The 57,671-nt window shown below is 39.1% G+C and carries 51 protein-coding genes; 33 read left to right on the top strand and 18 right to left on the bottom strand.

All coding sequences use genetic code 11. The features are described from left to right. Window positions 1-100: 100 nt before the first annotated feature. From J8L98_RS17930 to J8L98_RS17920, 3 genes are read left to right on the top strand one after another with little or no spacing between them, the layout of a single operon-like run. The gene (locus J8L98_RS17930; RefSeq protein WP_210997558.1) at window positions 101-904 is read left to right on the top strand and encodes a DUF3025 domain-containing protein; all 804 of its coding nucleotides are present in this window, start codon (window positions 101-103) and stop codon (window positions 902-904) included. Between the two features lie 14 nt (window positions 905-918). Next, window positions 919-1,704, top strand: a complete 786-nt coding sequence (locus J8L98_RS17925) for an ATP-binding cassette domain-containing protein (RefSeq protein WP_210997557.1) — start codon at window positions 919-921, stop codon at window positions 1,702-1,704. Then, a complete protein-coding gene (locus J8L98_RS17920; protein WP_210997556.1) occupies window positions 1,697-2,905 on the top strand; it encodes an ABC transporter permease in 1,209 nt (402 codons plus the stop codon). Before J8L98_RS17925 ends, J8L98_RS17920 begins: the two co-directional genes overlap by 8 nt. 63 nt (window positions 2,906-2,968) lie before the next feature. Here J8L98_RS17920 and J8L98_RS17915 read toward each other — a convergent pair whose 3' ends face one another. From J8L98_RS17915 to tsaA, 3 genes are all read right to left on the bottom strand, one after another. Beyond that, window positions 2,969-3,787 carry a UDP-2,3-diacylglucosamine diphosphatase gene (locus J8L98_RS17915; RefSeq protein WP_210997555.1) on the bottom strand — a complete coding sequence of 273 codons (819 nt, stop codon included), beginning with the start codon at window positions 3,785-3,787 and terminating at the stop codon, window positions 2,969-2,971. Between the two features lie 183 nt (window positions 3,788-3,970). Then, entirely contained in the window at window positions 3,971-5,698 is a 1,728-nt protein-coding gene (locus J8L98_RS17910) for a proline--tRNA ligase (protein WP_210997554.1), read from the bottom strand. Window positions 5,699-5,789: 91 nt separating this feature from the next. Next, entirely contained in the window at window positions 5,790-6,494 is a 705-nt protein-coding gene (tsaA, locus tag J8L98_RS17905) for a tRNA (N6-threonylcarbamoyladenosine(37)-N6)-methyltransferase TrmO (RefSeq protein ID WP_210997553.1), read from the bottom strand. 170 nt (window positions 6,495-6,664) lie between these two features. On the opposite strand from tsaA, the gene J8L98_RS17900 reads away from it, so the two are divergent. Together J8L98_RS17900 and J8L98_RS17895 are read left to right on the top strand one after the other, a co-directional pair. Continuing rightward, window positions 6,665-6,838 (top strand): hypothetical protein, encoded by a 174-nt coding sequence (locus tag J8L98_RS17900; protein WP_192507518.1) that lies wholly within the window; start codon window positions 6,665-6,667, stop codon window positions 6,836-6,838. Continuing rightward, the gene (locus J8L98_RS17895) at window positions 6,816-7,145 is read left to right on the top strand and encodes a hypothetical protein (protein ID WP_210997552.1); all 330 of its coding nucleotides are present in this window, start codon (window positions 6,816-6,818) and stop codon (window positions 7,143-7,145) included. The genes J8L98_RS17900 and J8L98_RS17895 overlap by 23 nt, the downstream gene beginning before the upstream one ends. A gap of 40 nt (window positions 7,146-7,185) precedes the next feature. Here the strand turns inward: J8L98_RS17895 and J8L98_RS17890 are convergent, their stop codons facing one another. Further along, a complete protein-coding gene (locus tag J8L98_RS17890; protein WP_210997551.1) occupies window positions 7,186-11,193 on the bottom strand; it encodes a hybrid sensor histidine kinase/response regulator in 4,008 nt (1,335 codons plus the stop codon). Between the two features lie 90 nt (window positions 11,194-11,283). Here J8L98_RS17890 and J8L98_RS17885 point away from each other — a divergent pair, with 90 nt between their 5' ends. Further along, window positions 11,284-12,366 (top strand): two-component system response regulator, encoded by a 1,083-nt coding sequence (locus tag J8L98_RS17885; protein ID WP_210997550.1) that lies wholly within the window; start codon window positions 11,284-11,286, stop codon window positions 12,364-12,366. Window positions 12,367-12,651: 285 nt separating this feature from the next. On the opposite strand, the gene J8L98_RS17880 is transcribed toward J8L98_RS17885, so the two are convergent. Both J8L98_RS17880 and J8L98_RS17875 read right to left on the bottom strand, forming a co-directional pair. Continuing rightward, entirely contained in the window at window positions 12,652-13,131 is a 480-nt protein-coding gene (locus J8L98_RS17880; protein ID WP_192507522.1) for an acyl-CoA thioesterase, read from the bottom strand. A 121-nt stretch (window positions 13,132-13,252) separates the two neighbouring features. Then, window positions 13,253-14,902 carry an electron transfer flavoprotein-ubiquinone oxidoreductase gene (locus J8L98_RS17875; RefSeq protein WP_210997549.1) on the bottom strand — a complete coding sequence of 550 codons (1,650 nt, stop codon included), beginning with the start codon at window positions 14,900-14,902 and terminating at the stop codon, window positions 13,253-13,255. Between the two features lie 175 nt (window positions 14,903-15,077). Between J8L98_RS17875 and J8L98_RS17870 the strand changes: the two genes are divergently transcribed. The 3 genes from J8L98_RS17870 (at window position 15,078) to rmf (ending at window position 18,524) form a co-directional block, all read left to right on the top strand. Continuing rightward, on the top strand, window positions 15,078-15,830 hold the full coding sequence (locus tag J8L98_RS17870) for an electron transfer flavoprotein subunit beta/FixA family protein (RefSeq protein ID WP_210997548.1): 753 nt from the start codon (window positions 15,078-15,080) through the stop codon (window positions 15,828-15,830). Further along, complete coding sequence (locus tag J8L98_RS17865) at window positions 15,827-16,753, top strand: FAD-binding protein (RefSeq protein ID WP_210997547.1); 927 nt, start codon at window positions 15,827-15,829, stop codon at window positions 16,751-16,753. The genes J8L98_RS17870 and J8L98_RS17865 overlap by 4 nt, the downstream gene beginning before the upstream one ends. 1,600 nt (window positions 16,754-18,353) lie before the next feature. Then, on the top strand, window positions 18,354-18,524 hold the full coding sequence (rmf, locus tag J8L98_RS17860) for a ribosome modulation factor (RefSeq protein ID WP_192507526.1): 171 nt from the start codon (window positions 18,354-18,356) through the stop codon (window positions 18,522-18,524). Between the two features lie 63 nt (window positions 18,525-18,587). Here rmf and fabA read toward each other — a convergent pair whose 3' ends face one another. Continuing rightward, window positions 18,588-19,103, bottom strand: a complete 516-nt coding sequence (gene fabA, locus J8L98_RS17855; protein ID WP_192507527.1) for a 3-hydroxyacyl-[acyl-carrier-protein] dehydratase FabA — start codon at window positions 19,101-19,103, stop codon at window positions 18,588-18,590. Window positions 19,104-19,297: 194 nt separating this feature from the next. Here fabA and J8L98_RS17850 point away from each other — a divergent pair, with 194 nt between their 5' ends. The 4 genes from J8L98_RS17850 to J8L98_RS17835 all read left to right on the top strand — a co-directional run bounded on the left by J8L98_RS17850 (window position 19,298) and on the right by J8L98_RS17835 (window position 22,462). After that, window positions 19,298-20,158, top strand: a complete 861-nt coding sequence (locus J8L98_RS17850; protein ID WP_210997546.1) for a 6-carboxytetrahydropterin synthase — start codon at window positions 19,298-19,300, stop codon at window positions 20,156-20,158. Then, a complete protein-coding gene (locus J8L98_RS17845) occupies window positions 20,151-20,978 on the top strand; it encodes a M23 family metallopeptidase (protein ID WP_210997545.1) in 828 nt (275 codons plus the stop codon). Before J8L98_RS17850 ends, J8L98_RS17845 begins: the two co-directional genes overlap by 8 nt. Then, window positions 20,975-21,406: an acyl-CoA thioesterase gene (locus J8L98_RS17840; protein WP_210997544.1), complete on the top strand. Its 432-nt coding sequence runs from the start codon at window positions 20,975-20,977 to the stop codon at window positions 21,404-21,406. Before J8L98_RS17845 ends, J8L98_RS17840 begins: the two co-directional genes overlap by 4 nt. Before the next feature lie 147 nt (window positions 21,407-21,553). Then, a complete protein-coding gene (locus J8L98_RS17835) occupies window positions 21,554-22,462 on the top strand; it encodes an endonuclease/exonuclease/phosphatase family protein (RefSeq protein ID WP_210997543.1) in 909 nt (302 codons plus the stop codon). Here the strand turns inward: J8L98_RS17835 and J8L98_RS17830 are convergent. Together J8L98_RS17830 and J8L98_RS17825 are read right to left on the bottom strand one after the other, a co-directional pair. Further along, a complete protein-coding gene (locus J8L98_RS17830) occupies window positions 22,451-22,858 on the bottom strand; it encodes a response regulator (RefSeq protein ID WP_210997542.1) in 408 nt (135 codons plus the stop codon). The genes J8L98_RS17835 and J8L98_RS17830 overlap by 12 nt on opposite strands. Window positions 22,859-22,871: 13 nt before the next feature. Continuing rightward, window positions 22,872-23,792 carry a glycosyltransferase family 2 protein gene (locus J8L98_RS17825; RefSeq protein WP_210997541.1) on the bottom strand — a complete coding sequence of 307 codons (921 nt, stop codon included), beginning with the start codon at window positions 23,790-23,792 and terminating at the stop codon, window positions 22,872-22,874. Window positions 23,793-24,006: 214 nt separating this feature from the next. Here J8L98_RS17825 and J8L98_RS17820 point away from each other — a divergent pair, with 214 nt between their 5' ends. From J8L98_RS17820 to J8L98_RS17755, 14 genes are all read left to right on the top strand, one after another. Next, on the top strand, window positions 24,007-25,158 hold the full coding sequence (locus J8L98_RS17820) for a glycosyltransferase (RefSeq protein WP_210997540.1): 1,152 nt from the start codon (window positions 24,007-24,009) through the stop codon (window positions 25,156-25,158). Window positions 25,159-25,191: 33 nt separating this feature from the next. Beyond that, window positions 25,192-26,604, top strand: a complete 1,413-nt coding sequence (locus J8L98_RS17815) for an oligosaccharide flippase family protein (RefSeq protein WP_210997539.1) — start codon at window positions 25,192-25,194, stop codon at window positions 26,602-26,604. Beyond that, on the top strand, window positions 26,597-27,982 hold the full coding sequence (locus J8L98_RS17810) for an O-antigen ligase family protein (RefSeq protein WP_210997538.1): 1,386 nt from the start codon (window positions 26,597-26,599) through the stop codon (window positions 27,980-27,982). The genes J8L98_RS17815 and J8L98_RS17810 overlap by 8 nt, the downstream gene beginning before the upstream one ends. Beyond that, window positions 27,954-28,670: an acyltransferase gene (locus tag J8L98_RS17805; protein WP_210997537.1), complete on the top strand. Its 717-nt coding sequence runs from the start codon at window positions 27,954-27,956 to the stop codon at window positions 28,668-28,670. Before J8L98_RS17810 ends, J8L98_RS17805 begins: the two co-directional genes overlap by 29 nt. Further along, window positions 28,667-29,812 (top strand): glycosyltransferase, encoded by a 1,146-nt coding sequence (locus J8L98_RS17800; protein ID WP_210997536.1) that lies wholly within the window; start codon window positions 28,667-28,669, stop codon window positions 29,810-29,812. Before J8L98_RS17805 ends, J8L98_RS17800 begins: the two co-directional genes overlap by 4 nt. Before the next feature lie 119 nt (window positions 29,813-29,931). Next, on the top strand, window positions 29,932-31,431 hold the full coding sequence (locus tag J8L98_RS17795) for a sugar transporter (RefSeq protein ID WP_210997535.1): 1,500 nt from the start codon (window positions 29,932-29,934) through the stop codon (window positions 31,429-31,431). Next, window positions 31,428-32,504 carry a glycosyltransferase gene (locus J8L98_RS17790; RefSeq protein ID WP_210997534.1) on the top strand — a complete coding sequence of 359 codons (1,077 nt, stop codon included), beginning with the start codon at window positions 31,428-31,430 and terminating at the stop codon, window positions 32,502-32,504. The genes J8L98_RS17795 and J8L98_RS17790 overlap by 4 nt, the downstream gene beginning before the upstream one ends. A gap of 12 nt (window positions 32,505-32,516) precedes the next feature. Then, window positions 32,517-34,328: a sugar transferase gene (locus J8L98_RS17785; protein WP_210997533.1), complete on the top strand. Its 1,812-nt coding sequence runs from the start codon at window positions 32,517-32,519 to the stop codon at window positions 34,326-34,328. 162 nt (window positions 34,329-34,490) lie between these two features. Further along, window positions 34,491-34,805 carry an STAS domain-containing protein gene (locus J8L98_RS17780; RefSeq protein WP_010363390.1) on the top strand — a complete coding sequence of 105 codons (315 nt, stop codon included), beginning with the start codon at window positions 34,491-34,493 and terminating at the stop codon, window positions 34,803-34,805. A 13-nt stretch (window positions 34,806-34,818) separates the two neighbouring features. Beyond that, window positions 34,819-35,703, top strand: a complete 885-nt coding sequence (locus J8L98_RS17775; protein WP_210997532.1) for an OmpA family protein — start codon at window positions 34,819-34,821, stop codon at window positions 35,701-35,703. A 4-nt stretch (window positions 35,704-35,707) separates the two neighbouring features. Continuing rightward, the gene (locus J8L98_RS17770) at window positions 35,708-37,789 is read left to right on the top strand and encodes an SLBB domain-containing protein (RefSeq protein WP_210997531.1); all 2,082 of its coding nucleotides are present in this window, start codon (window positions 35,708-35,710) and stop codon (window positions 37,787-37,789) included. Further along, window positions 37,786-38,490, top strand: coding sequence for an AAA family ATPase (locus J8L98_RS17765; protein ID WP_210997530.1), 705 nt, complete (start codon window positions 37,786-37,788; stop codon window positions 38,488-38,490). Before J8L98_RS17770 ends, J8L98_RS17765 begins: the two co-directional genes overlap by 4 nt. A 13-nt stretch (window positions 38,491-38,503) precedes the next feature. Further along, window positions 38,504-39,967 (top strand): SpoIIE family protein phosphatase, encoded by a 1,464-nt coding sequence (locus J8L98_RS17760; protein ID WP_210997529.1) that lies wholly within the window; start codon window positions 38,504-38,506, stop codon window positions 39,965-39,967. A 40-nt stretch (window positions 39,968-40,007) separates the two neighbouring features. Continuing rightward, window positions 40,008-41,444 (top strand): sigma-54 dependent transcriptional regulator, encoded by a 1,437-nt coding sequence (locus J8L98_RS17755; protein WP_210997528.1) that lies wholly within the window; start codon window positions 40,008-40,010, stop codon window positions 41,442-41,444. Window positions 41,445-41,447: 3 nt separating this feature from the next. Here J8L98_RS17755 and J8L98_RS17750 read toward each other — a convergent pair whose 3' ends face one another. After that, a complete protein-coding gene (locus J8L98_RS17750) occupies window positions 41,448-42,482 on the bottom strand; it encodes a glycosyltransferase family 4 protein (protein ID WP_210997527.1) in 1,035 nt (344 codons plus the stop codon). Window positions 42,483-42,502: 20 nt separating this feature from the next. Here J8L98_RS17750 and J8L98_RS17745 point away from each other — a divergent pair, with 20 nt between their 5' ends. Next, on the top strand, window positions 42,503-42,838 hold the full coding sequence (locus J8L98_RS17745; RefSeq protein ID WP_192507548.1) for an Hpt domain-containing protein: 336 nt from the start codon (window positions 42,503-42,505) through the stop codon (window positions 42,836-42,838). On the opposite strand, the gene yvcK is transcribed toward J8L98_RS17745, so the two are convergent. After that, the gene (gene yvcK / locus J8L98_RS17740; protein WP_210997526.1) at window positions 42,818-43,708 is read right to left on the bottom strand and encodes a uridine diphosphate-N-acetylglucosamine-binding protein YvcK; all 891 of its coding nucleotides are present in this window, start codon (window positions 43,706-43,708) and stop codon (window positions 42,818-42,820) included. The two genes, J8L98_RS17745 and yvcK, sit on opposite strands and share 21 nt — an antisense overlap. A gap of 178 nt (window positions 43,709-43,886) precedes the next feature. On the opposite strand from yvcK, the gene J8L98_RS17735 reads away from it, so the two are divergent. After that, a complete protein-coding gene (locus tag J8L98_RS17735) occupies window positions 43,887-45,911 on the top strand; it encodes an ATP-binding protein (RefSeq protein ID WP_210997525.1) in 2,025 nt (674 codons plus the stop codon). 567 nt (window positions 45,912-46,478) lie between these two features. After that, a complete protein-coding gene (locus tag J8L98_RS17730) occupies window positions 46,479-46,667 on the top strand; it encodes a hypothetical protein (protein WP_210997524.1) in 189 nt (62 codons plus the stop codon). A gap of 183 nt (window positions 46,668-46,850) precedes the next feature. Here J8L98_RS17730 and J8L98_RS17725 read toward each other — a convergent pair whose 3' ends face one another. The 7 genes from J8L98_RS17725 to J8L98_RS17695 form a co-directional block, all read right to left on the bottom strand. Continuing rightward, window positions 46,851-48,023: a nucleotide sugar dehydrogenase gene (locus J8L98_RS17725; protein WP_210997523.1), complete on the bottom strand. Its 1,173-nt coding sequence runs from the start codon at window positions 48,021-48,023 to the stop codon at window positions 46,851-46,853. Between the two features lie 182 nt (window positions 48,024-48,205). Next, window positions 48,206-49,528, bottom strand: a complete 1,323-nt coding sequence (locus tag J8L98_RS17720; protein WP_210997522.1) for a Na+/H+ antiporter NhaC family protein — start codon at window positions 49,526-49,528, stop codon at window positions 48,206-48,208. Further along, complete coding sequence (locus J8L98_RS17715) at window positions 49,525-51,459, bottom strand: DUF3488 and transglutaminase-like domain-containing protein (protein ID WP_210997521.1); 1,935 nt, start codon at window positions 51,457-51,459, stop codon at window positions 49,525-49,527. Before J8L98_RS17715 ends, J8L98_RS17720 begins: the two co-directional genes overlap by 4 nt. Continuing rightward, entirely contained in the window at window positions 51,449-52,381 is a 933-nt protein-coding gene (locus tag J8L98_RS17710; protein ID WP_210997520.1) for a DUF58 domain-containing protein, read from the bottom strand. The genes J8L98_RS17715 and J8L98_RS17710 overlap by 11 nt, the downstream gene beginning before the upstream one ends. Next, window positions 52,381-53,286: an AAA family ATPase gene (locus J8L98_RS17705; protein WP_210997519.1), complete on the bottom strand. Its 906-nt coding sequence runs from the start codon at window positions 53,284-53,286 to the stop codon at window positions 52,381-52,383. Before J8L98_RS17705 ends, J8L98_RS17710 begins: the two co-directional genes overlap by 1 nt. Further along, entirely contained in the window at window positions 53,283-53,666 is a 384-nt protein-coding gene (locus J8L98_RS17700) for a response regulator (RefSeq protein WP_192508548.1), read from the bottom strand. The genes J8L98_RS17705 and J8L98_RS17700 overlap by 4 nt, the downstream gene beginning before the upstream one ends. A gap of 184 nt (window positions 53,667-53,850) precedes the next feature. Continuing rightward, window positions 53,851-54,744 (bottom strand): LysR family transcriptional regulator, encoded by an 894-nt coding sequence (locus J8L98_RS17695; protein ID WP_210997518.1) that lies wholly within the window; start codon window positions 54,742-54,744, stop codon window positions 53,851-53,853. Window positions 54,745-54,839: 95 nt separating this feature from the next. On the opposite strand from J8L98_RS17695, the gene J8L98_RS17690 reads away from it, so the two are divergent. The 3 genes from J8L98_RS17690 (at window position 54,840) to J8L98_RS17680 (ending at window position 57,426) form a co-directional block, all read left to right on the top strand. Continuing rightward, window positions 54,840-55,439: a short chain dehydrogenase gene (locus J8L98_RS17690; protein WP_210997517.1), complete on the top strand. Its 600-nt coding sequence runs from the start codon at window positions 54,840-54,842 to the stop codon at window positions 55,437-55,439. Window positions 55,440-55,465: 26 nt separating this feature from the next. After that, a complete protein-coding gene (locus J8L98_RS17685) occupies window positions 55,466-56,041 on the top strand; it encodes a hypothetical protein (RefSeq protein WP_210997516.1) in 576 nt (191 codons plus the stop codon). A gap of 233 nt (window positions 56,042-56,274) precedes the next feature. Then, window positions 56,275-57,426 carry an alpha/beta hydrolase-fold protein gene (locus J8L98_RS17680; protein WP_210997515.1) on the top strand — a complete coding sequence of 384 codons (1,152 nt, stop codon included), beginning with the start codon at window positions 56,275-56,277 and terminating at the stop codon, window positions 57,424-57,426. Window positions 57,427-57,671: the final 245 nt, after the last annotated feature.

Below are 57,671 nucleotides of genomic sequence, written 5' to 3'. Positions count from 1 at the left end.
TGGTTTTTTTTCGAGTAACTGCGACAGTTGGGGCTGCTTTAATTGGACGCCAACAGGACTTAAGGTAAACTAATGAAAATATATTGAACTTGTTCTATTTATGAAGAAATTTACTCCCTCTGAGCATTATGAGCCACAGTTATTGAGAGGCGGTGCATTTGCCCACCTTAATACATTATTTGGTCTAGGCAACCAGTCTGGCTGGCCTGATTTTCCATGGCTAAATGGACTCGCATATCTTAAAAATAGCAATGGACAACAAGTTAGTTTTGTACCTGATTCACAGTTTCAAGAAGAAACGCGTTACTACGAGCAGATCATTTACGAAACAGGTCATATTCCAACTCGAGAGCAGAATTGGCACGACTTGTTTGGTGCATTAATTTGGTGTTTATTCCCAAAGACTAAATCATTGTTAAATAAAAGTCATATTGATGATATTGACCAGTATGGTTTAAAACAACGTAGCAAACATCGTAATGCCTTAACCTTGTTTGATGAGTGTGGTGTAGTGATGGCCATCACCGACGAACAGATAAAAACTGATTTACGAGCCCACAACTGGCATAGCGTATTTGTATCAAAACGCACACAGTGGGGCAAAGCTATACAGCCATTCATATTTGGACACGCAAATTATGAGATGCTCACTCAACCTTTTATCGGACTTACCGGAAAAGTACTGTGTATTGTAGTGGAAACAAGTTTTAGTACATTAACCTTACAACAACAGTACGCCTACTTAGATGACATACTTTATACGCGAATTGCATATGAAGGGATTTTAAAAGACAACAGCCAAATGTCACCATTGCCGTTATTGGGTATACCCGGGTGGTGTGAGGAAAATGAAGATGCAAAGTTTTATGATAATACGGATTATTTCAGAGCAAAAAGGCGTTAAGAAAAGGATCAATCATGATTGCAGTTGATAAGTTAGCGAAGCGCTTCAAGCTAACCAAAGAGCATAAGAAAAACAAGGAATGTCATGACAGTAGAGAATATGATGGGTATTTTCACTCGGTAAAAAATGTCAGTTTTACATGTGATCATGGTGAAGTATTGGGGCTTTTAGGTCCAAACGGCGCGGGAAAAACAACGACATTACGTATGTTATCTACCGCTTTGAAACCGGATCACGGGTCAATACTAATTGAAGACGATAATATTGTTAAACAGCCATTAATTGGACGCAAAGCAATTGGCTTTTTATCTGGCTCGACTGGATTATATGGTCGCTTGACGGCACGAGAAAATGTTGAGTATTTTGGCAAGCTGCATGGCCTTAAAGGACATGCGCTGAAAGCAAAGTGTGATGAGTTGTTTAGCATGCTAGACATGACCACATTCTTGGACAAACGGGCAGAGCATTTATCGACAGGAATGAAACAAAAAACAAATATTGCCAGGGCTGTCGTACATAACCCCAAAGTGGTCATTTTAGATGAGCCAACAACAGGGCTTGATATTATGACGACTCAGACGGTTATTTCGTTCATTCGTTCTTTAAAAGCACAAGGGATACCGGTGATTTTTTCAACACACCACCTCGATGAAGTTGCCTTGTTGTGTGACAAAATAGCGGTGATAGACCAAGGGGTAAGTTGCTTTGATGGTACTGTAACCGAATTTATGAAACAGGGCGGCAGTACTGAGTTGAATCAGGCCTTTCTAAATCTATTGAGTGGGAATAAGCATGTTTGAAGTTTTTAAAAAGGAAATTATAGAATTACTGAGGGATAGGAAAACGCTTTTTTTTATCATTGCATTACCAATGCTTATTTTCCCGATTATTTTAGGCTTTGTGGCATTTTTAACGTCTCAAGCAAGTTTAAAAGCCGAGCAACAGGTTCACACATATTATATTGTTAACACGCAATTTTCGACGGCTTTTTCAGAGGAAATATTCTACCACAAGAGCTTTAAAAAATATGCAGGACAAAAGCAGTTTGACTCAGTAGAGCAGCTTTCTGAGGCGGTTAAAGAGGGGGTCATTGATGTTGGTATATTTATTCCGAATGACCCAGAACTTGCAATGCAAGCAGGAAAGCAGAGCCAGTGGCAAATTGTATTTAACGATGCAAAAGCGATTAATTTCATTTTTAATCGTGTGCGTTCCGTCGCTAGTAAATTATCGAATGAGTTAAGAACCCGAGCTTTAAACGATTTAGGTGTTGATATTAGGCATCAACCCGCGTTACTTACTCCCATTACGATCAGCAAAGTCGATACGGCCGATAAGCGGGAAAACTACGGTGAAAAGTTGGGCGCATTGATCCCTTATTTGTTGTTACCTTTGGTATTAATGGGAGCCAGTTATCCGGCAATCGATTTGGGGGCTGGAGAAAAAGAACGAGGGACTTTAGAAACATTGTTATTAACTCCCGTGACGCGCTCAGAGTTAGTCCTAGGAAAGTTTTTTACTGTATTGGCAAGTTCAATCGCATGTACATTGATTACAGTTGTGAGTTTGGCTATTTGGGTGAGCGTAGCGTCAAGTTTTGTGAGTTTAGAAGCGGTCAAAACCGCATTTAATAGCGTGACTGCTTGGGACTTTATACTTATATTTTCGTTGTTGTTGCCAGTAGCTGCGATGTTATCTTCATTGGTTCTGGCGATATCAATATATGCACGGACATTTAAAGAGGCGCAAAACTATATGGGTCCATTGAGTATGGCTGTGTTTGTGCCTATTGTTGTTTCATTATTGCCAAACATGGAACTTGATAACGTTACCGCGCTTATTCCAATAACCAATGTTGCATTGGCTATCAAAGAGGTTGTAAAAGGCACAGTTGATCAGGGTGCTATTGCACTTATCTTTATTGCATCAGCTGCATTGGCAAGTTTACTTTTACTGAGCTGTGTAAGGTGGTTTAACAAGGAATCCGTTCTATTTAGGTAATAGCGGCTTACATCGATATTTTATGAGCGCGCTCACGTTAATTTAACGAGCGCGCTCACTTTACTATGCCGCTTCATCAGAAGCATTTTGGGATGGTATACCTTGTAGACCTTCATCTAATGCAACGACATTAAGAACATGTTGAATATCTGACCAATGTAATAGTTCAATTTTACCCTCTTTATTTTCAACTAACGCGGTGCAATTTTCTATCCAGTCACCGTCATTACAATAAATGATTCCATCGCATACTTTTAAGGCGGGTTGGTGAATATGTCCGCATATAATACCATCCACGCCTTGTCTTTTTGCTTCGTGAATAGCTGCCGCTTCAAATGCCGCAATTGCTTCTCTCGCTTTATGAACACGATTTTTAAGCCAAGAGGCGAGTGACCAATAATGGCCTCCATATAAACGCCTTACACGATTACTCCAACGGTTCAAAAAGAGCAAAAAATCGTAGGCAGCATCTCCGGCAATACTGATTAATTTGTTGTATCGAGTTGCAGAATCAAAGTCATCACCATGTAGCAGTAAGAATTTTTTCCCTGCTGAGGTGGTATGGATAAATGATTTGTGGACTTCTACATTGAACAGGGTGTGACCGGCATACTGCCTGAACGTTTCATCATGATTCCCTGGAATATAAATTACTTTTGTGCCAGCCTCCGCTTTTTCTTGAATGCACTCTAATACCTTGTAATGGCTTGTATCCCAATAGAATTGCCGCTTCATTGACCATAGGTCGACGATATCACCGACGAGATAAAGTACACCGCATTCTGTTCGGTTTAAGAAATCAAGTAGGTAGCTAGCTTTACAGTCTTTGTAGCCAAGGTGGGTATCTGAAATCCAAATACTTGGATAGTACGTTGCTTTCATTCGCTCTTATCTCTAGCGTAATAAAATCAAGCATAGTGTTAGAAAGTGACAATTCGACGACGAGATAAAGAAGAGAATATGACAGTCATTGAGGCATATACTTTTTGGAATACTTATTATAAAAAAGCGAGTGACTAATAAGCCACTCGCGACAAATAATTTACTGCGATAATTTAAAGTAGCTTACTGTGAGTTAATCAACGCACAAATTTCGGTAACAGCATCGTCAATACTTAACATCCGTTTTTCACCCGTACGTCGGTTTTTAAGCTCAACTTGATTATTATCAAGGTTACGTTCACCAATGACGAGTGTATATGGTACGCCAAGTAACTCCATGTCATTAAACATAACACCAGGTCGTTCTTTTCGGTCATCAAAGAGTATGTCGACCCCTGCTTTTTTAAATTCTGAATATAAATTATTAGCAATTTCAGGGATACGATGAGATTTATGCATATTCATAGGCACAATCGCAAGCGAAAATGGCGCCAATGCCAATGGCCATTTAATACCATAGTCATCGTTATTTTGTTCAATTGCTGCGGCGACAATACGTGACACACCGATACCGTAGCAACCCATGCTCATCATTTGGTTTTTACCACTTTCACCAAGCACACCAGCATTCATTGATTCTGAATATTTAGTGCCGAGCTGAAAAATGTGACCGACTTCAACACCGCGTTTGATATGTAATGACCCATTACCGCAAGGACTTGGATCGCCTTCAACAACGTTACGAATATCAGCAACTACATAGTCTGTTACATCACGACCCCAGTTTATGCCACTGTAGTGTTCACCATCTTTATTGGCTCCAGCCACAAAGTCAGCCATGACAGCAGCACTATGGTCAACGATAACAGGCATATTTAAACCGACAGGTCCCAAAGAACCAGGCCGGGCACCAATAGCGGAAATAATATCTTGTTCTTTTGCCATTTCAAGAGGTGAATGGACTAGGTCGTGAGACTGTGCCTTTAATTCATTCAAATCATGATCACCGCGAACAATTAACGCAACCAATCCACGTCGCTCGTTTTCATCTGCTGCACCATAAACTATTAACGTTTTAACGCCACGGTGTGGTTTTACACCGTGGTTGGCTTTTAATTCAGCGATCGTTTTGGCTTCTGGCGTAGCAAATGAGTTTAGCTCTTTGGATGGGGCCGCTCTTTCTGTTTTTGGTGCTAATGCTTCTGCCTTTTCAATGTTAGCTGCGTAATCACTTGCATCACTAAATGCGATAGCATCCTCACCCGATTCAGCCAAAACATGAAATTCATGTGATAGGCTTCCACCGATTGAGCCTGTATCTGCGAGTACTGGACGATAATTGAGTCCCAAGCGTTCAAAAATATTACAATAGGCCTGATGCATTCGCTGATAGGTTTGTGTTAAACACTCTTCGCTTAAATGGAAAGAGTAAGCATCCTTCATGGTGAATTCGCGTGCGCGCATTACGCCAAAGCGAGGGCGGACTTCATCACGTACCTTGGTCTGTACTTGATACAACGTGATCGGAAGTTGTTTGTAACTATTGATCTCTTTTCTAACGAAATCTGTAATAACTTCTTCGTGTGTTGGGCCTAGTGCGAAAGGGCGATTATTTCGATCTGTGATACGCAGAAGTTCTGGACCAAACTGTTCCCAACGCCCAGATTCCTGCCAAAGATCGGCTGGTTGGATCACTGGCATCAGCATCTCAATCGCGCCCGCATTATCCATTTCTTCTCGCACAATCTTTTCTACGTTGCGTAAAACTTTCAAGCCAGAAGGAAGCCAAGTATAGAGGCCTGAAGCCAATTTGCGGATCATACCCGCTCGAAGCATAAGCTGATGACTGATAATTTCAGCATCCGAAGGCGTCTCTTTTAGAGTCGCTAAAATATATTGACTAGTACGCATGGTTGTTCCGTTCGTAATGTATTTATTTTTCGTGTTAATTCCGCGTAGTTTAACAGCGCTGACGGCGCAGACAAGTAATTATTCTATGTCGCTATTGTTTGGAAATCTCAATGACCTGGTTGTGGTTTTCATCAACCTGCCAGCGGATGTTAAAATCGTATAGAGTCATACCATAAAACTGGGTCTGTTGCTTTTGTTTTTTGTAAGCTGGGCGTGGGTCTTGCTTTAACACATTCGTTATAAAAGCACGTAATTCAGGGTATTGCTGTTGCTGAGAAATGTACGAGTCAGCTTGTTCACTGAATGCTACTGTCATTTGGGTTTCAGGGCGAGTATCAGCAAAACCAGCACTTGCGTCAGTCATTGCATCGGAATACGGCAAATAGGGTTTTATATCAATAATGGGGGTGCCATCAAGTAAATCTATACCAGAGAGCCGCAAAGCAAGTTGGCCATTTTTATATTCAATACTTTCTAATTTTACCGCGCTCATACCTATACCATTAGGTCGAAATGTTGCGCGGGTAGCAAAGACGCCTTTTTTTTCATTTCCGCCTAAGCGAGGAGGACGTACTAAAGCGGAGTAACCTTTGTCAGCGGTTTCGTGAAACCGAAACAACAGCCATAAATGGCTAAATTCATCAATGCCCCTAACAAACTCTTCTCGGTTAAAGTCTTTGGTGAAGATGAGTCTTGCTTTTGCCTGTGGCACTAACCTAGGTTGGCGGGGAATGGCAAATTTTTGTTTGTAAGGTGATTCTATATGGCCAATAGGCACGATTTGATAATTGTCCACAAGTTCTCGGTTCGTTTTATCTAAGTCATAGTTCTGTCACTATTGTACTTGGGAATAAAAAATTAACCAATGTGAAATAGGGCGTAATGCCATGTAATATCATTATTCTTTATATACGGATAATCTTATAACCAATGCAGACAAGTAGATTTAAAGCTGATAATTAGATTATGACAGAGAACAAAAAACCGACGTTAAAGTTTCCTAGCCATGTCGAGACTGAACAAGATAGTTACATCGAGTTGTTAGGAGGAAGAGCAAATGAGCTACGTAATTTACTTTCCCAAAGTAAGAGTTTAACTGAAGCGTTGAAAAGTCAAAATGATAAGAACGAGCCAAAATAAGGTCGATTGTTTCGAAAAGCTACTATTTAGTTGTTGTGAATCAAGCTTACAGCAATACTCTGTGCAAGCTAGATATGAATTTTACCTAAGTTTATTAGAATACAAGAATGAGTTGTTAGAGCTATATACCGTATTTGTAAGTACAGATACATCTGCTGAAAGTTATGAAGAAATTCTCGAATTAACCAAAAACAAACTGCAGTGTAATATGGAAGGTGCGCACAAAGCGCCTAGCGATATTGCGCCAATGCTTAATCATACAGTTTACGGGTTAGCACGCAATGCGTTACAGTGCGCATATTCCTAAATTAATAAACACTGACGGTAAAAAATTTGAAATTAACTTATTAATTTGCGTTGAACCTATCTGTTATCTTCATAACTAACGCTTTAGCTTGGACAAATTCAAAGTCGTTAATTAGCTCTTCTAGCTCACAAGAGTCATCGCTAGACATAAACTGAAGGCCGTTTAGTTCATTAACGGTCTCAATTGCTTCGACATCGTTAGAATCTATCAAGTCAGTAAGCAACTTTAATCGTTGGATTATTAGGGGTTTATTAAGTTTATCGGTTGGTTCATGCTCTTGTTTTTTTGCCTCATAATTAGGGCGTTTAGTTAAGCGTATAGATATTTCTTTTAAATAGGCAATAATGTCGTGAATATCATTCATATTTACGCTACCACCACTGTCGATTGTTGATTCAAATAGCCCTCCAATATCAGCGAGTCGAGTCGCACATAAATTGGCTGCAGATCCTTTTAACGAATGTGCAATCCGAGATGCGTGCTCTGTATCACCAATTATGAGTGCTTGCTCTAAATTAATCATTTCTTCTATTTGGTTTTTAATAAATTTAGTTAAAATTGACCAATAGGCTTTTTCGTTTCCACCAATACGTTTAATACCTTCCGCATAGGCAATCCCATCCAATGTAAACGATTCTACTTCTATCTTTTGTGTATCTATTTCAACGTTATCAATAGTACCAGTTGGGGCTATATTTTGTGGTGTTTGTATGGGTTCTAGACAAGCGTGGATAGTTGCTAACATCGCATCAAAGTTTATCGGCTTTGCAATATGAGCATTCATACCTGCTTGGGTACATTTATGTATGTCTTCTTGCATTGCATTTGCTGTCATTGCGATTATGGGCAATGTATCAAGTGACTTGGTTTTACGAATTTCTTGCGTTGCAGTGAGCCCATCCATAACTGGCATTTGCATATCCATTAACACCAAATTGAACGGTTGCTCTTGTACCATATTCAGGGCTTCGAGGCCATTATTTGCAATCGTTATATGTAAATTGACGGATTGCAGCATTTCGTATGCAACTTCTTGATTTGTGATGTTATCTTCAACTAATAAAATACGTTGACCTGAAAAACCGACATTTTCTATTTCAGATACTGGGCTAACATGATGCTCTGATGGTCGCTGTAAGCCGTAACATTCCATTATTGTGTCTAGTAGTATGGAAGCGTTAACAGGTTTAATAATCAACCCATCCAGCAGGGTGGATACTTCTTTATTCATGCCCACTTCTTTTCCATAGGCGGTCACTAGAATGATCACTGGCTGCTCTGCAATCGCCATATTACGTATATGTTTTATGGTATCTATTCCGTTCATGCCGGGCATATTCCAATCCATAAAGACTAAGTCATACTTAGCGACTTCTAACTCACTCACCGCTTCTCTTCCACTGCTTACGCTATTGACCGTCAGACCCATAGCTTTTAACAGGTTGTATAATATAGCCCGCGCGCTGTCATTATCATCTACTACCAAAGCTTTTTTATCTTTGAGATTAGCTTCAGGACAAACAAAATTTCTGACTTTCGCTTCTTGGAGGCCGCATTGCACAGTAAAGAAAAACTCCGAGCCTTTGTCGACTTCACTGATTACCCCAATTTCCCCGCCCATAAGCTCAACGAGATTTTTAGAAATACTTAAACCGAGACCAGTACCGCCATACTTACGGGTAATTGAACCATCTGCTTGAGAGAACGCACTGAATAGCTTTTCTTGTTGTGCTTGGGATAAACCTATGCCGCTGTCTTTAACGCTAAACCTCAGTACAACATTATCGTTGCTCTGTTTCGCAACTGTAATTGCGATAACGATTTCGCCTGAATCAGTAAATTTAATCGCGTTACCACACAAATTTATTAAAACTTGCCCTAATCGCAAGGGGTCTCCTATTAAGCTTATTGGTATATCAGGGGCGACATCAAGTAATAGCTCTAGGTTTTTATCTTGTGCTTTGACAGCATTAACTGTCACTACGTTGTCTGTTACTTCATCAAGCAGAAAGCTAACCGACTCAACGGTCATTTTACCCGACTCTATTTTAGAAAAATCGAGAATATCGTTAATGATCCCTAACAGGTTTTTCGCGGCTTGATCTATTTTTGTGACATATCCGAGTTGTTGCGTATTAAGGTCGGTTTTAAGTGCCAAATGGCTCATTCCAATAATTGCATTCATTGGAGTTCGAATTTCATGGCTCATATTGGCAAGAAACTCGCCTTTCGCTGTACTCATTTGGTCAGCTTGTTCTTTTGCAACAATTAATTGTTGTTCCATTTCTTTACGTTCGGTCACATCTAAGATTAAGCCGACAATGCCCGCTACTTCACCATCAGCATTACAAAAGGTAGCCTCGTAAATCACCACATCTCTAGGTTGCCCTTCGATATTAATTAAAGTTAACTCATAGTTATGGCTGCCAGGTTCATTTAAAAGAGCTTGCTCAGATTCGACAAACTGTTGTGCAATATTTTTGCTAAAAATCTCACTGGGAACGGCACCAATGACATCAGCGTCAAATGTGCCTATGAATTCATGAAAAATTGAATTTACACCCAAATACTCGCCATCACGATTGCGATAATACATGGGGTTTGGAATTGCATCGATGATCTGCCGATTAAGTTCAAGTTGTTCTAGCACTTTTTTCTCTGTACTGCGTTGTAATTCTATATTCTGAGTAAGTTGCAAACTAATGGCCAAATCTTGAATAACGGATTCGACCCATTCAAAATCTTTTGCTGAAACGGGTTTTAGACTGCCTAATTCAAGTAGCCCTACGCATTCGTTGCTGACCATCAGAGGGAAGTAATAGAGTTCAGATAGGTATAAGCTCTCTCCATTGAGCTCGATAGCATATTGAGACTCTTGCAACGACATAGAATAAGTTTGTTTGCTACTGAGTACATGAAAATGAATTGAATCATAGTTATCATAATAAGTAGGGGATTTTTTACAGTAGCCAGTACCTGCGACGCGAAATAGCTTGGCATCGTTGAAGACATAAAGTCCAAGCAGAGGAACGGATAGCCTACGGCCAAGAAACTGCATAAGCTCTTCCCCTAACTCTTTGGCGGAGTTTTTTCCTCTTAGCGCAAGTCCGAAGTCTTTCATTATGGTATTAAATTGCAGTTGTTTAGAAATGTTGTGAAGTAACGTGTTCATTGCGCGTGAAAAGTTTGCGAGTTCCCCCTGTGTTTGAGTATCAAGCCTAAAATCATAGTCGTCTTCTTCAACATGAGAGACGACCTTCTTTTGCATCTTAGAAACAGGGTTGATATACATTTTCCAAAGTAAATAGAACGATAATGCAATACTGACTATTAAAATTATACTCATTATCTTTTGTAGTTTATGCGCCCATATTAAATCATTCGCGTTATTGATAATTCGGGTTTCTAGTTTGCTTGCCATATGCCAATGAGCATCGTCTATGGCAGCCATAATTTTAGCTTTTTCGATAAAATACTCATCACTAAAAAGTAGACGTTGTGCCGCTGGCAAGTTGGGCTCACCTTGAACGGTCCAATTTCCGAATATGTCTTGTTGCATCCCTGCAACTAAATAAAATGCGTGACGCTCCATACTGACAAGCGCATCAGATGTCGCTAAGGCTAATTTCATTTGGCTGAGTTCATAATCATCAATTCCAACTATCTCAAAACGTTCTATAATTGATGGGCCATTGAAGTTACTTGAGATATCCGGAGGGGAGGCATAAGGGGATGCCAAAGCATCCCAATAACTAAAGCTTAATTCATTTGGTGGAGGCGCTTTACCATCTCGAACATTGAGGACATACTGGAATAGCTCATACCAACGGGTGTTTCCTGTTAAAGCGTAAGTTCGGGCGAAGTTAGTTAGCTGATCAGAGCTTTGTTTTAGTTCTTGTGTGAGCTCACTTAGCTCCAACAGTTGTTTGCTATCATGTTGCTCTAATGTTTCCTTTTCCTGCATGTAATATGCAATATATTGAATTGCGACACTGATACTAAACATCACTGAAAATATAGATATAAATAAAGTACGTACACTGATCATAGAAAATAACCTAACTTTTTGGCACGATCACAAGAATAGACCTAATATGATGATATTGGCTAATAATATGTAAACAAAGCAGGCTCAGTAATGTCAGATAAGTACACTGTACTGGTTGTGGATGACGCGAAGGAAAATTTAGCAGTAATGTCGCAACTTCTGAAGGAAGACTACCGGGTTGTAGTTGCTAAAAGTGGAGAGCAAGCGTTACAGCTACTTACTTCACAAAAAATAGATATTGTTTTATTAGATGTTGTTATGCCAAATATGGATGGCTATCAAGTAATTACACATATAAAGTCTCAAGATGCTTTACAAGATTTGCCGGTTATATTTTTAACGGGCAAAGACAGTGTTGAAGATGAGGAAAAAGGGTTTGAATTAGGCGCGTGTGATTATATCAACAAGCCAATCAGTCCACCCATTGTAAAAGCACGGGTTCGAACGCACATACAAAATAAGCGGACTCGAGATTTTTTGAAAGATCAAAACACCTTTTTAGAAAAAGAGATAATAAAAAGAACAGAAGAAATGTCTAAGCTTCAAGATGCGACTATCACTGCGATGGCGAGTTTGGCAGAGACCCGAGACCAAGAAACTGGTAATCATATTCGTCGTACGCAGTTATACGTAAAGTTACTTGCTGATAAACTGCATAAAAAGGATAAGTATAAAGACCAGTTAACCGTTAAGCTCATCAATATTTTCTATAAATCTGCGCCGCTACATGACATTGGTAAAGTTGGGATCCCTGACAATATATTATTAAAACCCGGAAAATTAGATTTTGATGAATTTGAGGTGATGAAACAACACACCGACTTTGGGTTTAAGGCCATCGAAAATGCTGAGTCGGAAATGGGGGCAGACGATACGTTTTTGAAAGTAGCGAAAGAGATTGCGCATTATCATCATGAAAAGTGGGATGGAAGCGGTTACCCTGATGGATTAAAGGGGGAAGCAATCCCTTTGAGCGCGAGGTTAATGGCCATTGCTGACGTTTACGACGCACTGATTAGTAAACGGGTGTATAAAGATGCGATGACCCATGAACAAGCAATGAAGATAATTGCAGAGGGTCGAGGGTCTCATTTTGATCCTGACATGATTGACGCCTTCTTTGAAATAGAAACCGAATTTTACGAAATTTCGCAGAAGTATACCGATGGTTAACCCAATAAGAGTTGCTAGTAACTAACCTCAGCTCTGGATAAGCGAATTTGCCCAATAAAGCTTATTGCCCAATAAAGCTTATTTTTCTGACTCTCGGCGTTGCTTTCACTTGTAATAGGCAGCTATTACTGCATAAAAGCGCCTTGATATTGAACAAAATATCATCATTAGATTGTACGTAAGTTTGTTTACAAAACATTGTCTATTCCAAAACCCTTACCCAAACCTGAGGTCAACTAAATAACCGCACAAGATTGGCACGGTTATAAGGTATAGATAAGAAAGTTACTCGTCTTCTATCGTGCGATGTAGCAAAGACTCTGTTTCGATCGCGATTTCTTTCATTTTTATCGCATAAAGCTCTAGCTTTTTTTCGTCTTCTGTGGAGGGTTCAAACAGAGGGACGGGAATAGGGTAGCCAGCTTGATCCATTGCAATGAAACTAATAATACAGTGGTTACTTTCGGTTAATACTTGCTTCTGGGGGTCACCACACCTTACTCGTACAAATATTTGCATACTCGTTTTGCCTGTATGGGCAATTTTTGCTGAGACTTCTACAATTTGGCCTACTAAAATAGGGCGCTTAAAGCGTACACCCGCGACCGACACAGTCACTGAATAACTGCCGCTCCAACCAGCCGCACACGCATAGCCTGCCTGATCGATCCATTTCATTACAATGCCACCATGTACTTTCCCGCCGAAATTAACGTCGGTAGGTTCTGCCAAAAACCGAAAAACCACTTCTGATTTACTGTCCATTTTATGCCCCTGAGACTTAAATTATTATTTAAGTATATGCAAAATTTGAATTTTTGCGTCAATTCATATGAGCATAAAAAAGGGCCGTTAGGCCCCGCAGTTTGGAATTTTGAGGATGGGTTTACATATTTGGGTAATTTGGGCCACCCGCACCTTCGGGCGTCACCCATGTAATATTTTGACTCGGGTCTTTAATATCGCATGTTTTGCAATGTACACAGTTTTGAGCATTAATAACAAATTGAGGTTCATTGCTATCGTTTTCGGTTATCTCGTATACCCCAGCAGGGCAATAACGCTGTGCCGGCTCGTCAAATTGCGCTAAGTTGACCTTAATTGGGATAACTGGATCGTGTAATTGTAAGTGACATGGTTGTGACTCTTCATGGTTCGTATTGGAAAGAAACACAGAGGAAAGCTTATCAAAACTGAGTGTGCCGTCGGGTTTTGGATAGTCAATTTTTATTGAATCTCGTGCTGACTTTAAAGTATCGTGATCAGCGAGATTATCTTTGAACGTAAAGGGCAATGCCCCAGAAAATAAGTTTTGATCTAACGTGTTATATGCACCACCAATAATTTTGCCGAACTTGTGCATCACAGGGCCAAAATTCCGAGATTGATATAACTCATCATACAGCCAACTCGATTTGAATTTTTCAGTGAAGGTACTGAGATCGGAAGCCGGTGACTCTGAAGCAAGGGCTTCAATGATTGAATCTGCTGCAATCATACCTGATTTCATTGCGGTGTGATTGCCTTTTATTTTTGCGAAATTTAAGGTACCAGCATCACACCCAATGAGTAATCCCCCAGGGAAATGCATTTTGGGCAATGAGTGAAAGCCACCCTTGGCGATTGCTCTCGCGCCATAAGAAACCCGCTCAGCGCCTTGCAGCGTGTTTTTAAATACTGGGTGGTGCTTCATACGTTGAAATTCATCAAATGGGCTTAGGTAAGGGTTGGAGTAGTTTAAATCGACAATGAGTCCAACAACAACTTGATTGTTTTCTGCATGGTACATAAATGAGCCACCATGGGTATCACTTGTAAGTGGCCAGCCAGTGCTATGGACAACAGTACCTTCCTTATGTTGTTCAGGTGGAACCTGCCAAATCTCTTTAAACCCAAGCCCATAATGTTGTGGACTTGTATTTTCGTCAAGCTTGAACTGTTTAATAAGTTGTTTACCTAAATGACCGCGACATCCTTCAGCAAACACTGTGTATTTAGCTCGTAATTCCATGCCAGGCATGTAACTGTCTTTAGGTTGTCCGTTGTTGTCAACGCCCATATCACCAGTGACAATACCTTTTATTTGGTTATCTTCGCAAATAATAGAATGTGCGCTAAACCCAGGAAATATTTCTACGCCTAAGTTTTCAGCTTGTTCAGCTAACCATCGACATACATTGCCCATAGAAACAATATAATTCCCATGGTTTTTAAACGTTTTAGGAACTGCTATGTGTGGAATGGATAAGGCTTTTTGCTCATCTTTAAATAGATAAATGTCATCTTGAATGACTTTTGTGGTGATTGGTGCACCCATTTTTTTCCAGTCGGGAAGTAATTCATCAAGAGCTTTTGTTTCAAATACAGCACCAGATAAAATATGTGCGCCTACCTCTGATCCTTTTTCAACGACACAGATCATGAGTTCTTGCTCTTTTTCTTGTGCTTGTTGTGCAAGCCTAATTGCACAAGATAGTCCCGCAGGACCTGCGCCAACAACTACTACATCGAATTCCATGGTTTCACGTTCAACCATAATTACCTCATTATCTTTGACGGTATTTTAACTAAAGCAGGACTTTAGTTTGTATAAAGTTAAACTAAGGTTATTTTAGGTTGACGTTTACGTCAACAGGAAGTAGTCTGAATCTATAAAATAAATATGTTGACGTTGGCGTCAGCGGTATGAATAACCAGATGATGGAGTAACTATGAAAGTACTTGTGCCAATCAAACGCGTGATTGATTACAATGTAAAGGCAAGAGTCAAGCCAGATAACACTGACGTTGATTTAACTAACGTAAAAATGGCAATGAATCCATTCTGTGAAATTGCGGTAGAAGAAGCAATAAGGTTAAAAGAAGCGGGGACTGCGACCGAGATTATTGCGGTTTCAATAGGTGATAAAGCATGCCAAGAGCAATTACGTACAGCACTGGCACTTGGCGCAGATAAAGCGATTCATATTCAAACCGACGCCAAATTAGAATCTCTCCATGTGGCAAAGCTTCTCGCCAAACTTGTTGACGAACATCAACCGGAATTAGTTATTTTAGGCAAACAGTCAATTGATTCCGATAATAATCAAACTGGACAAATGCTGGCAGCGTTAACACGACGTAGCCAAGGAACATTTGCGTCGAAAATGGTCATTGATGGTGACAAGGCGCTTGTTACAAGAGAGGTTGATGGAGGCCTACAAACTTTATCATTGTTACTACCAGCAGTCGTCACAACTGATCTTAGGCTTAATGAACCGCGCTATGCATCTTTGCCAAATATCATGAAAGCAAAGCGCAAGCCGTTAGAGGTCATTGAAGCTGACACATTAGGTGTTAACCTTACACCTCGAATCGAATTATTAAAAGTCGAAGAGCCAAGTAAACGACAAGCCGGTGTGATTGTTGACAGTGTGGAAGAACTTGTATCTAAACTTAGAAATGAAGCAAAGGTGATCTCATGAGTGTATTAGTCGTTGCAGAGCATGAAAATGGTCAACTTAAAGCAGAGACCGCTAAGGTTATTAATGCAGCCCTTAAAGTGGCGGGAGGCGTTGATGTATTAGTTGCAGGCTATAATGTTGATGATGTTGTCCAATCAGCAGCCAACATAGCCGGAGTTACAAAAGTATGTGTTGTTGATAATGCGTTATTTGAATACCAATTAGCAGAGAATACCGCTGATCTGATTGTAGAGATTGCTGGTGGCTATACTCATATTTTAGCAAGCGCGTCTACTACTGGTAAGAACACGCTGCCACGTGTCGCGGCGCTATTGGATGTGTCGCAAATATCAGAAATCATAGATGTTATCGACAGCGAAACATTTAAGCGACCTATTTATGCCGGCAATGCTATTGCAACGGTTAAGTCGAACGAGGCTAAAAAGGTTATCACGGTTCGAGCAAGTGCTTTTGAAAGTCAGTCTGAACAAAGTGCATGTGAAGTCGAAATATTATCCTTGGCGTTAGATAATACCTTATCGAACTTTGTGAGTGTCGAGCAAACAGAATCAGAACGTCCAGAATTAAATGTTGCACCAGTTGTTATTTCAGGTGGCCGTGGTATGCAAAATGGTGAAAATTTTGCGCTACTGAATGGTATTGCTGATAAATTAGGTGCTGCCATAGGTGCTTCAAGAGCTGCGGTAGATGCAGGGTTCGTACCGAATGATATGCAAGTTGGCCAAACAGGTAAAATTGTAGCGCCTGACTTATATATAGCCGTTGGGATAAGTGGGGCGATTCAGCATTTAGCAGGAATGAAGGACTCCAAAGTGATTGTTGCTATCAACAAAGATCCGGATGCGCCTGTATTTCAAGTTGCAGATTACGGCTTGGTCGCGGATTTGTTTGACGTACTACCTGAATTAGAAAGTGCACTATAAAATAACTAGGTAAGTATTAAATTCTGATTGTTAAGCCGTTGTACCGTTTGGTCGCGGCTTTTTTATTATAAGATAGAAGGTCACTAAGCGCCCTCTCGAAAGGGACCTGTCCAGTAAATTAATGAAATATTAACGCCGGATGCCAACCAAGAATAGTGACTAAGTTTTACGATAAGATCCAATAAAAATATAATTCCATACTTAATTCCATATAAAGGCCTTGAATATACGGGTTTAATTAGTTGATTTTAGGCTGTTAATAAAGCTGGGTAATATAAACGTACGCAAGGCATTACGGCGAACAGTGTGAATAGAAAGTTCGAGGCATCAGAAGTTAAGCCACTTGCGCAATGGTGGCGACAGTGCGAATTAAGTAGGTGAAAATATGAGAAACCAATTTATGCAGAAAAATCGAGGTTCAAAATAATCAAGCAAGTAATTGATGAGCATCACTCCATAGCAGATGTACCAGACACTATCAGGTGGAGTAAACTGTAAGTTAGTACAATGAGGTCGGTTAGATAAGTACATAGGAAATGAGGCTTGTGTACAAGTTACAATATAGAGTGGATAGCGACATAAAGCTAGCGAATAAACACACAAATGGTGTGAGACGTTTGCTCATGTGATAATTACTTACATATAGATGCGCTAACTATAAAAAATTTACTTGGAGTATGATATGAACTTTCGAGAAATCTAAACGTCAGCGCATTAAATCTATAGATTTTAGTCGTCTAAAGTTACCGTAACGTTGAGGTAAGATAAATGAATTCTCTATATGGTGCTAATGCCTAAATTGCGCTAGACTAATTATTGAGCGATTTGGAAGTGTATCTCAAGGATGACGTGTTTCATGAAATAAAGCAGTAAGGCACTAGAGAATATTAGTGCCTTTTTCAGCGGATAAAAACAAATCAAAAAAATCAACTCAAATATCAAGTTGTTATGTTTATTCTTGTCCTCCTTTAGTACCATATCATGACGCTGGCAGTTATGAGATCGAGTATTCAGATGTAGCGATAATATTAGTGTCTGTAAGCTTTTATTAAACAAGATGAGATCGTTATAGCCGATACAAAACTATAAAATACTGTTATTGAAATACTTTTTAAGTGAAATATAAATGACAAAAAGATGAATGTTTTTTTACGAACTATATTGGATAAACGATGTTTCAGTATTACTTTTTCTATCTACTTTATCTGGTTTTTTATGTTTTTTTGTGTTTTTTATCCCTTTTTTGGCTTTAGCAATAAATATTGCGGTTAATGACATTGCACCGAATGATGGAATATGATTTATTTAGTACTGAGTTTACGTAAAGGCTTTAGTTTGCAAAAGCTGAAAGCAGTATTCAGAGGTAATCAAATATGGTTTGATATGCCACTAGTCTAAAATATTCAATAATAAAAGGTGTGAAAGGTACACATCGAATTAAAAATTTTTAACACTTATTAGGTCATTACACTACGTGTTGTTGATGCACTAACAAATGGAATAAGTTTGATATTTGTGGCGTTATTAGCTATTCGTTAAATGTTGTTGTCGAATTTGATAGCAGCATCATTGCAGATATGAAAGGTGAGGATTTTTACCTATGAAGAGACAGAAAAGAGACCGTTTAGAAAGAGCGCATTCTCAAGGTTTTAAAGCTGGATTATCGGGGCGGTCTAAAGATTTATGTCCATACCAGCAAATAGAGTCACGTTCTGAGTGGCTTGGTGGATGGCGAGAAGCCATAGATAATAGAAATATGTTTAAAACATAATAAATAGAATTCATGAGATAACAGAGCCCCTTATATGGGGCTTTGTTGTTTATAAACAAAAATTTAAAAAGCGCTGGTATCTTGGAATAAACCGACTTTCAAATCTTTTGCTTCATAGATCACGCGTCCATCAACTTCAACGGTGCCATCAGCCATACCCATAAATAACTTACGCTTAATAACGCGTTTCATATCCAATCGATATGTCACTTTCTTTGCGTTAGGCAAAATTTGACCAGTGAACTTTACCTCACCCACACCCAGTGCGCGGCCAAGACCTGGTCCACCGGACCAACCTAGGAAGAAACCTACTAACTGCCACATAGCGTCTAGTCCTAAACAACCAGGCATTACTGGATCACCTTTAAAGTGGCAGTCGAAAAACCACAAATCAGGGTTGATATCAAGTTCAGCAATGATAAGACCTTTACCATGCTCGCCGCCATTATCGTTGATCTCTACAATACGATCCATCATAAGCATATTGTCGCTAGGTAAACGGCAGTTACCTTCGCCAAACATCTCGCCTTGACCACAAAGTACTAATTCTTCTTTTGTATAGCTATTTTTTGGTTCCATAGTTCACAATCTTTGCTTAAAAATCCACGCTACTCTAGCGTACACTTGTACGCTAGACAACTCCGAACAGTTAAATTTCAATTTTCTATAAGAATAATTCGCATTTAAATTGAATTCTAACCACTTATATAGGCGATTTTTATCTTAAAAATCTTTATAATATCGCCAGAATTAAACTAATTTATCGGAAGTTTATGATCCTTTTTGTAGATGCTCTAACCGTGATCGATTTTTCTTACTTGTGTAATCAACGAGGTGCAGTAGGCGAAAGCTGGATCGTTGACTTAACCCTTCATGGTAAACTCAATGATGAGTCCATGGTTTTAGATTTTGCATTAGTTAAAAAGCAAATAAAAAAAATTATTGATGAAACAATAGATCATAAGCTTGCGATAGCAAGCCTTGGTGTCAAAGGGCATGTTAATGATATCGATGGGCGAGTAGAGTTAGACTGCACTTTTGGTGAGCAACATCATTTAGCAATGAGTGCCCCGAGTGAAGCTGTGTGTTTGCTTCCATGTAAAACGATTAACGAAGAATCTGTTATTGAATTTTTAAAGTCGGTTATTATGCCGAGTATGCCTAATAACGTTAAAGATATAGGTATTGAGTTAAGACCAGAGCCTGCGACAAGTTTCTACTATCATTACAGTCATGGATTAAAGAAGCATGATGGTAATTGTCAGCGAATCGTTCATGGGCACCGCTCTCTGATCGGGATTTCTTTAGATGGGATCAGTATGCCAAGACTTCAGAAAGAATGGGCGGCTAAATGGGAAGATATTTACTTAGGTACGCAAGAAGATGAGATTGATTCAGCAGCTGTAAAATATGTTGCGCCTTTTGCAAGTGATTATTGCTTTGCTTATGAAGCCGCACAGGGGTACTTTGAATTAGCCATTAGTAAAGACAGGTGTGATATTCTGCCTTGCGATACAACTGTTGAATGTATTGCTGATTATTTAGCTACCCAAGTCAAAAAGTCATATCCAATGCAAAAAGTAATGGTTAAAGCATATGAAGGAGTTGGGAAAGGAGCGATTGCATATGCTTAAGCGGGCATTCTTTTTTACTGGTGCATTGCTGAGTACTTGTACGATAAGTGCGTTAGAATTAACGGGTCACCTCACTCAAGGTGGTATGGTGATTGGTAAAATAGAAAAAGTTCAATATGTTGAGTTGAACGGACAAGCAATAAAAGTTACGAATGAAGGTCAGTTTGTTTTTGGCTTTGGACGAAATGCGCCCACAACACACACATTGTCATGGGTAACAACTGATGAGAAACGACATTCCACTGAACTGCTAATTACATCGCGAACTTTCAATATAGATAGAATTACTGGTGTGGAGAAAAAGTACGTATCTCCTCCTGATTCGGTATTAGAGCGTATTAGAGCTGAGGCAAAGTCAGTGAGAGCAGCAAGAGCCAAAAGCTCCGACCTAGTGTATTTTTTAGAGCCGGTATTAAGGCCAGCCAAAGGTCGTATTTCTGGAGTTTATGGCAGTCAAAGGTATTTTAATGGCAAGCCTCGTAATCCGCATTATGGGTTAGACATTGCAAATAAGACTGGCACGCCTGTTTGGGCGCCATTAAATGGAACTGTTGTATTTTCTGATAATGATCTCTATTACAGTGGTGGAACGGTCATCATTGACCATGGACATGGAATTACCTCAACCTATATTCATTTAAATAAAATACATGTAAAAGTTGGAGATAACATATCTGTAGGAGAGCATTTTGCAGATATTGGTGCTACTGGACGTGTAACAGGCCCTCATTTGGATTGGCGTTTCAATTGGTTTGGAGAACGGCTAGACCCTCAATTATTAATGACTAACACACTGGCGAACAAAAGTAGTAAAAAATGACAGATTTAGAGAAAGAAAATATTATTGTAAAGCGTATCGAAGAGTCGATAACATCCATTACTAAGACGGTTTTTCCGGGTAGAACAAATCACCATAACACCTTGTTTGGCGGGGATGCACTCGCGTGGATGGATGAAGCCGCTTTCATCGCTGCAACTCGATTTTGTAGAAAACCGCTGGTGACGATATCATCTGATCGTGTTGACTTTAAAGAAGCTATACCAGCAGGAACATTTGCCGAATTAGTGTCGAAAGTAGTGCATGTTGGTAATACAAGTTTAAAGGTGGAAGTAAAAATCTATTTAGAGCGAATGCATAAAGATGATAAGCACTTGGCTATTTCGGGCAGCTTTACATTTGTTGCGGTAGACGACAATCATCGACCTACGCCTGTAGTATGTCAAAAAATGTTAGACGGGTTTAATTAAAAAGATGTAGGAAGGGCTCGAGTTAATAAAATTATGTCCTTCCTTCATACTTTAAGAACACATCATACAACCTATTTCAATTTAAATCTCTCTTCTCATTTGCACAACTTTAATTTAAAGCTAATCATATAGGAGATAGGAGATTCTATGATCGTTCTTTTGTGTAGTGTTTATATTGCAGTGTGTGCAATAGCATATGGTGCTTTAGATTCATTTTATATGGGTGACCTTTTACACAGCTTAAGAGGGCAGTTGCTGCTGAGTTGTATTTTATTAGCAGTACTTTTACAGATAAAAAATAAATATCTAGGTAGTGTGGCTTTAGTCATATCCGGTTTGTTGATCACTTCACATTATTTTTATAGCTTAGGCTTTGATACTGAAGTTAAAAATGACGTATTAAGTGTAAAGCAAATTAATCTGCGCTATACAAACAATAATTTAATTGAACACTTTGCTGATTTTAACTCTGACGACCGAGACCTATTTATACTGTTGGAGTTTTCAGATAGAAACCGAGCACAGTTTGCTAAAATAAAGCCTTTATTTTCTCGATATGGTTATAAAGAAATTGAAGGTTTTCCAATGGGGGTCGCTGTGATTTCTAGATATCCAATTGTATACAGGCAGTTTGTCCAAGTTGATGGTCCAAAGGTTGGATACGTTCATTTAAAAATTTTGGTTACTGATAAAGTTGTAGACTTAGTCGTATTACATCCGCCTTCCCCTCGCAATGAAAGGCTGTGGAAACAACGTAACAAGTTGTTGACTGAAGTAGGCGCACTGTTAAAGGATCTAGGTAACCTTTGGGTAGTGGCGGGAGATTTTAATACTGTTTTTTGGTCACGTTATTTAAACACCACGTTGGGGAAGTGGTGTTATGCTACAAAAGGTTATCACACGACCTGGCGCAGCGTTGAAAGTATACCCGCTATTATAGGTGGATTAGCAATTGATCACTGTGCAGTAAGTCGAGAAATAAATATCAATGAGTTAGATGTCTTCTCTTTTATTGGCAGTGATCATTCTGTATTGACCTATAAATTAAGCTTTTAACTGTGTCAGCAATGCTTTATTTTTCTTTTTCAGCTCACTATTTTCTAGGACTAACTTAACAACAGATTTAAGCTCAAAATTATCCCACGGCTTTGACACTATCATGTGTGCAAGTCCATCATGTACCGCGTTTTGACAGTCTTCAATATCAGCATATCCACTTACAAGTATCCTCCCTGCATTAGGCTGATGGGTTTTGAAGTGTTTCAATACAGCGAAGCCATCCATATTTGGCATGCGGATATCGGATATAACCAAGTCAAAGTCATTCACTTTCATACTTTCAACAGCTGTCAGAGGATCACTGTGTTGCTCTACTTGATACTCCCTATTAAACAAACGGCCAAGTGCTCTCAATACTGCTTCTTCATCGTCTATTATCAAAATCGAATGCATAGTGCTTCCTAATTTATGCGGTTAAGCTTTTTATATCATGTAATAGGTGTCTTAAATTGCGTTTGTGGGGGTATAGGAAAAACGCTTTTAACGCCCATATCAACGCTGGAACTTTTTGCCCCATTTCTCTGTAATATTCTCCGTAACACTCATTCAAGCGTGCACCTGCTTTTATTTGGGTTATCCATCCAACGTTATTAGAACTAACAAATCGTTTTAATATCAACCTCATAGCATCTATTCTTTTTATTCTATTTGATGTAATTGAGTTCGAACGCATTAAGTAATCCATTGCGCATTGATAAGTGTACGCAACTTCTCCTACAGATGCTAACTTTAGCCAACAATCCCAGTCACTTGCACTTTTTAATTCGTTATCAAAACACATCACAGATTGAATTGCATCACGCTTTACCATAACGGTAGACGTACCAATCACATTTGCGTAAAGCAGCATATCTTGGCTATTACTAAGATATTGATACTTTGTCGTATCTTTTAGTTCTTTATTATAAAATTCGGGCCAGTAAGAAAAACAATCTATGATTTTGTTATACTGTTCATCAACGTGCATATAGTTTGTAAAACTCAACGTACATTTTTGGTTAGATTTCATATAAGCTAGTTGTGTGGCAAGCTTATCTTCGTTCCAGTAATCATCAGCGTCGAGAAATGCAATATAGTCTGCTTGTGCAATTGAAATTGCCTTATTTCGAGCAGCAACAACACCGCACCGTATTTGTTTTACCAATATTAAATTAGAGTACGTTTGCGATGCTTTTTCAAGCCATTCAACACTCCCGTCAGTTGAGCCATCATCTACAACGATGATTTCTAATAGAACATCGGTTTGCTTAATTACGCTTGCTAACGCTTTACCCAGATACGCTTTGCAATTGTAGTTAGGAATTATCACAGAAATATCAGGCTTCATTATTTGTACTCCACATTAATTGTATTCCTGTATACGCAAGTAAGACGCCAACTTTATTTGCTCTTTAACCGTTCATTTTTATCTCAGATTCTACGAATGCATTGCATTTTGCAAATGTGATTGCAATTAATAGCCAATTAGGTGAGGTTATTAGTGATTAAAGTACGGCATGGCAATTGCGTATGTAAAGCATGACCTAGTTGGAGGGTAAATTATGAAACATATTGGTATTTTGGTTCCAAGCTTCCCAGTCGCTTCTGAAACATTCGTGGTTACTGAGATCAATGCGTTAGTCAAGAGTGGACATAAAGTAACGGTAATCACATTTGAAAATATGGGAAAATCTGATGTTTTAAGCCCAAGCGTTGATGTGGTAGAAATCTCAAAGCCTTCTCACCAATCACTGATTATGGGTTGTCTCAACTTATCAGCTTTATATCGGGGGTATATGTCTGCATCGAAAATGGCATCCATTCCAACGCCATCACTTCTTGCTTATGGCAATAGTATTGCTCAAATAATAAAGTTTACAGAGATTGAACATCTTCATTGCCACTTCATGCATGGGTCACTCGCCTACGGCATAGTGGGGGCAAAACTTGCGAACATTACGGTATCGTCGATTGGTCATGGCCACGACGTTTATGTCAATCAAGCTGATATACCTCAAAAGCTCTCTCTATGTGATTTTTCAGTGGCAGTTTGTCAAGATATGGCGAATCAATTTAGTCGGTATGCTCAGAGTCGCGTTAAGCTCCTTCATTGCGGTATAAATTTAGAGTGCTTCAATCAATCACCTTCATCGGCTTACAGCGATGTGAAATTATTATTTATTGGTCGGTTAGTAGAAAAAAAAGGATTACAGTTTTTAATGCCCGCGTTAAAAAATGTGTTGGTACAGCATCAAGTGACTTTGGACATAGTGGGTGATGGGCCCTTAATGAATGACCTGAAATTTATGGCTGAAGCATTGGGTATTGAAAAAAATGTAAACTTTTTAGGTCGTAAGCCGCCAGTTTGGATTGCTAAAAATACAAAAAACTATTCAGCATTAGTTGCTCCGTTTTGTATTGCAAAAAATGGGGACAGGGATACTGGACCGCTCGTTTTAAAAGAGGCCATGGGCTCTGGTATAGCAGTCCTAACAACAGAATTAATGGGAGCAAAAGAAATCGTCAATCAGAAAGTGGGGTTCAAGTGTAAACCATCGGATATTATGAGCCTTTCTAAAATAGTGACAGATTTTTGCGAACTTTCCCCTTACCAACGATTTACAATGGGTCAAAATGGTAAGCGTTTCGTTACTAAACATTTTAACGCTAGAGCACAGGCCGAAAAGCTCTCTCATTGGGTACAGGCATTATAAGTTAGTGACTAAAAGTAGCAGTAAGGAATGAGCATGAGTGGACTAAAGCAAGTTGCGTATTATGGTGTTGCTATGTTGGTACTGAAAGGCTTGGGCTTTTTGATGCTGCCGATTGCTACCCGTTTATTAACGCAACAAGAATATGGAAGTTTGAATTTTTTAGTCACAATTTCAGCTGTGTGCTCCCTACTTTTAAGTTTAGGATTACCAGAGCTTTTATTTCGTCAGCATTATCAAGATGATAATCAAAAAGTAGCATTTTTCCGCGATTGTTTGGTTGTGAGTATAGGGGTTTGCTTCGTTTTTTTGATTGTGGTTCTGGTATTCACTCAAAGTATAACGAACTTGTTACCAGGTGATGTAGACCTCACGAATTTAAGATTGTTAGCTGTTAACTTGTTTGCTTCGTCCGTGTTAGCTATTCCATACAGTTATTATCGATTAGTTGGCAATGCTAAACACTATTGTTACTTGGCTGTTGTTCATGGAGTATTTCAGACTGGATTGAGTATTGGGTTGTTGTTTATGGGTTTTGGGGTAACGGGAGTGATGCTCTCGGGGGCAATATCGGCTTCTTTAGTACTAATTGCTGGGCTATGGTTATTAATTCCCCTTATAAAAATGACACTGACGCAGTTTAAATGGCAAATCGAATCTCGACATCTTTTGTTTTTAACATCGATTTTAATTTCATCTCTGTGCCTATACGGATCTAATGGTGCTGAAAATTGGTTCATCGTTGCATTAGAAGGCGAAAGAACATTAGCTGTCTATTTTGTCGCTGCTCAATTTGCGTTAATGACGTCATTCACATTTGAACCAATTAGAATGTGGTGGTTTGCAAAACGATTTGATGTGCTCGCTAATGAACCAAATGAGTATGGATATATGGCGCTACGAAGTCTAAATTTAGGGTTGATTCTCTGTGCAATAATGATGGTTGTAGTGCCAGTTATATTTAAAGTCACGTTACCTGCGAGCTATTATGGCAATGATATGTGGCTTACAGGGTTAATTTTAGTTGTCGTGCTGCGCCATCATAGCGATATATTCAATATCGCATGCTATAAATATCGCAATGGGGTTTGGGTCACATATATCAATGCGATAAGCGCTGTATTAGTGGTAAGTATGTTTTCTTGGTTGATCCCAATTTATAAAGTTGACGGGGTTGTGAGCTCTTTGCTCTTAGTTCAAGTGGTCCGTTGTCTTGCCTTTATATTAGTGAGCCAAAGGCTAGAGTATGTTGATTATAGGTTTCAGTCTTTATTTATTGTTTGGCTAAGTCTAGGTGCGTTAACTTGTCTATCGTATATTCAACCCACTTTTATTTACGCTTATCAGGCCGTAATTATCGTCGTATTACTTGCCATTGTTGCAAAGCAATACAGCGCGGAAGTGACTCAGTGTATAAAATACCTTCCCAAAAGGGGAGCCTATGTCTGACTGGTTAAAAGCAAATCATCTATTAATTAGTGGCGGGTTGGCGGCATTATTAGTACTTGTCCTGTATAAAACGATAGGTCCCATCGCTGCTTTTGCCATAATTGTCATGCCTTTTGCTGCATTTACAGCAGTACGAGTGAGTACAGCCTTTGTTATTCTCTTCATTTTATTTAGTTATTTCAGGTTACATGAAGCTTTTCCAGTACTTATGCCGTTTAAGATCCCAAAATTGTTGGCGCTTGCATCATTACTCGGAATTTTTTGGCACTTATTTATAACAAAGCAATTGAAACCTCACTGGAACTCCTGCCATATTTTATTTTTTGCTCTCTTTATTTGGTTAACTGTCTGTGTTTTTGCGGCATCTAACAGAGGGCTCGCAATAGAGTACTGGGCTGGAATTTTGACCAAGGTTTTCATTATGGTATTCGCGATTAGTTGGTGGATGACAACATTGTCTCATTTCAACTTAGTTCGTATTGGTATTATGCTATCCGGAACATCTATTGCGCTGGTTGCGTTGCAAAATAAGGCCAATGGTATTGGGCTGGTCGAAGGTACTCGGGTCACAATTTCAAGAGACATTCGCTCTCAGTTGGGAGACCCAAATGACTTATCTTTGGTGTTAATGTTTCCTGTGTCGTTTTTAGCGGCTGAGTTATTTGATAGCAATGGCCATAAATGGCGGAGAATCTTAGCCTGTACGGGTTTAATCTTAGTGGTCAGTGGCGTGATCGCGACGCAAAGTCGTGGAGGGTTATTAGGTATAGCAGCCGTTCTGAGTTTTTTTGTCTATCAAAAAATAAAAAACCCCATAATCGTAGGGGCAATCGGTGCGGTTGGCATGTTAGTCATGGTCATTTTTGCAGGTATCACAGACAGACAAAGTGGCGGTGCTGCTGAAGGAGGAGTCGATGCGTCGGCAATGGGCCGTATTTATGCGTGGCAAGCTGCAATTAATATGGCTTTGAGCAACCCGTTAACAGGCGTTGGGGTGAATAATTTTTATTCAAATTATTTCTTTTATAGTCCGCATTGGGATGGTAAAAATCATGCAGTGCATAGCACATGGTTTCAAGTCTTAGGTGAAACCGGATTTGTTGGCCTTATGGTGTTTATATTGGTGATTGTGGGAATTTATAGAAGTTTAAACAGAACAATTGTGAGAAATTCACTGAACTTTGACCCAAAAATAGCTATTAATGCCTACGCTTTAAAAGCGGGGCTAATTGGGTTTATGGTCTCCGGTACATTTTTGACTCAGGCATTTACTTGGCCATTATACATTATTTTATCTTTAACTATTGCTTTAGAAAAGCTTGCTACTGACAACGCTAAGGAAAAGGATTATGGTAATTTCTCTCAAAACATGGCTTAAAAATAGTGACAGTGCATTAGCTAAACAACTATTTAAATTAGCAAAAAAAATTCGAAACCCTCAAATGATTGTTATACCCGGTATACACCATTTACTTTTTAAGCTGCATCATTTCCTTATTATACTGTTTTCTGAGCTCTTAAGAGTTTTTTATTATACGCCTTTGTTTAAAAGTCAGGTAGGTGGTAGTAAAAAACGCTTATCTTTGTATTGTGGATTACCGCAGATGCTAGGACCTATCAATGTTGATATCGGTGACGATGTTCGAATGTCTGGTATTAGTACATTTTGTGGTCGTTACTGTGATTCTCATGTCGCTACTTTGAAAATTGGTAATAACGTTGACGTAGGCTGGCAAAATGCATTTTCAATTGGTACCACTATCGAACTACATGACGATGTGAGACTCGCGGGTCGTGTTTTTCTAGCTGGTTTTCCTGGACACCCTATAGATGCTAAAGCACGGGCACAAGGGCTCCCTGATAATGAGTCACAAATAGGGTCTATTATTATTAAGAAAGGGGCATGGCTTGGCACTGGGGTGACGGTGCTTGCCGGCGTAACGATTGGTGAGGGGGCCATTATTGGGGCAGGCAGTGTTGTTACCAAAGATGTTCCTGCATTTACCATTGCTGCTGGCAATCCAGCCAAAATAGTGAAGCAGATCCCGCAAGAGGTAACAGTATGAAATTTGTCGTTTTCGGAGAAGATTGGGGCGCTCATCCAAGTAGCACTCAGCATCTATTTAAGCAATTGTCTAAAGACCATGACGTTCATTGGATAAACTCTGTTGGGATGCGAAAACCTCGTCTAAGGTTTACAGATTTGTCTCGTGTATTCAATAAGGCAAAAAATTATTTCAGTCAGTCACAGGGTGAGGCGCAGGTCGGGGGCGCTGCGAGTAGAAATGACCAGCCGTCTGTCTATAACTTGGCCGTACTACCATGGCATGACAATATTTTCGTGCAATCATTCAACGAATTTGTATTTTCTAAAAAGCATTTCGATTCAAACGAGCCCATTTTGTATTGGATTAGCGTCCCTACTGCGATCACAATGATTAATGTGCGGCCTATTGATAAAGTTGTTTACTATTGCGGCGATGATTTTTCAGCGTTAGCCGGCGTGGACCATAAGATGATAGCGCCTATAGAGCGAAAGCTGATTGCCAAAGCAAACTTGATATATGTGATCAGCGAACATTTATATAACAAGATGCCAAAGCATAAAACTTATATGCTTACTCATGGAGTCGATTTCGAGCTATTCACAAAACCAACCATCATAGCGAACGAAATAAAACATGTTACACGGTTTAAAGTTGGCTTTTATGGCTCTATAAATGAATGGCTAGACGTTGATCTGTTAACCAAATTGGTAACGGAAAGACCCAATTATGAATTGATTTTAGTCGGTACTATTACACATAACATCGACTTACTATTGTCATTAAACAATGTCACGCACATCGAAGCTGTTGAACACCAGCGACTTGCTGAGTTTTCTCAGCATTGGGATGTGTCTATTTTACCATTTGTTGATAACCAGCAAATTCAAGCATGCGACCCACTCAAACTCAAAGAATACTTAGCTGCAGGTACTCCTGTAGTATCTACCAACTTTCCTGCTGTTAACAAATATTTAGAAACGATATTGGTTGCTTCTACCGATAGTGGCTTTATACAACGTATTGATTCAGCAATTGCGTTAAATCAAGTTTTAAATAAAAATTGGAAAGAAACACAATCGTCCTTGGCAAAAAACCATAGCTGGAGTGCAAAAGCACGCTCAGTAGAACAACAATTAATTGCATTTCAGGGTGAGCAATAAAAAGTGGTCTAGACTCTGCAATATTACAAGGGAAGCACGAAAAATTGGATATTTTTCTCATTATGCGAATGGAACGACAATCGTGCTTTGCAATTTGCAAAAGTAATAGGTAGGGAGTCATGCTAGTAAAAGAGCAAATAAAAAGACTAATGTACCTCGCACTGTATGCTTTATACAGCCGAGCGAAGCTTTTTGCTGTGCCTTTACTGATTGTGCCTTTTGTTGTGTTCTTTTTTGCCGCCACAGCACAAAAACAATATACCAACCATGCAACAATTTTAATTGAAGAATCATCGTTACTGAACCCCTTTCTTGATGATTTATCGTTCTCGTTTGAGCTATCCAATAGAATGGCAGCTCTTCGTACCTTGGTCATAAGTCGTAAAGTACTCACTTCTGTAGCAAAAGAAGCTAGTTTATTATCTGACGCTCCAACTTCTCATGAAATTGATTTGGTGCAGCAAAAACTAGCACAAGGTTTGTCCCTTTCATTGGTAGGAGATGAACTGGTCCGTATACATTTAAAATGGCATGAGCCTTCACAAATGAAGCTTATTTTAGAAAAAGTAGTGGAAAAATTCATTGAGCGTTTATTGGCGCCGACCAAAGCATCGTTAGATACCTCTGAACAGTTTTTCTACCAGCAGCTAGATGCTTTAAGAGGTGAATTAGAAAAGTCAGAAGATGAGTTAGCTAAGTTCAAAGTCACCTACAGTGATACGTTGCCTGACGTATTAAATAGTAACCGCCAAATGCTGGATAAGCTCATAAACGATAAACAGCAAAAGTTCGTCATTTTATCAGGCGCTGAAGCAAAACTTAAAGCACTCGCGAGTAAATTAGGGCAAGCAAACCCAATTTTGGGACGTCTTGAAGAAAAAATCATTCGCTCGGAGTCAGATTTAAGCTTATTGAAAACAAGATATACGGATAAACACAGTAAGGTTATCGAAAAGACGAGGGAGTTGGCTAACTTAAAACAACGCCAGCAAACATTGTTGAGTCATGGTACCGACTTAGACGTGACGGACTTAGATAAGCTATGGCAAATGGCCAATACTTTATCCATCGGATCAAATGGAGAAAGTACAGTATTAGTATCGCAAATCTTAGCGCTTGAAGACGCAAAAAATATGGTTCAACAGCATCAACAAGAGTTTGATATGTTAACAGAGCAAACTGAAAAGTTGAGTCAACGGCTGCTTATCACCAGTGATATAGAAAAGCAGTTACGAAAGCTTGAGCGTGATTATGATGTAAAACAAACCCTATACAAAGACATGTTAAGTCGTTATGAAATGGCGAAAGTGACAGGAAAGTTAGTGAAGTATGAGGGACCTGACAAAGTGAAAACGATTGAGCGAGCATATAGTCCTACTAAAGCCATAAACACGGCGTTATCAGTATCAGCAGTTGTGGGTGTCATATTGGGTATTTTTACCGGATTTGCTTGTGTGTTTGTGGCAACACTTTGTGATAGTCATTTGAAAGACTTGGCGACGATTGAAAAGCTCGCCGCTCAACCTGTGTTGACGGTGTTACCCATTATCAGACTTGATCAAGACCAGATTGTAAATGGTCAGGTGGTAAGTCGACAGATAGAAGGTGAAGAATCATGAGAGTATTACATTTAGTACAACATTTGAAAATTGGTGGGCTGGAGAAAATGGCAGTGACATTAATGCAAAAGAGTTGTTTTGCACAAAACAGTGTGATTGTCGCGCTACAAGGCAGTAAAGTGGAATCTTTGACTGATTGGCCACAACTACAAGAAATGGAAGAGCATTTAATTTTTTTAGATAAAAACCCAAAGTTTGAGTTATCAGTTGTAGATAAATTGATAAAGATCATCGAAGAGAAAAAAATTGAAGTGATCCACAGTCATCATATTGGACCTATGCTATATGCAAGTTTGGCTTGTTTAAAGCGTAAGGAGGTTAGACACGTATCGACAATTCATGATGCATGGTACTTAAATAATTTCAAGCAACGCGTGATCACAAAGTTACTAAACCGTATATGTGCTATTCATTGGGTTGCAGACGCGCAAGTGGTTGCCGATGATTTTACATCTAGAACTGCTATATCAACACAGAACACCATTTTAAATGGCATTGATTGTACTCAATTCGCTGCAATCAATATGGAACATGCCAGATATCAACTTGGGTTACCTAAGTTTATCAAGCTCGTAGGTTGTGCGGCTAGATTAGAGCCGGGTAAAGGTCATAAAGCGCTAATATCGAGCCTAAAAGACCTCCCTGGAGATTATCATTTAGTACTTGCGGGGGATGGGAGCTTAAAGCAAAGTTTACGAACACATGTTACCTCTTTAGGCTTGGAATCACGCGTCCACTTCTTAGGTAACGTTCAAAATATGCAGGTTTTTTATTCCGCGATTAATGTTTTTTGTTTATTTTCTGAACGAGAAGGGTTACCTCTGTCAATTTTAGAAGCTATGGCGTGTGGACTTCCTATTGTTGCCAGTGATGTGGGAGGAATTCATGAAGTCCTAACACCTAAACAAGGAATTTTATTAAGCCCTACAGCACATAGTGGCCTGCCATTTGCTCTTACTAAAGCGATAAAGCTAGAACGTGGTCCATCTATACGAGCACATGCAATCGCAATAGCGGATGTTTCTCAAATGAGTTCGCAGTACGACCAATTATACCGAGGCCTTAATGCATAAGGAATAAATAATATGTCAGTATTTGCAATTGTGTTTTTCGTGTTAATTCTGATAGCCATATATCATCACATAGGGTATATGGCTGTACTTAAGTTAATGAATAGTATGAAAGATAATAGCATAGGGGTAGTTAAACCTAGCGATAACGAGACTGAAACACCAACTATTGCTATTTTGATGTGTGCCTATAATGAGGCTAAATATATAGAAGAAAAGCTGCATAATTTGGGGTCATTACTTTACCCTAATCATAAATATGATATTCATATCTATTTTGATGGTTGTACTGATAACACGTATGAATTAGCGAAATCAGTATCATTTCAGCTTGAATCTAACAATGTGCATTGCAATTTGCATTTGCAAATTGAGAATAAAGGCAAAACCGCGAGTTTAAATTCGTTGATTTCTATGACTCGAGATAAATACGACATATTGGTATTTACTGACGTTAGTGCACTGTTAAGTATCGATGCACTCAATAAAATAGAGCAGGACTTTAGAGATAATGCCGTGGCTGTAACAACGGGTCAGTATACGCTGCAAGAAGCAGCGCCGATTGCGCAGCAATCTTACTGGCAATATCAAAATACCCTAAAAAGGCTTGAGTCTAATGTAGGTGCTGTGATTGGAGTGCCTGGTGCGATGTTTGCTGTGCGTGCAGAATTAGTGACTGTACTGGAGCCAAATGCTATCAACGATGACTTTATATTGTCAATGCGAGCATTGGCTCACGGAGACAAAGCGATAATCAATGATGAGGTGGTCATGTATGAGTGTGACTGCGATGACCAAGTACAAGATTATACTCGCAGAGAGAGAGTCGGAGCTGGGAATTGGCAACAAATTAAACTGTTAATGCCTTTAATGAATTTCAAGTTAGGATGGACAAGTATTAACTTCCTATCCCATAAAGTATTACGTGGTTTGATGCCAATTCTCCTTCTTGGGATGTACCTTGCATTGACCGCTGAGGTGATAGTGTCTCAAACACTATGGTCTATTATTGTCAGCAGTGGGCTGCTAGCTATCCATTTAATAAGTTGGTTCAAGCTTCTATTTAACACTAAAAAGCGATTGGTCATTTTGGACCAAATAGCTTATGTACTAAATAGTTATTGGATAGCTTTAATCGGTATTGTGAAATTTGAATATGGGTATTTTGACTCGCCTTGGAAACGAGTATCGAGCGCCACAACGAGATGTAATGGTGTTAAGTGTGCGAAAAGAGTACTAGATATTATTGGAGCCAGCGTTGGTATACTGCTTGTGTCACCCATTATGTTAGGTGCAGCTATGGCGATTAAATTATCGTCTAAAGGCCCTGTATTATTTAAGCAGCTAAGAGTCGGTGAAAGCACCGATGAATTTGTGTCATTATTTTATGTGTATAAATTTCGCTCTATGGTGGTCGATGCTGAAGCGAAAAGCGGCGCGATATGGGCCAGTAAGAACGACCCTCGTATAACGCCCATTGGCTCGTTCCTACGGAAAACGAGAATTGATGAATTACCTCAACTTTGGAATGTGCTGATAGGGGAGATGTCTTTAATTGGTCCTCGACCAGAAAGGCCTGTTTTTTATGGTAAGTTAGAGAAATCCATACCGTATTTTTGCCATAGAACTTATGGGTTGAAACCAGGGATATCAGGTCTTGCTCAAGTAATGAATGGTTATGACGAATCAGTGGAAGATGCAAGAAGTAAAATTGGCTGGGATTATGCCTATGTATTAAGTATGTCATCACCTTTGAGTTGGATTAAAATGGAATTCACCATACTATTTAAAACCATACAGGTTGTTGTATTAGGAAAAGGCCAATAACGACAATCTGCTTTGCAAAATGCAATGATTTTATTAAATTCCTTTGCATTTTGCAGTAATTATCAATTATTTATTTATAAAACAACATATTGTTTAAAGTACAAAGTTGGCACTATAGTTGTAATAGTAATCATAACTTCTATTATAAACTTGGTGATGATCATGACTGAAGCAACTTACTCAAATACCCCTCGTGTTTTACCTTTACCTCGCGACTTTTCTGGCTTTACTGTGGATAGCTTTCGGGATGAGTTTGAAAAACTCGCTGTTTGTGACAATACAAACATCATTCTAGACTTTTCAGAAACGGAATTTATTGATTCTTCAGGTATAGGGGCTATGGTTTTCTTATACAAACGAATTGAAAAGAAAGGACAAAATCTTGCTTTGTTAAAAGTAAATGGGCAGCCCTTCAAATTAATGAGTTTACTAAGGGTCGACAAAACGATTCCTTTCATTGAGCAGCTTGAATTGTAAGCAAGGAGAATTTATGAAGCACATAACACTATTTTTATCGGTAATAGTCATGATAGGCGGATGTGCTTCTTGGCCTGAAGAAGGGCAAGGAGGTTGGGCAGAACATTACAGTCAGCATAAAAGTGAGGACGGTAAAAAGCATTTGGGTGATACGGATCACGTATTTTCTGATGACATCAATGTTGTTACTAACGAATTTGAGCACCTTGTGATGAAACTCGATTTGCTAAAAGCTCAAGGGATCCGTGATTGTATGCCTGCACAACTGTTAAAAGCACAAGTCTATGAAAATCGCATTCGCCGCTTAATATCAGCACAAATGTGGGCCGATGCGGAACATGATTTACTCATTCACTACCATGGTCTTAATCAACTTTCGGGGCATTTTGAAATGGTACAAGCGATGACGCAGTGTGCCCCTAAAAATGATGTAGTAATCGTGAAAGAGGTGCCTGTTAAAGTTAAAAATCAAATAACAGACTTATTGAATAGTGATAACCAGTTTGCATTTGATGACTATCAAATCACTCCTAAATATATGGGGAGAATAGCCCAAGCAGCGGATTTAATTAAGCAAGTTTCTGATATTTCAATATTATTAGTTGGGCACACAGACAAAGTGGGTAACCATGATAACAACTATGAACTCGCACTTAAGCGGGCTGAAACCGTAAAGCACTGGCTTGGTGTGTATGGTGTACAACAACAGACGATCACAACGTTAACACAAGGCAGTTTACAGCCATATAACAATATAAGTAATAGTGACGCAGAACGACACTCTGATCGGCGTGTCGAAGCAATAATTTTATCACTGACGGAAATCAACAACGGTAAACCTGTCAAAGCAGGATCGTTAGTTGAATGGACAAAGGTGATTAAAGCAACTAAGGAGTAATGTTATGCGGCTGTTTCTTTGCTTAGTTTTATTATTGTCGTTTTTAATATCTGCTGATACTCATTCAAAGGGTACAGATACAATTCAAATTGGTAATAAGTTATTTCTTTACGTCCCAGGTGAAGCTGAATTTGAAGCCGTGTTTGAAGTCGGTAAAGACGGGGCAATTGTATTACCAGAAGTGGGTCGTGTGCAAGCCGCTGGTAAAACAGTTCAACAATTCCAAAATGAGGTGAAAATAACGCTTGGAAATGTTTATAGGGCAATGGATGACTTTTATATAGAGCTACGAGCCAAAGATATTTTCATAACAGTGTTGGGTTATGTTAATGCACCTGAACAAATTAGCATCCCTTTTGATGGAAACATTCAAACTGTAATAGCGAAAGCGGGTGGGTTAAAACCAGGAGCGCAGCTTGATAGACTTCAAATTAGACGCGGTGAGTCTATTATTGAATTTGATTATAAGGCTTACTTAGACTCGGGCAATGTCAAGATACTCCCTAATTTACAAAGTGGAGATATCGTATTCGTGCCGGTATCCCCGTTACTTGGTAATGTGCAAATAGACTTTGATGCGCAAACTCTCAGTGCAACCGGGGATGCTAGTGCAGGCAGCGCAATTACCCTATTGGGGGAAGTACATAACCCTGGTAGCTTTTCATTTAAAGACGATATGAGTGTATTAGACGCCATAATGCGAGCCGAAGGCGTTACTCGATATGCTGATGTTACAAAAATCAGAGTTATTGTAGATAAGACCCCTCAAGTATTTGACTTAAAAGCATACTTAGATAAACCAAATAAAGACAATATGCCTGATTTAAAAGCAGGTTCAACCATTTATGTTCCTATCATGGTGGATGATGTAAATACCACTGCGCGGACTGTCTATATTATGGGGGAAGTCCAGAAACCGGGGGCGTATGAAGCACCCGACAATATCAATTTCCTCGATATATTGGCGAATGCAGGCGGCCCAACACGGTTTGCAGAAACCCGACAAATTAGAATTTTAACACCTGCTGGAGAAAATATTTTATTTGATTTGCAAGGATACAGTGAAGGGATTGTTTCAGCAGAGATTCCTTTACTTAACCCTGGAGACGTTATTTTTGTACCTGAAAAAACAGATTTAAACGAGAAAAGTTGGTTAAAAATTCCGCCGAGTCGGGCTATTAAAATCATTGGCGCAATTTTCTCTCCTGGTAGATATGAGTGGAGTCAGGAGATGGACTTTACAGATCTATTAGGTCATGCAGGAGGCCCAACAAAAGGTGCCAACATTAATGATATTAAAATAGTACGAAATGGAGAGGTAACGAAGCGATTTGACTTAGAAAAGTACACGATATCGGATGGGAAAACGCTCTTACCCAGTCTACAAGCAGGTGACACAGTGATTGTGGAAGAATTGCCGGTAGATCCTGCTGACAATAAATCACAATGGATCCGTCAAGAGTCAAGCAAGTCAATATATATTATGGGTCAGGTAGGGTCTCCAGGGCGATATTCATTTAATCACAATATGCACTTCATAGACATCTTGGCAGCGGCCGATGGACCAAATGGCAACGCGGATATAAAAAACATTAGAGTGACACATAGAAATGAAGATAAAGCCAGAGTGAGTAAGCTCGATTTAGCATTATATTTTGAAACAGGAGATGAAACTCTGTTTCCTAATGTTCTACCTGGAGACACTATTTTTGTCCCTGAAAAAACTAAAGACTGGTTGCGAAAACCAAAGGAACAAGTGGTAAGAATTATGGGGGCAATTCAAAAGCCAGGGCGCTATAATTTTGATGACACCATGACTTTGTTAGATATACTCGCTGAAGCTGGCGGACCAACAGGGTCTGCATTAATTGACAAAATAGTGGTTGTGAATCATTCATGTTGTAAAGAGCGTTCACGGGTTTTTGATTTAGAGGCTTTTGTGAAAAATCCAAACTCAGTAAATATACCGGTACTCAGAGCCGGAGATACGCTATACATACCAGATAAAGGTCAAGATTTAATGAGTCAGTTTAAAGATAACTTTGTTGATTTTATAACTATTATAGCATTAGTGGTGGGCTTATGAACCTTATTCCTCATCAATATCAAGAAGTTGAAGACATTGGTAATGAAATTATTGATAACAATGCTCGATGTGTCACATTTATTTCACTTGAGGGAAATTCAGGCTCTTCAACTGTATGCGCAAGTGTTGCTCAACGATTTAAAGCGAACGGACACCGTGTATTAATTATCGATTTAAATCCAATAACCCCCCTAAAGTTAGATGAAATTGCGCAACCTACGGGTCCTGAATGGTGTTTCAGCGATATTACCTGTCAATTGAATATTATTGAGCATAATCAAGTCGACTTACTGACCATGCAAAATCTATCCAATTTGGAGTCTGCAAAAAATAAACAAGTTATGAAAGAAGCGGTCGAGCGACTTTCCCAAGAGTATAATTATATTCTTTTAGATATGTCACCGGCGACAAAAATGAATAGGGGAAACGTGCCGTTACATGCACTGAGCTTGTGTAGTGATATGACAATTGTAACCGTTGGTTTGGGCATAAATGATGAAGAGTCGCTATGCACCAGTATTAAAAATATTAAACAAGGTGGACATCAACACGTAAGAGTCGTAGTGACGCAACATCATTTCGCACCTTTAGGGGAAAAACTCATTAACGCATTAGAGCGACACCGAAACCGTTGGCCAAGAATAACACAATTTTTAATTAACAAGGTAAATCGTCAAACTTGGCTATTTCATCCACACTAATTATAAGTCAATCATGAACGAACCAATATACCACAGACGCTTCAGTTTAATCGCACCCGCTGTTACTGAGATCCGGCACGTTCTTAAACATGTTTTGAGTGGGTTAGCCGTATTGAGTGATGACCTTGATGCTGCTGGGCTCGTTATAACTGAGTATTTAACGAACCTTTTACGGCATAGTAAGGGAGAAGATGAAACGATTGTGTTACTCATAACACGAAATAAAGCAGGAGATTATACATTAGAAGTGATTGATAATTTAACGCCTTACGATTTATTTGCTTGTAATGAATCTGACTGGGATATTAACAGCGGCATACTAGTTGAGGGAGGAATGGGTGTTGAGCTTATAAGGCATTATTTTCCAAAAGCGGCATACACGAGCAAGCGTAGTAAAAACCACTTTTCTATACCACTAACCCAAGGCAAGAATAAGCCTAAAGCCGTTTATGTTGACGACGATCTTGCTCAACTGGCATTAATAAATGCATACCTAAAAGACGACTATGACGTAATCGTTTGCCAAGAGTTGAGTGAGGCTTGGCAAGCGATCACATTGCATGATGTACAGGTATTGATTTTGGATTACCAATTACAAAAGCAAACATCAGAACCATTGCTTACGAAGTTAAATGGTTCTGATCATAGGAGTACACTGTCCGTAGTCATGCTAACAGGCACAGATTCTGATGATACGATTACCCGTATAAACCGTTTGGGTATTGACGATTATTTAGTGAAGCCAGTTAAAAAAATTAGATTACTGCAAAGTTTAGAGCGAGTGACCAATAGGGTTAAAGCGTTTGAGTATCAAATAGAAGCGCCACGTAGTATCGATAATTACCGACTAAATGAGGGCTTTAATGCCCATTTATTTGGCTCAATCGAGGTAGGTGATGGCGGTGATTTCTTTATGCCTATCCCAAATCAACAAAATGGATTTATTTTAGGTGATATGATGGGGCACGGCATTCAAGCGAGAAAAGAAAGTTTTGCAATTAAAGGGTTTGTCCGCGGTTTTTTGGCAAGCAAACCAAATTGTAATGAATTGCTCAATACGCTTAATCAAGCGTTATATGAAGAGCAGTTATGTAAAAATAGCTTGGTCACTCTGCTTGCAGGATATGTTTCAGACGGACATTTTTATTGGCTGAATGCAGGGCACCCGCCGCCGATAGTAATAAAGTCAAATGGGACATTAAGTGAGTTAGCCGGTGTAGACCCGTTATTAGGATTGTCATCTGAACATCAGTACGAAGTTTACTCTGTGTCACTAAAGGATGTATTACATATTTTGGTTTATACCGATGGGTTGTTTGATAATCGAGAAACAGATGAAAGCGAGTTACTGCAACTTAAACAAATCTTACCTAATCTATCTTTGAGTCAGAGCGAATTTGCATCTACACTTTGGCACAATTCTCAAGTTAGTTTGACAAAAGAGATTGACGATGCATCGCTAATCGTTATTAATTAGTTATAATAAATTCATAAGCATAAAAAGAAGGAAGTTGCCTATGCCGCCAAAAATTCTAATAGTTGAAGATACAGAGTCTCTGGCTTTGATGTACCAGTCGTATTTAATCCCAACAGGGATGACAACACGGGTTGCAGCCACAGGTGCAGATGCTTTGGCTACCATTGCTGAATTTACGCCTGATCTTATTCTACTAGATGTCATGCTACCAGATATGAATGGGCTGGATATTCTTTCTTCTTTACAAGGTGATGATCAGCCGCAAGTTATAGTACTAACGGGGCATGCGACTAAAGAAATGGCAATACAAGCCATAAAGCTTGGCGCCAATGACTTTTTAGAAAAACCCATAGAAGCTGACCGCTTTAGGATCACAATAAATAATGCTCTGAAGTTAAAAGACCTAAAAAGTACGGTCGAAAAATATCAAGCAACATATGAGAATGGACGCTTTTTTGACTTAATAGGCAGTTCTCGCGCCATGCAATCCGTTTATCAAATCATTAATTCAGCAGCAGTCAGTAAAGCAACCGTATTTATAACAGGAGAAAGCGGGACAGGTAAAGAGCTATGTGCAAAAGCGGTACATCAAGCATCACCTCGGGCCAGTAAACCCTTTATTGCTCTCAACTGTGCCGCAATTCCTAAAGACTTAATAGAAAGCGAAATATTCGGGCATTTAAAAGGGGCATTTACAGGTGCAATAGCAAATAGAGAAGGGGCTGCTGGTCAAGCTAATGGGGGGACTTTATTTCTAGACGAACTCTGTGAAATGGATATAAATTTGCAAAGCAAACTTCTTCGCTTTATACAAACGGGCTGTTATCAGCAAGTTGGGAGTGAAAAAGAAACTAAGGTAGATGTTCGTTTTGTTTGTGCCACAAATAGGGATCCATTACTAGAGGTACAAGCGGGTCGATTTAGAGAAGATCTTTATTATCGTCTTCACGTGATCCCGATAAATTTACCCCCTTTACGAGAGAGGGGAAGAGATATCATTGAAATTGCTGAGGCGTTATTCTTTAAAATTAGTAAAGAAGAATCACATCCCTATAAAGGTATTTCTGACGATGTTAAGCGGGCTTTTTTAGATTACACATGGCCTGGTAATGTTCGCCAATTGGAGAACACCGTACGTAATACCTTAGTGCTCAACCCAGATGAATGGATTGATCTGGATATGGTACCTGCTTTACTGAGTTCGCAAAACACCAATGCTCAACCTTTGGTGCAATCGGCCCTTAATGTGGCTCCGTTAGCACCAACTACTAGAAGCGTTGATAATTCAAGTTTAGAACAGCGAACGACGCTGGGAACGATGCAAGATATTGAACCTCTATGGGTTATAGAAAAGCGGTATATAGAGCAAGCGATAGCGCTTTGCCAAAGCAATATTCCAAAAGCAGCAGCCTTGTTAGATGTTAGCCCTTCTACAATTTATCGTAAAATCAAGGGTTGGGAAGACGCACAGGCATAATGATTATATGCGGGATGGGCACTGACCTGAGTACGCTTCATGTAAAAGTGTCCACTGTGCATGGCCCGAGAATCTTTGCGCCACAATGCTATGTGCATATTGTTTCATCATAATCAAATTTTCTGGCGCGATCTTCGTTATTTCTTCAATTTTTCTAGTTAATAAATCAACATCATAGGCCGGCATGACCCAACCACTTAGGTTGTTTGTAATGATGTTTGAGACAGCACCTACATCTAAGCTAATGACCATAACGCCATGATTCATTGCTTCTAAAATAGCCATTGGTAATCCTTCTTGTCTCGAGGTTACGCATAGCACATCAATATTTTTCCAAATTTTTTCAGATGGGACCACTCCATGACAAACAACATGTTCTGGTATATCAAGTGTTTTCTGCATATCTCCATCACCAAACATATGCCACTCGATCATGTTTTGTTTGACCATGTGGTTTGCAACTTCAATGAACCTGTCTGGGCCTTTTTCGTATGAAAACCGCCCAACAAAACCTACTTTTAGCTTGTTCGCGCTGTGATAAGTAGAGCTTGTGACTGCCAATGGGGTAGTTTCAATAAAGTTGTCGAGTACTTCCGCCTCTTTTAACTGGTTTTTAATTCGTTTTGATACAGCGAAATTAATAGAAAGTCGTGCGGTTAATTTATCCAAAATGTTATAAAGCCTAACCATTCCTTGACCCGTTTCCCCTGCGTGGTAAGTGCTGATACAACGTACTTTTAGATACTTACACATTAGTCTGCCCAATATACCGGCTTTGTACCCATGGGTGTGAACTACGGTGTCATTTGAAAAACTCGCAAATGCCGATTTTAAACTTGAAATGGAGCCATTTAAAAATTCAAATTGAATATTGTTAGATTCTAGCTTATTGTAAAATAGTTGGTTATCGTGGTTTTGGTAAAATAGGACTTTGCATATAACGCCTTTGCGCTGTAGTAATTTAGCAAGCTCTACTAAGTGAGACTCAATACCACCGAATATTGAAGAATCAACAAATAATACAACGTCATATTTCATATCTAACTCCAGGGGTATACATGATAGATTTAACGACCTATTCTCAACTCCAAGTTGATGTTGGCGAAGAGCTAGCCGCACAACTTTTAGGTGTTTATTTAAGTGAGTCGCAAGTTTTAATAAAAAGGCTGACTACATCGAATGACTGCGACCTACTTCAAATTACAGCACATAGTTTAAAAAGCAGTAGTCGAAGTTATGGTGCTCTGCAATTAGCCGAACTATGTGAAAAAATTGAGCATCAGATAAAAACTGTCGGTGTTTGTGATGAAGTTACAGCTTTGATTGCAGCTGCTCATCAGCAAAGTACCGTCACGTTTACTGATGCATACAAGTTAATTAATGGTACATGTTGAGTTAACCTTAGTGCTAAGTGGCAGTTTTAGCAACTGAGAGAAAACATGGCTTAGCTGCTCTATGTTATGCTGCGTACTCTGGGCATCATTTAGCTCGTCACAGTGCACAACTATTTCTTCGATTGCCTGTGGAGAAATACTTAAATCACAGAATTGATAACCTAGCTTTTCTTGCATCCAGTCGATGATCGTTTCTCCTTTAAGAGACCGAGCAACGCTATTTTCTTCTGCAATATTTTCAATAAAAATTCTACATGCAGCGGTATTTTCAATCGCATCACCAATTTCTTTAACTAATAGTGGTGGCATTACACTCGATATAATACTACCAGGTCCAATTAAAACTAAGTCTGCGTTGGTAATTGCATCAACTGCGCCCTTAGCTGCACGAACTGATTTTGATAGACCAATCGCATCAGGCAGTTCCGTCAATGCGTCTATTTCACATTCACCTACGACCTGTTCGCCGTTTGCATAGGTTGCCACTAAGTCGGTTGCTGAATCAGACATAGGTAAAATTGTTTCAGCATTCCCCAGCATTGCATTAAACCAAGCAACCGCTTCTGTTGGAGAGTCTGTAAGCTGCATCAAACCTAACAGCGTCAGATTACCTAAACTATGCCCATCCAACTCACCGCCATCAAAACGATGCTCAAATATTGAATGTATAAGTGATTGTTTGTCGGTTAACTGTAAGCAGCACCTACGAATATCACCTAAAGCAACACATTCTTGAGATTCTCTGAGTCGGCCGGTACTTCCTCCGTTATCGGTAGTGGCAACAACCGCTGTTAAATCACTACATAAAGGTCTAATTGCTGAAAGTACTTGTGCTAACCCATGACCGCCGCCTAAACATACTATTTTCATGCTATCTCCAAACTGATATTTTTTAACTAGTTATGAAAGAGCAGGTTTTATTCCAACTTTAAATAATGATTAAGCTGTTGAATTTAAATAAATGTATCTAAATATGATTTGAAATAAATGCGATTTAGAACTATCTTTGCAAAGTGCAAAGCAATTTAAAATCATGGTGTTCTACAATATGCAAAATGGAAGTTTGATAAGCCCAAGTAAGTTACAGCGAACTTTAATAAAAATAAATTCGAGCAATGATTTTGAGCAGTTATATAGTGAAATTGACAGGGCTATGGCTGAGTTGTTTTCATATCAAGCGTGTGTTGTATTAGCATCTAGGAGCAAAGGCGCTTATCGTACCATTGCAACTTCTAGCATTTTGTTCAATGATGAAAGTTGGTATGAGTATGTTGATTTATTCGCACAAGGAATATCAGAAAATGAACAATTTATACCTCATGCCGTTAGTGAGTATGATCAAACTTCAATCAGTAAAACGGTGTTATCTGGGTTAAATAATAGTTTAGTTTTTAAGTTATCTGAATTATGTGGCCAAGGTATTATTCTATTCACTGGTCTACTTAATCCGCCTTCTGACACCTACACTAATGATCTTAATTTTATAACTTTGCTAGAACAAGTGTATTTAAAAGCAGATCAACTACAAAAATCACATTCTAGAACCAGTAGTTTATTATCACTTATTGCGAACATGACCGAGCGAGCTGATTTATTTAAAGAACTAGCATCCGAGTGGTTTTGGCGAACAGATACCGATAACATATTTACGTGCGTGGATGAATTAGCACCCCATGATGATTTGTATAGTCAGTTTTTTATAGGAAAGTCAGCGTTAAAGTTACGATCTGATAATGAAATGCAGCACTTGCGAAAGTGGGCTCAATTTCAGCACATATTAACCCAACATGGTGATTTTTTTGAATTCGAGTTTGAGTTAGACAGTCAACGCCATCTATGGATATCTTTGAGTGGAAAAGCTCAGTTTACTTCCATAGGTGAATTCAACGGTTATATGGGTATCGCTAAGGATATCACCTACGCAAAAGACAGAGAAATAGCATATAAGCAAGCAAAAGAAAAAGCAGAAAGTGCCAATTCAGCGAAGTCACAATTTTTGGCTGTTATGTCACATGAAATTAGAACACCTATGAATGCGATTTTAGGAATGGTTGAATTGCTCAATGATACACAATTAACCAACCAGCAAAAGGAATGGTTATCATATGCACAAAGTAGTGCCAATTTGTTATTAGGGTTAATTTCAGATGTGTTGGACTTTTCGAAAATAGAAGCCGGCACATTAACTCTTGATAATAGTGAGGTGCACTTAAAAGAACTCATTCATAGCATCGCCGCGCAATTTGAATCTCACTCAGAGGCTGGCAAGCTCAATTTTGAACAAATTATTGAGCAATCAGTACCGGGCATTGTAAAAGGTGACAGTACTAGGTTGGGGCAAATACTATTTAATTTATTGGGGAATGCGTTTAAGTTTACCAGCTATGGTCGTGTCACTTTACATGTAAGTGTGATTGAGAACAGAGTCAAAATTCAAATTAGTGATACAGGTATTGGGATTGCCGAACAAGATCTAAGTCGGTTGTTTAAGCCGTTTAATCAAGTCAGTGATAGCGTTAAACGCAAACAACAAGGTGTTGGTTTAGGTCTCAGCATAACTAAAAAACTTATAGAGTTGATGCAAGGAAGTATAACTTGTTCCAGTTTGCTGGGGGTTGGCACTACATTTACAGTAAGTTTGCCTTTTGAAAAAGTGTGTATCCCGGAAATAGAAAACGAAGTACCAGTTAAACAAAGGACACTTTCAATACTTGTCGCTGAAGACAACAAGCCTAATCAAGTGCTTATAGAAGCACTTTTGAAAAAACTAAACCACAAAGTAACGTTAACCGAAACAGGTTCTGAAGCATTAAATGCTATAAAAGCGAATGACTTCGATTTGGTGTTAATGGATATGATGATGCCAGTGATGGATGGTCTTACCGCAACAAAGTACATACGGGAAGAAATGTCATTGACCATTCCTATCTTTGCACTGACTGCAAATGCGGGACAATCAGACAAGGTAAATTGCCTGAATGCAGGAATGAATAAAGTGCTTACGAAGCCAATTCGATTTATTGAATTAAGCAATGCTATCAGCTCACTCTATGATGCACCGGTAAAAAAATAGAACTAAAACTGTTCTTTTGTTTAACGACATCTAGTGTGCTTCTCAAGTCAGTTACTTGCTTATTGTATATGAAATTACCCATACTAATCCTTTTCACACCAAGTACTGAGAGCGCATCAAAGCTAGATAACCTCAGCTCTGGATAAGCGAATTTGCCCAATAAAGCTATTTTCCTCACTCTCGGCGTTGCTGCCATTTGTAATAGCCCGCTATTACTGCATAAAAGCGGCTTGATATTGAACAAAATATGTCCTATTCCAACACCCTTATCCAAACGTTAGGTTAGATAGTTAGGGCATACATATAACATTTACAGGTAATTAAATGGATCCAGGTATCAAGAATGTCGCTGTTATCTGTAACACAAGGAACAAATAGTCCATTGTCACCTGCTGCACGATAAAGTTTTTGGTGTTGATGTGCTAGCCGAAACGACCCCCCGATATGATTGCCCACCCTTCGGTAAAGGCATGGTCTTCATGTATGTGCGACAGACTTTAGTGAAGCTCACAATATTAATATTGACACAGTGTCAGAAATTTCGAATGTTTGGGAATGCCGGTCCATATGATTGGCAAAGTTGGGCTCATTCATAATATTTTAAACCTCAAAGAACACAGTAAATGGACAACAGTAAACTCAACAGATATGGCTATAAATGTAGTACTAAACGGGCATGGAATTGCACTTATCGTTGACTATTTGGGCGACGCAGCTATCAACAAGTCAGGGCCGCTAACTATTCCATCCACTTAATTTCCCTCACTTAAACGCCGTTGAGCGCTATTTTTTGAATTAAATTCGCCTCGGCGTGCCCGAATAGATGTATTTATGTCTTGGGTCACAACACAAATATTAAGTGACAATACCCTGTAGAACCTGTGAAAGCCCTTGAAACAGCCATGAATAACATGTTGTAGCAGAGCCTTCTATAGATACTCAATCCTTATGAAATAAATCTCGCGTATATAATTTATCGGTGACATCATCTAATTCATCGACCACTCTATTAGTAATGATTAAGTCACATTCAGCTTTAAATGATGACAACGAATTATTCAGTGAAAAATTGTCTGATAAAGGTGCATGTAAATTGGGTTCATATACAACAATTTCTGCACCAGCATGGTGTAAATGGGCAATTACATCTAATATTGCAGACTCTCTAAAGTTGTCAGAGCCTGTCTTCATAATTAAACGGTAAACACCTACTTTTCTAGGGGTTTTCGCCATGATAGTGTTAACGATGTGCTGTTTTCGTGTCTCATTTGCTGATACGATAGCCGATATCATATCGTTAGGGACACCTTCAAAGTTTGCGAGTAATTGCTTTGTATCTTTTGGTAAGCAATATCCCCCATAACCAAACGAAGGGTTATTATAATGATCACCAATTCGGACGTCTAAACTTACTCCGTCAATAATTTCTTTCGTATTAAGGTCTTTTGCTTCGCAATATGTATCTAACTCATTAAAAAATGCCACCCGCATAGCGAGATAAGTATTAGAAAATAACTTAATGGCTTCTGCTTCTGTTGAATGTGTGAGAAGTACCTTAACGTCTTGTTTATGCGCACCTTGCTTCAGTAAGCTGGCAAACGTATTGGCTTGTTCTGACAATGCACCAAGTATGATTCTTGAGGGGTATAAATTATCGTATAAAGCCTTTCCCTCTCTAAGAAATTCAGGAGAGAAGATGATGTTATCGGTACGATGTTTTGATTTCATTTTTTCAGTAAAACCAACAGGTACCGTTGACTTTATAATGATGGTGGCTAGAGGGTTAATTTCCAATGCCTGTGCGATGACATTTTCTACACTTGTAGTATTAAAGTATTGAGTATCAGGATCATAATCGGTTGGAGTTGCAACGACAATAAAATCAGCATGTTCTAATGCTAGAAATGGATCCGTTGTCGCAAAAATGCAATGTTCGCGTTGTGCTAGAAATTGTTCAATTTCATGATCTTGAATTGGAGACATGCTTTTATTTATTAAGTTAACACGATCGGGGTTAGTTTCTAGTGCTGAAACGGTATTGTGTTGAGACAGCAGCAATGCGTTTGCCAAACCTACATAACCTAATCCTACAACGGTAATATGAAAACCCATAATATAACCTTACTATTGATATTTTTTGTCTATTCCCAATACAGCAATATTTGGGCTATTTTTTCAGATTGTGTCAAATGAATTAATTTCCTTATAAATCAACAGTATAAATTTAGAGTAAGGGACTTCCGTCACCAGTCCCTTTTTTCATTTGCATAATGAAACGCAAATAGCAGCGTGAACTATAAAACCATCGCAGCAATCCAACCAAAAATAAGCAGTGGAATATTAAAGTGAATAAACGTTGGTACAACTGAGTCCCATATATGATCATGCTGACCGTCTGCGTTTAACCCTGAAGTTGGACCCAATGTTGAATCTGATGCAGGAGAGCCTGCATCACCTAAAGCACCAGCCGTTCCGACAAGCGCAGCGGTTGCCATAGCTGAAAAACCCACTTCTAAGCACAGAGGCACAAAAAGAGTGGCAATAATAGGCACTGTAGAGAATGAACTACCAATCCCCATCGTTATTAATAATCCAACAACGAGTATCATCGCTGCTGCGAGTGGCTTATTATCACCTATAAAGTCAGCACTAGTAGCAACTAAACTAGCCACATCTCCCGTTGCTTTCATTACCGATGCAAACCCTTGAGCAGAAATCATAATAAACCCAATCATTGCCATCATAGCGACACCTTTGCTAAAAACGTCTGAGCTTTGCTCCCACTTTACAATGCCAAATACGCTAAACATCATGACGCCAACAAGGCCCCCGAGTATCATTGAACCACTGATATTTTGCGCGATTAGTGAGCAAATTACCGCGATACTACCAATGATCATCACTTTCTTTGGGTTCTCTATTGCCGTTAATACAGGAGTAGAAGGCATACTTTCATTTTTATATATTCGTTTTGCTCTGTAGCTGAATAATAATGCAACACATAATCCTACAAGCATACCTACTGCTGGTATCACCATTGCAGAAGGGACTTGTGTGCTAACGATCTCTAAGCCATTATCGGCGAGGTTTTTATGTAAAATTGAGTAGAGATAAATACCGCCAAATCCGTAGGGCAATACCATGTAGGAGGTGGCAAGTCCAAATGTTAAAATACACGCGATAGCTCTTCTATCTAACGTTAGTTTGTTCAAAATAATGAGTAGCGGGGGGATAAGAATTGGAATAAAAGCAATGTGAACTGGAACCAGGTTTTGTGACGCAATAGCACAACCAAGTATTATGGCCATAATCATAAAACTTAAGGCTCTTGTATGATTATCTTTTGCACCTTCAACCTTTGTTAATAATTTTTGGGCGAGAATTTGCGTTAACCCTGATTTCGAGATAGCAACAGCAAAGCCACCGAGCATAGCATAACTCAAAGCAATTTCAGCACCACCAGATAAGCCGTCGTTAAAGGCATTGAGTGTGGTCGATAAGTCTAATCCTGCCGATAACCCAGCAACCATCGCGCTAACGGTCATTGCAACAATTACATTAACTCTAACTAAAGACAGTGTAAGCATAAGCAATACACCTATTATTACTGCATTCATAAATCTCTCTTTGTTTTTCTTTTTATTGATTTTATCAGCTTAAGCGCTGATATTCGCTGTGTCTTACTGAATGATTTTCCTTGATAGCGAAAAGAAGAAAAGTCTTGATAAAACTGCTCTAATTCAACTTCCTGTTCAGGGTAACTGTGTTTTAGCGCTTCAATCAGTTGATAGGGGCTCATATTTAGATTTGAATATTTGCTTATTTGACTTAGTCTTTCAAACAATACCACTGCGGTAGGCTTATTTACTTTACTCGGGCGCTGCATATACCAATATACGGCTATAAGAATGAACGTTACGAAAATGATAGCCACCACACCAGATAACGATCTACCGCTTTTCCCAAACACTTTTTCTAAGAATGAACGCTGTTTACTTTCATCAAAGTTCAATACCCACCTTGTCCATTGATAGTCGTATTCTTCTAATTTAAGCCTTAACCATTGCACGCCAGGAATACCTGTAAATGCGACCAAACTGATCCCTAAATTTGCTTGAAACTCCGCTGACAATGATGAGTGCTGCGATAAAGATCCTAGTAGCCGTTCAGGCGAAACCCATGCAGTTGGGTCTAATGCTTGCCAACCTTGGCCTGGTGTGTAGTATTCTACCCATGCATGCGCATCATATTGGTAAACGCTATAGTAATTATTTTTTACACTATATTCTCCCCCTAAGTAGCCAGAAACAAGACGAGTAGGGATGCCAACACTGCGCATCATCATCGCAACAGAAGACGCATAATGCCCACAAAACCCCGCTTTTTGTTCAAACAAAAACTCATCTATGGTACTTTCATTCGTCATTGCTGCAGGCGTTAGCGTATAACGATAGTTATTACTTATGAAATATTGTTTCATAAGCTTAATAAACTCAGCGGTTGTGCCTGATTGCGTATCCCACTGTTGAGCTAGCGTTTGTGCACGTTTATTCAGCTGATTGGGAAATTGAGTATTTTTTCTATACTCCCAGCGAGTAAGTTCAATTAAATTTTGTTGGTATGAAAACGCTTGATACTCAAAATTGTTTGACATCGCGTTTGAGCGAAAAAGCGTACCAAACTGGTTACGCGATACGCCACCCGTGTAACTAACGCTCGTGCCAAGCGAGAACAGCCATGGCAGGTTGCTTGATTCTGCAATCACCCGATATCCAGCACCCGACACATTTACATTGGTTCGTAGTGGAATATTTTGTTGGTTAGATTTCAACCAAGATGCGCCATCATATTTGTCGTGGATAATTGCGCGCCAATAAAAAGGCGAATTGAAACGTTGTTTATCATCAATAATTGCCCTAAAGGCAAGTTCATCCGATTGAGACAACTGTGCGATGTTAAAAGGATTGACGTCTTCAGATAGCCCTGTTTTAGCTAAACTAGGCCCAGGTAATTGCCAAAATGCTGGTAACTTAGGTAAGAAGATAACCAATAGTGCACTGATTGGTAAAATCAGGATAAGTTTCTTAAAGGCATCTTTGCTTGCGTATAAAAGTGGTTGTCTATGTGAAAGGGCTATCATTAACCCCAAGTTTATTCCCAGTGAGCATAGCACTATCAAGGTCATGTATAAGCTTTGTGAGAAAAGAAATAAGCAAGGGATTGTAAAAAAATTTAGCGTTGTGATCTGCTGAAATTGCCGTTGACTCTGTGCCTGTATCACTTTCAGTTGGCAAGCTAACACCATTAAAGAGACAAACAGCGATACGGAATTATCTACCCCAATCGAAAGCAATAATATAACCATTCCAATAACGGCCAGTACGTTAAGCGCAGTATTTGATGGAGAGGTCGTTTTGTATTTCCATAGAAAAAGGTGCCAAATGGCTAATGACCCAATGAGTGCAGTAAACGGGATCCCTAATTCAGATATTAATAGCAAACTCATAAAGACGTAAATTACTGTTATGATCATTAGTTTAGTGTTCACTTAAGATCTCCAAGCTAACTTGGCAATGTTGGCGCCCAGACCCACTATCAAGAACCCTATTAGGCAACTTCATTGCGAACGGTTGCTGATTTTCAGTTGCCTGTAACACTAAAAAACACAATTTACTCAACCTTTCTTCGACGGTACCGGTTAACAAATTAAAATCAAACCCAACACTGGCCCTTTGCTCCCCGACATAGCTCTTCACCAGCATTTCTTGATTCTTTGCATAATGACGCCAAGATACTTGATGTAAACTCATTCCCTTTTGATAATTAATAAGCTCTTTAAATTCATCGTTGTTATCTGCAGCGAGAAGGTTTTGCTCTGTTCCATTATTTGTTTCGATCGAAGACATATCGGTATTGGCATTTAAAGGCGCAGGGTAGACATGGATCTTTTGCTGAGAAATTAGATAACTCCATACTCGAACAAGACCAAACGGGTAGTGGCTAAAAACTTTAAATTTCCCAATAAGATGTACGCCACGGGGGAGTTTTAAATTGTTCTTGGTTATGCTCGTTTGCGATAAAAAATCACATATAGTAATTGCACCTGTCTTGATATGATGAATTGAGATATCAAATCGGTTTTTATCCGTTATTAATTCAAACACCGCATCCGTTTTGCCTCCAGCATGATCAGCTTGTGCGTGAATAAGCCTTAAACCAAGACCTTTGAAGTTTAAATAGCCATATATTAAGGAAACAACGAGTAATATAACCATGATGTAAGACACTGCCAATATCAGGTTATTCTGGTAATTAATGCCAAGTATAAAATTTAATAGTGCAATACTTAAAAAGCCAAAGCCCCCTTTAGAAGGTACAACGTAGATAGAGTCATGCTTAAAAACGATACTTTCGCACTGGTGTTTTTTGTTTAAAATCTTATCGAGTAAATTTTGAAATAAGGGCGGCATTAAACAGGAACCAATACTTGCTCTATAATATTTGATATGACCTTTTCTTGTTCATTACATGAAAGGTTCAATCTGTGCGCTGCAACCGGCCCAAATACAGCTTGCACATCATCAGGGGTTGCATATTCTCGTCCTTGCATTAACGCCCACGCTTTAGTCGCAGCACCTAAAGCGATACTCGCACGGGGTGAAAGCGGATCTGCAAACAAACCACTCTCTCGCGTAAAGCGCACGAGAGCCAGAATATACTCAACAACAGGCTCGGCCAATTTAACATAAGTAACCTGCAACTGAAGTTGAGTAAGCTGTTCTTCACTGATCACTTGGTGCAATTGTTTATCAATACTGTCTTTAATGCCTAAAATAAGTTTTTTCTCGGCGTCTTCATTTGGGTACCCGAGACTGATCCGCATGAAAAATCGATCTAATTGGGACTCAGGCAGGGGGTGCGTACCCGACTGGTGCAATGGGTTTTGCGTAGCAATCACAAAGAAAGGGCTAGGTAATGCATGGCTTTCACCATCAACCGTTACTTGTCGCTCTTCCATTGCTTCTAATAATGCACTTTGAGTTTTTGGGCTTGCTCGGTTAATCTCGTCAGCGAGCATCACTTGGCTAAATATCGGTCCAGGATGAAACGTAAATGAATGCTCGGAAGTATTAAAAATAGCAGAACCTGTAATATCAGCAGGTAATAAATCACTGGTGAATTGAACCCGTTGATAGCTAAGCCCTAATACATTAGCTAATCCGTGTGATAATGTGGTCTTACCCATTCCAGGTAAATCTTCAATTAATAAATGGCCTTTACAAAGTAAGCTACACACAGCATGCTTTATCTGTTCGTCTTTACCATAAATTATGTGAGATAACGCACCCAATATTGGGGTGACAAATTGATTCATGTAATTAATTCTAATCGTTTTAAAACAGTGTCTACTTTTTTAGCATTAAACGGCTTAGCAATAAATCCTTTCGCGCCCAGTTCCCAAGTATTTTGAACATTTTCAAGGCTATTGTGACCAGAGCACATAATTACATGCGTGTTAGGGTAGTTATCGTTCACAAATTCTAAAATTCGAGTACCGTCTGTATCCGGTAGTTCGATGTCTAAAAAAACAACGCCGGGCTCTTTACTTGCTAACAGTGGTTTTGCAGAATCAAAATCTTTTGACTCTAAAATTTCTTCGAACCCAAGGTTAGATAAAATCTCACATAGGTACTCTCTAATTTCTTTTACATCGTCAACAATTAAAATTGGTTCAAGTGGTTTTACAAATTCCATATAAAGAGACTTCTTTTTTACATCTGCGTTCATACTAATCCATGGATTTATCAAGCTCAATAACTTTTACTATGATTACACTAAATTACATATATCAGTAATGTACTAACCAATTTAATGTCCGATACTATATTTCTCGATTGAAACCGTAGAATGTTCCGCAAAGTTGAATGTATCGTAATAACTAAGGTGCATTATTAATTAGATACCGTACCAATTCACTTAATGCTGGATTTTTTATCCGATTAGCTGGATAGACGAGTGAAACTGGTGCTGAAGGTATTTGAAATGACTCTAATATTGGTACTAACTTACCAGTATTTAAGTAACGTCGCACCAAGAAATCAGGCAAAAATGCAATGCCGAGACCATCGGCTGAATAATCTGCTGCGATATTACCGTAGTTAACTTCAATTTGACCCATAACATTAACGTGTTTTTCTAATTCACCTTCATAGTACCGCCACCTTCCGGGTTTACGAATTGAGCTATCAATAACGCAATTATGTTCACTTAATTCCCTTGGGTGTTTTGGCGTACCGTGTTTTGCTAAATAGCCTGGACTTGCGACATATAACACATTTAACTGACTGAATTGGCGTGCCACTAAACGAGAATCAGATAATTCATGTACTCTAACGGCAAGGTCTATACCTTCCTCAACTAAATTTACATAGCGGTTGAGTAGCATAATTGTGACTTTTACCCCAGGGTTATTTATCATAAACTCACTGATTAAGCGTGTGATCCCTAGCTCTTCGGCATCAGGGGGGGCCGTCATCCGAATATGCCCTGTAATCGCTTTTTGATTAATTTCAGCCCGGTGTTCAAGCATGTCCAAACGATTAACTAATTCAGTGAATTCCTCCAGATAATACTCCCCCTCCGCTGTTAGACTCATAGCTCTAGTGGTGCGATATAACAGTTGACAACCGAAATGTTGTTCTAAGTCAGAAACCTGCCTGCTCACAGCAGAAACAACCACACTTAAATGATCGGCTGCTTTGCTAAAGCTTCCATATTCCACAACGAGTCTAAATGTATTAATGGCGCGAACAATGTCTATTTTTCTTTTCATGTGAACAATGATTTCATCTATAGGTTATTTATCCATTCTAAATTAATAGTTAACCTGATTCCAATATCAATCACATACTATAAAAGAGAAAGCTAATGAAAATTCTATTAATTGGTGGTACAGGCCTAATTGGTAAATCGGTAGCCAAATATCTTGAAACCAGTAATGAACTGATAGCAGCAGGGTATACAGATGGCGATGTAAGAGTAGACCTTGGTAGTAAGGTTTCAATTCAGAGTATGTTTAAACATGTTGGCAACGTCGATGCTGTTGTTTGTACCGCTGGTGTTGCAAATTTTGGAGCTTTTGATCAACTACCAGACGACGAATATGAACTTGCACTTAGTAACAAACTGATGGGTCAGGTGAATTTAGTACGATTTGGCCGGAATTATATTAATGATGGCGGCTCAGTCACGTTGACGTCAGGCATATTATCACGTGAACCCATGCGTGGCAGTGTTGCTGTGAGTATGGTTAATGGCGCATTAGAGAGCTTTGTGAAAGCAGCTGCATTAGAGCTAGAAGAGATACGACTGAATATTGTATCGCCAATTTTTGTTAAAGAAACGATGGCGATGATGGGAATGGACACTGATGCAGGGCTATCGGCAAGTGATACTGCCAAAGCTTACGTGTCAGCAGTAGAGGGTTCAATGCATGGAACTACGTTGAATACTCCCGATTATATTTAGATAACTAAGCTCATAGGAAGAACACAATGACAAGACTAATTACGACTTTAATCACCTTAATACTCATAATGCCAAATGTATTAGCGAGTACTATAGAAACACGATCATTAGATGAGCTATATGCAGAAGCGGTTAAGGAGGGCGGTCAACTGATACTTCGAGCTGGGGGGGATAAGGATGATCAAGCAGATTATTATCTAGATATGTTCAAAAAGCGTTTTCCCAAGATGAAATTGACGCACAGTGTTGACTTAAGTTTTTACCATGCATCTCGCTATGATAATGCACTAGAAAGCTCAGCAGATATAAATATCCCTGATGTAATACAGCTTCAAACATTACATGATTTTGACTATTACAGCGAGCGGGGATTACTTGAATCATATAAACCCAAAAATTGGGAGAAAATATATCCCGACTATAAAGATCCTCATGGACATTGGGTTGGCTTATTCGGTGTAGCATTTACCAATGTATTCAACAACAAAGTTATTGCAGAAGATAAAGCACCTCGTGATGCCTTGGATTATTTAAATCCCGCATTAAAAGGGTTTAGTGCCCAGCCCCCCCCCCAAATTAACCTTAGAGTATATAAATGCTAGATATTATCGCTGTTCTTTTCTTTGAGTCTTTTAGAAACTTTAGCAACACTAAGGGTTTGCAGGTAAGCGCTTGATTTATGCTGCTTTATTTCCCGTCAGAAAAAATCATCTAAAAGTCATAAGGACGTCAGGTGTTTGTAAGCCTGCTCGCTTAAATTGACAGCTTATTCAATCAAATCCAAACAATAATCAATATAAAACAACTGCAAGAACAATATCAAAAGGAAGAAAACATGAAAAGAACAAAGTTATTAATATTGACATGTGCTTTATTCCTAAGCACTGTCTTTGCTCAAGAAAAGACAGAAAAAGATCCTGATGCTTCTCGTTTAACAAAGCAGAGTGAACCGGCAGTTACCTTGGGAAAAATATCCTCACTTCATTCAAAAGTGCTAGACAAAAAAATTCCACTATCAATCCATTTACCTGAGAACTATGATAGTTCTAAGAAAACCTATCCCGTGCTGTATATGTTGGGTTCAGATTACCGATCTCGGTTCGCCATGTTAGCTTCCACAATAGGCTACATGGGGGATGGAGGACAAATTCCTGAGATGATACTTATTGGAATAGATTTACCCGATGGAAATAGTATTTTATTGCCAAAAAGGGAAAATCAAGACACAACAATTCCAGATAATTATATTAACTTTTTTGAGACAGAGCTTATACCGTACGTTGATAATAAATACCGGACTGCTCGATTCAGAATTCTCTTTGGCGGTTCTAACAGCGGCTTTTTTACTGTTTACACCCTGCTCAACAACCCTCTTCTGTTTAATAGCTACTTTGCAAGTAGCCCATCCATTATGGTTGTACCGGATGTACTTCAACAAAAAATAAAATCTGGTCCGTTAAAAACACTTACGGAAAACAGAACACTACACATCATTTATAGCGATGATGAGGGAATGACAGAAATTGCTTCTGAATTCTCTAGTGTTGTAGAGAAACATAAACCACAGAGTTTTACCTATAAAGTGGATGAATTAGTAAACCAGGGTCATGTACCAGCAACGGATTTCACAAAGTTTCTTCTTGCATTATATCCTGATTACAATCCCTACGAAAAATTGGACACCTTGGATAAAGTGATACAACATTTCGAAATGCTATCAAAACGATACGGGTATGAAATCCAGCCACCTATATCGGTCTTAATGGACCTTGGTTTTGACATGATAAGCAGTAAGAATTTAGATGTCGCAGAAGAAATCTATCAATATTCCTTAGAAGTGTATCCTGAAGGTAAGTTATTATATGTTGGAATGGGTATTTTACGAAAAAAACAAGGTAAGCATGAAAATGCTAAGGCCATGTTCGAAAAAGCATTGGCAATTGACCCTGATTTTTCACTTGCTAAAAGGTGGCTTCAAAGACTCTAAAACCAAATTGGCTCCCGTTAAAAGAGTGAATTTTACTAATGGGAGAAAGAAGAATAACATCCGTGGAAATGAAGTAAATTCTGTAAGTCGTGAATCAACGCGGCTTACAACAACCGTTAATGTCCGCTTTCGACTCTAAAGCGGACGTAATTCCCATGAAAAGTCGAGTGTCGCTAATGTCTCCTTCATGGTAAATGGACACTTGGTAGAGCAGGTTGCTTTAGTCTGCATTCTGGACAAAGTGA

The organism is Pseudoalteromonas sp. MMG013 (genome assembly GCF_018100885.1).
GTDB classification, from domain to species: Bacteria; Pseudomonadota; Gammaproteobacteria; order Enterobacterales; family Alteromonadaceae; genus Pseudoalteromonas; species Pseudoalteromonas aurantia.
This window is presented reverse-complemented; position numbering and strand designations above follow the sequence as displayed.

Coding starts and splice junctions, on each gene's coding strand:
- J8L98_RS17930 (WP_210997558.1), top strand. CDS start 101: ATGAAGAAATTTACTCCCTCTGAGCATTATGAGCCACAGTTATTGAGA.
- J8L98_RS17925 (WP_210997557.1), top strand. CDS start 919: ATGATTGCAGTTGATAAGTTAGCGAAGCGCTTCAAGCTAACCAAAGAG.
- J8L98_RS17920 (WP_210997556.1), top strand. CDS start 1,697: ATGTTTGAAGTTTTTAAAAAGGAAATTATAGAATTACTGAGGGATAGG.
- J8L98_RS17915 (WP_210997555.1), bottom strand. CDS start 3,787: ATGAAAGCAACGTACTATCCAAGTATTTGGATTTCAGATACCCACCTT.
- J8L98_RS17910 (WP_210997554.1), bottom strand. CDS start 5,698: ATGCGTACTAGTCAATATATTTTAGCGACTCTAAAAGAGACGCCTTCG.
- J8L98_RS17900 (WP_192507518.1), top strand. CDS start 6,665: ATGACAGAGAACAAAAAACCGACGTTAAAGTTTCCTAGCCATGTCGAG.
- J8L98_RS17895 (WP_210997552.1), top strand. CDS start 6,816: ATGATAAGAACGAGCCAAAATAAGGTCGATTGTTTCGAAAAGCTACTA.
- J8L98_RS17890 (WP_210997551.1), bottom strand. CDS start 11,193: ATGATCAGTGTACGTACTTTATTTATATCTATATTTTCAGTGATGTTT.
- J8L98_RS17885 (WP_210997550.1), top strand. CDS start 11,284: ATGTCAGATAAGTACACTGTACTGGTTGTGGATGACGCGAAGGAAAAT.
- J8L98_RS17880 (WP_192507522.1), bottom strand. CDS start 13,131: ATGGACAGTAAATCAGAAGTGGTTTTTCGGTTTTTGGCAGAACCTACC.
- J8L98_RS17875 (WP_210997549.1), bottom strand. CDS start 14,902: ATGGTTGAACGTGAAACCATGGAATTCGATGTAGTAGTTGTTGGCGCA.
- J8L98_RS17870 (WP_210997548.1), top strand. CDS start 15,078: ATGAAAGTACTTGTGCCAATCAAACGCGTGATTGATTACAATGTAAAG.
- J8L98_RS17865 (WP_210997547.1), top strand. CDS start 15,827: ATGAGTGTATTAGTCGTTGCAGAGCATGAAAATGGTCAACTTAAAGCA.
- rmf (WP_192507526.1), top strand. CDS start 18,354: ATGAAGAGACAGAAAAGAGACCGTTTAGAAAGAGCGCATTCTCAAGGT.
- fabA (WP_192507527.1), bottom strand. CDS start 19,103: ATGGAACCAAAAAATAGCTATACAAAAGAAGAATTAGTACTTTGTGGT.
- J8L98_RS17850 (WP_210997546.1), top strand. CDS start 19,298: ATGATCCTTTTTGTAGATGCTCTAACCGTGATCGATTTTTCTTACTTG.
- J8L98_RS17845 (WP_210997545.1), top strand. CDS start 20,151: ATGCTTAAGCGGGCATTCTTTTTTACTGGTGCATTGCTGAGTACTTGT.
- J8L98_RS17840 (WP_210997544.1), top strand. CDS start 20,975: ATGACAGATTTAGAGAAAGAAAATATTATTGTAAAGCGTATCGAAGAG.
- J8L98_RS17835 (WP_210997543.1), top strand. CDS start 21,554: ATGATCGTTCTTTTGTGTAGTGTTTATATTGCAGTGTGTGCAATAGCA.
- J8L98_RS17830 (WP_210997542.1), bottom strand. CDS start 22,858: ATGCATTCGATTTTGATAATAGACGATGAAGAAGCAGTATTGAGAGCA.
- J8L98_RS17825 (WP_210997541.1), bottom strand. CDS start 23,792: ATGAAGCCTGATATTTCTGTGATAATTCCTAACTACAATTGCAAAGCG.
- J8L98_RS17820 (WP_210997540.1), top strand. CDS start 24,007: ATGAAACATATTGGTATTTTGGTTCCAAGCTTCCCAGTCGCTTCTGAA.
- J8L98_RS17815 (WP_210997539.1), top strand. CDS start 25,192: ATGAGTGGACTAAAGCAAGTTGCGTATTATGGTGTTGCTATGTTGGTA.
- J8L98_RS17810 (WP_210997538.1), top strand. CDS start 26,597: ATGTCTGACTGGTTAAAAGCAAATCATCTATTAATTAGTGGCGGGTTG.
- J8L98_RS17805 (WP_210997537.1), top strand. CDS start 27,954: ATGGTAATTTCTCTCAAAACATGGCTTAAAAATAGTGACAGTGCATTA.
- J8L98_RS17800 (WP_210997536.1), top strand. CDS start 28,667: ATGAAATTTGTCGTTTTCGGAGAAGATTGGGGCGCTCATCCAAGTAGC.
- J8L98_RS17795 (WP_210997535.1), top strand. CDS start 29,932: ATGCTAGTAAAAGAGCAAATAAAAAGACTAATGTACCTCGCACTGTAT.
- J8L98_RS17790 (WP_210997534.1), top strand. CDS start 31,428: ATGAGAGTATTACATTTAGTACAACATTTGAAAATTGGTGGGCTGGAG.
- J8L98_RS17785 (WP_210997533.1), top strand. CDS start 32,517: ATGTCAGTATTTGCAATTGTGTTTTTCGTGTTAATTCTGATAGCCATA.
- J8L98_RS17780 (WP_010363390.1), top strand. CDS start 34,491: ATGACTGAAGCAACTTACTCAAATACCCCTCGTGTTTTACCTTTACCT.
- J8L98_RS17775 (WP_210997532.1), top strand. CDS start 34,819: ATGAAGCACATAACACTATTTTTATCGGTAATAGTCATGATAGGCGGA.
- J8L98_RS17770 (WP_210997531.1), top strand. CDS start 35,708: ATGCGGCTGTTTCTTTGCTTAGTTTTATTATTGTCGTTTTTAATATCT.
- J8L98_RS17765 (WP_210997530.1), top strand. CDS start 37,786: ATGAACCTTATTCCTCATCAATATCAAGAAGTTGAAGACATTGGTAAT.
- J8L98_RS17760 (WP_210997529.1), top strand. CDS start 38,504: ATGAACGAACCAATATACCACAGACGCTTCAGTTTAATCGCACCCGCT.
- J8L98_RS17755 (WP_210997528.1), top strand. CDS start 40,008: ATGCCGCCAAAAATTCTAATAGTTGAAGATACAGAGTCTCTGGCTTTG.
- J8L98_RS17750 (WP_210997527.1), bottom strand. CDS start 42,482: ATGAAATATGACGTTGTATTATTTGTTGATTCTTCAATATTCGGTGGT.
- J8L98_RS17745 (WP_192507548.1), top strand. CDS start 42,503: ATGATAGATTTAACGACCTATTCTCAACTCCAAGTTGATGTTGGCGAA.
- yvcK (WP_210997526.1), bottom strand. CDS start 43,708: ATGAAAATAGTATGTTTAGGCGGCGGTCATGGGTTAGCACAAGTACTT.
- J8L98_RS17735 (WP_210997525.1), top strand. CDS start 43,887: ATGCAAAATGGAAGTTTGATAAGCCCAAGTAAGTTACAGCGAACTTTA.
- J8L98_RS17730 (WP_210997524.1), top strand. CDS start 46,479: ATGATTGGCAAAGTTGGGCTCATTCATAATATTTTAAACCTCAAAGAA.
- J8L98_RS17725 (WP_210997523.1), bottom strand. CDS start 48,023: ATGGGTTTTCATATTACCGTTGTAGGATTAGGTTATGTAGGTTTGGCA.
- J8L98_RS17720 (WP_210997522.1), bottom strand. CDS start 49,528: ATGAATGCAGTAATAATAGGTGTATTGCTTATGCTTACACTGTCTTTA.
- J8L98_RS17710 (WP_210997520.1), bottom strand. CDS start 52,381: ATGCCGCCCTTATTTCAAAATTTACTCGATAAGATTTTAAACAAAAAA.
- J8L98_RS17705 (WP_210997519.1), bottom strand. CDS start 53,286: ATGAATCAATTTGTCACCCCAATATTGGGTGCGTTATCTCACATAATT.
- J8L98_RS17700 (WP_192508548.1), bottom strand. CDS start 53,666: ATGGAATTTGTAAAACCACTTGAACCAATTTTAATTGTTGACGATGTA.
- J8L98_RS17695 (WP_210997518.1), bottom strand. CDS start 54,744: ATGAAAAGAAAAATAGACATTGTTCGCGCCATTAATACATTTAGACTC.
- J8L98_RS17690 (WP_210997517.1), top strand. CDS start 54,840: ATGAAAATTCTATTAATTGGTGGTACAGGCCTAATTGGTAAATCGGTA.
- J8L98_RS17685 (WP_210997516.1), top strand. CDS start 55,466: ATGACAAGACTAATTACGACTTTAATCACCTTAATACTCATAATGCCA.
- J8L98_RS17680 (WP_210997515.1), top strand. CDS start 56,275: ATGAAAAGAACAAAGTTATTAATATTGACATGTGCTTTATTCCTAAGC.